This is a genomic window from Rhizobium sp. 11_C7_N12_5 (genome assembly GCF_051811145.1).
In the GTDB taxonomy this organism is placed as follows: Bacteria; Pseudomonadota; Alphaproteobacteria; order Rhizobiales; family Rhizobiaceae; genus Rhizobium; species Rhizobium lusitanum.
Genome location: NZ_JBPWPY010000001.1, coordinates 1516541 through 1572682 on the forward strand (window position 1 = coordinate 1516541; position 56142 = coordinate 1572682).

Here is a 56142-nt window from a genome sequence, read left to right on the forward strand (position 1 = left end):
TTGACCGCTTTGACGGTATGTGCAGGCGCAATCACTGTAGCGCTGATGGTAGTTCAATTCCTTCATTGATCTCAGGGGGCAGGCTAACTCGGCGTGTCGAGATACCTTCCCTATGGCCTGCTGGAACTCCCGACTGCGCATCGCGTTACAACGTCAGGAGGATACAGCCATGAACACGCCCACGTCGACCACACCCCCAATCCTGGCTCCGGAACTCGGACTGCCTAACCCGATACAGCCTCTGCCGAATCAACCACTTGATTTGAAAGCTTCGGACGATAGCGAAAAGGAAGCCTATGAGCGTGGGGCGGAGGCAGGCAAACGGGAGGAAGAGAGCGAGAAGAATCCTTATCCGGAGGGAAGCAAACTCGCCAAGGCCTTTGAACACGGCTATCTGGATGGGCAAAAGCTGCGATCAAACGACAAGCCGCCTGAGCACTAGAATCGCTGCCACGCCTCGAAGACGACTTCTGTGGCCGCGCCAGAAGGATTGAGTTTTTCATTGGTCCTTGACTCCGACTCGGAATGAGAACATTTTGAGAACAAATCAAGGAAAACATCATGGCGATCGCCGAGAAATTCATTGTCCTGCCGTACAAAAAGAACCGCGGAAATCTTGTTCCGGCTGAGATGCGTCAGGCCTCGAATGCGATGAGTGCCGAAAAGATCGCGACGGCGATGTCGTCACGCTTTGTCGGCGTGGCTGCCTACGCGGTCATGGTTGACGATGAGACCGGCGACATGACGTCCCCTCGCCTGCTGATCCAGCATGGTGAAATCGCGGATCTCAACGCCGCCTGAAATTGACTGACAATGTGGTAATGCGAACCGCCGTTCTGCGACGGAACGGAGATGTGCGTCGATGAGTGCCGAATCCCCTCTGGCTCCTGAGGAATCAGATTTCGATCCGATCGAAGCGATCCTTGCCGCCCATGATGGCGACGCGCGGGCCGCGATCGGCGACCTCGTGGAACGCATCCAGCACCTTCGCCACCAGCTTTCACTCGCGTCCGCCGCAATGAGCAGGGGCATGACGCGCGGCTGGTCGCCAAGCTTGGATCAAAGCTGACGGACCAGAACGATGGCGGAGCGGCCTCGAACGGATCGGCACACGCTTAACTGATTGAGTTCACATGAAATAAGGCCGCTCTGTTTTAACTGTTTTTTGGCCTTGGCCGCAAAATGCCGCCAGCAATAAATATGCCAGTTCGGCATAAATCAGAAAATAATAAATAATTCCAATAGATCTATGATACACTGCGGAGGCTTAGAAAATAATCATAAAAAGGAGCATTTCCGTGAAACAATTTTATTTCACACTCAATCGCCGGCAATGCACTGTTTTCCTGATTGAAACGTCAGTTCTCACAGCTGGGCTTGTTGCTCTGTTCTCCGGCCTCTCGATACTGAAGTAGTAAGTCGGCGACACCGGATACTTTGCGCCGGTCAGGTTCTCCAAAAATCAATCAGGGATGACGACAATGATCAGACATCGACCAGTTCGCAGACGATTCAAATGCCCAATCAGCGAAAAGACCGGAACTGTGTTCGCCGACATCAGCTCCGGCAACATCCGAGTGCGGATGGAGAGGGCTGCACTTCTCAAAGCTCTCCGAATTGAGCGTGATCGACCAACGCGACCGCAGCGCGCGAGCTAGTTCAAGCGCGCAGACGACAAAAACCACGACAACGACAGTCTTCGCTGCGAACACACTGCTCACGGTTCAAATGTTGTGCCGGGATGCCGGCATAGGCCAGCCATCCGCCCGGAGCGTGCGCAAAGAACTCGCCGAGTTCAGGTGCAGCCAAAACTAACAAAATCTATACTGGGAAAGTTGAGGCCGAACTCTTGCGCAAGAAGCGCTGGAAGAGGTCGAGGTGTCCCAAGCGTTTTTCGGATGGGACACTTCGAATGAAGAACAACGACAGCGTCGTTGTCTTTGGTGCGGTCGAGAAGACTCGAACTTCCACGGGTTGCCCCACAGCGACCTCAACGCTGCGCGTCTACCAATTCCGCCACGACCGCATCGTGGTAGGGCCGGATTGCTCCGGCGCGGCTGCATGTAGCAAAAGCATCCGGGGGGCACAAGAGCGATGTGTCAGTTTTTTTAAATTCCTTCACAGCTCCTCGGATTGCGGCTTCGGAATTACCTGGCAATCGCCGTAGATGTTTGAATTTCCGCCTGAATACCTCCATATGTGGACAACCCGTCGGCGCGCCGGATTTCCACATGAGCGGTCTGCCGGATGGGCGCAAAGGACTGGCTCATGCTTCGCACTGAACTCTCACATCAAATGTTTCCCGTAGAAGGCACCTCGCCCGTACGCTGGCGTATCGCCGATGGCCTGGTGCCCTATGACGAAGCGGTGGCGACCATGGAAGCGGAAGTCGCCGCGATAGCCGATGGGCGTGCACCGGAACTCGTCTGGTTGGTGGAGCATCCGCCACTCTATACGGCGGGCACCAGCGCCAATGCCGCCGATCTCATCGAGCCGGATCGTTTTCCGGTTTTTGCCACGGGACGTGGCGGTGAATACACCTATCACGGGCCCGGCCAGCGCGTGGCCTATGTCATGCTGGACCTGAAGTGTCGGCGGCAGGATATCCGCGCCTTTGTCGCCTCTCTCGAGGAAGTCATCATCCGCACCCTCGAATCGATGAATGTTCGTGGCGAGCGGCGCGAGGATCGCGTCGGCGTCTGGGTGAGGCGCCCGGAGAGGCCGGTGCTGCCGGATGGCACCATGGCCGAGGACAAGATTGCCGCCCTTGGCATTCGCGTGCGCAAATGGGTGACGTTTCATGGCCTTTCGCTCAACGTCGATCCCGATCTTGGCCATTTCTCCGGCATCGTGCCCTGCGGGATCTCCGCCTACGGCGTTACGAGCCTGGTCGATCTCGGCCTGCCGGTCATGATGGCGGACGTGGATATCCGTCTGCGCGAGGCTTTCGAGCAGGTATTCGGCGAGACCGTCAACGACTCTTAATGCGCAATGTCCTTGCTGACGTTGCGCAGCCTGATCTGATGGTCGAGCCGTTCGATCTGGCGAGTGGTTGTCTCGATCAGCCGGCCGATTTCCTCATGGGCCGTCCGCAAACGGGAAAGCTCGTTCCTGACGGCTTCCAGCGCGCGTTCGTCACTATCCTCGCCGGGGCCGTCGCCTGCCCCCGTCATCAGCCATGCGGGAGAAACGCCGAAGAGAACCGACATCTTGACCAAAGCGGACGCCTTGGGTTCGGAGCGGTCCGATTCCCAGGCAAGCATCGTTTCTTCGCTGACGCCAAGCTGGCTTGCCAGCGTTTCCAAGCTGATGCCGGCGGCGTCGCGGGCCATGGAGAGCCGCCCGCCCAGGGTATCGTCGCCCTCATCCGAAAAAATGGTCGTCTCTTGTTCTGTCTTGAACATCGGTGCGATCCCTTTCCTGGCCGCGCCGGCGAAATTCTGCGGCGCGCTTATGTTTTAGCCGGTTCCGAAGGCTGAGATAGGTCTAAGGGCGTCATCTCGCCACCATGATCTGTCCCAATTGGCAAAGTTTGACCTTTACGGCGCATCGGATCGCTTCTTGATTGCATGCCGTTCCTGTGTTTGATGGCAGCCCATGTCCGTCGCTTCAGCCGCCCCCACCCAGCAGAACCCGCTTCAAGGCATGACGATCATGGCGAGTGCCATGATCATATTGCCGACGATGGACGCGATCGCCAAATACATGGCGAGTTTCGAAGGCATGTCGCCCGGCCAGGTGACGTTCTACCGCTTCTTCTTCCAGATCGTCTGCATGCTGCCGCTGCTTGTGACCGTTTCCGGCCGGGCGGCTTTCTCAGCCAAGCGGCCCTGGCTGAACCTCTTGCGGGGCGCTCTGCATGGAGCTGCAAGCCTGCTCTTCTTCGCAGCCATAAAATACATGCCGCTTGCCGATGTCTTTGCGATCTATTTCGTCGAGCCGTTCATGCTCGCGGCGCTTTCGGCCCTGTTCCTCGGCGATAGGGTCGGCTGGCGGCGCTGGCTGGCGATCGTCGTCGGTTTCGGCGGCGCGATGATCGTCATCCAGCCGAGTTTCGAGATTTTCGGATTGAAGGCGCTGCTGCCTGTGGCCTGCGCCTTCCTCTTTGCGCTCTATCTGTTCATGAATCGCGCGGTCGGCGAAGCGGATTCGCCATTGACGATGCAGATCATGGCCGGTGTCGGCGGCACGCTGTTCATGACATTCGCTCTGCTGGCGGGCTCGTCGGCCGGTATTGCGGATTTCGAGCCTTCCCTGCCCGTCTCCGGGCTCGGTCTCGTGCTCCTGCTGATTCTCGGCTCGATTTCAGGCTACGCGCACATGCTCGTCGTCAGAGCCTTCCGGCTGGCGCCGTTGTCGCTGCTGGCGCCCTTCCAATATTTTGAGATTATCTCGGCCACCATCCTCGGCTATGCGATCTTCGGCGATTTTCCCAATCTTTCCAAATGGATCGGCATCGCGATCATCGTCGGTTCCGGCCTGTTCATCATCTGGCGGGAGCGCGTGCAGTCGCGATCGGCTAAATCCGCTTGAGCACGCGCATCTTGCACATGGACCGACGGCGCAATTTATGGCTAAAACACTGACACAGCAGACGTATTGGGCGGAGTTCGCATGTTCAAGAAAATCCTGATCGCCAACCGCGGCGAGATCGCTTGCCGCGTGATCAAGACGGCGCGCCGGATGGGCATCCTGACGGTTGCCGTCTATTCCGATGCCGATCGGGATGCCCTGCATGTCGAGATGGCCGACGAGGCCGTCCATATCGGCCCTGCTCCGGCCGCGGAAAGCTATCTCGTTGCTGAAAAGATCATAGCAGCCTGCAAGGAGACTGGAGCGGAAGCGGTTCATCCAGGCTACGGCTTTCTCTCCGAGCGTGCGTCCTTCTGCTCGGCGCTGGAAAAAGAGGGCATCGTCTTCATCGGCCCGAAGCCGAAGGCGATCGAAGCCATGGGCGACAAGATCGAATCGAAGAAATTCGCCAATGCCGCCAAGGTCTCCACCGTCCCTGGACATCTCGGCATCATCGATGATGCCGATCATGCCGAAAAGATTGCCGGCGAAATCGGCTATCCCGTGATGATCAAGGCATCCGCCGGCGGTGGCGGCAAGGGCATGCGCATCGCCTGGAGCAAGGATGAGGTGCGCGACGGCTTCGATCGTGCCCGTTCGGAAGCGAAAAGCTCCTTTGGCGACGATCGCGTCTTCATCGAGAAATTCGTTGTCGACCCACGCCACATCGAAATCCAGGTGCTGGCCGATGGCCACGGCAATGTCGTCTATCTCGGCGAGCGCGAATGTTCGATCCAGCGCCGGAATCAGAAGGTGGTCGAGGAAGCACCCTCGCCTTTTCTCGATGAAGCAACACGAAAGGCCATGGGCGAGCAGTCGGTTGCGCTCGCCAGGGCCGTGGATTATCAGAGCGCCGGCACGGTCGAGTTCATCGTCGACCGCGACAGAAATTTCTATTTTCTCGAAATGAACACCCGCCTGCAGGTCGAACATCCCGTAACGGAGCTCGTGACCGGCGTCGATCTTGTCGAACAGATGATCCGTGTCGCCGCCGGCGGAAAGCTGCCTTTCAAGCAGGAAGACATCAAGCTGAACGGCTGGGCAGTCGAAAGTCGCCTCTATGCCGAGGATCCCTACCGCAATTTCCTGCCTTCGATCGGCCGTCTGACGCACTACCATCCGCCGCGCGAAGGCAAGCGCGGCAAATCCGTCGTCCGCAACGACACCGGCGTCTTCGAAGGCGCCGAAATTTCCATGTATTACGATCCGATGATCGCCAAGCTCTGCACCTGGGCTCCAACTAGGCTGGAGGCGATCGAGGCCATGGGCGAGGCGCTGGACGGTTTCGTCGTTGACGGCATCGAACACAACATGCCGTTTTTGTCGGCGCTGATGAAGCATCCGCGCTGGCGCGAGGGGCGTCTTTCCACCGGCTTCATCGCCGAGGAATATCCGCACGGTTTTGCTCCGATGGCGCCGGACGAGAGCCAGGCTGCCCTGCTTGCCGCAATCGCCCTCTCCTGCAGCCTGGTCGAATCCAACCGTCGCGAACGCTATGCCGACAGGCTGCGCCCCACGGCGGGACCGCTGCGGGAGAATTGGGTGGTCAAGCTCGGCGCCGATTACCTCTCCGTGGGGCTGCTGGATGGCGTGGTGACCATTCCATTCGAGATGGACATGCAGATAGGGGGAGAGACCGTGACGGTCGCGACCGATTGGCGTCCGGGCGACGCCGTATGGGTTGGCACAGTCGCCAAACATAGGATCACTGCCCAGATCCGCCCCATGCTGAACGGCTTGCGCATCGATTGGCAAGGCATGTCCGTCAGGGTCAAGATCTTCACGCCTCGCCAGGCGGAGCTCGATAAGCTGATGCCGGTAAAATTGCCGCCCGACACGTCGAAGCTGCTCCTTTGCCCAATGCCCGGTCTTGTCGTCGCCATTGCCGTCGCCGAGGGCCAGGAAGTCAAGGCCGGCGAGACTCTCGCCATTGTCGAGGCGATGAAGATGGAGAACGTTCTGCGCGCCGAACGTGACCTGATCGTCGGCAAGATCAACGCCAAGCCCGGTGAAAGCCTCGCCGTCGATGCCGTCATCATGGAATTTGCCTGATCAAAATACGGCATTAATTTCGCTTGAGCCGTCCCGCGCGCCCATGCCAATGTCCGCGCGAACCAAAACATTGCAGGAAGGGATGAAACGATGGATGTACGTGCTGCAGTAGCAGTTCAAGCCGGCAAGCCGCTCGAGGTGATGACGGTTCAGCTCGAAGGGCCGAAGGCGGGCGAAGTGCTGATCGAGGTGAAGGCGACAGGCATCTGCCACACCGACGATTTCACGCTGTCGGGCGCCGATCCCGAGGGCCTGTTTCCCGCCATCCTCGGCCACGAGGGCGCCGGCATCGTCGTCGACGTCGGCCCGGGCGTCACCTCGGTGAAGAAGGGCGATCACGTCATTCCGCTTTACACGCCGGAGTGCCGCGAATGCTATTCCTGCCTGTCGCGAAAGACCAACCTCTGCACCTCGATCCGCGCCACCCAGGGACAGGGCCTGATGCCCGATGGCACATCGCGCTTCTCGATCGGCAAGGACAAGATCCATCACTACATGGGCTGCTCGACCTTCGCCAACTTCACCGTCCTGCCGGAGATCGCGCTTGCCAAGGTCAATCCCGACGCACCCTTTGATAAGATCTGCTACATCGGCTGCGGCGTCACCACAGGCATCGGCGCGGTCATCAACACCGCCAAGGTCGAAATCGGCTCGACCGCTATCGTCTTCGGTCTCGGCGGTATCGGTCTCAACGTGCTTCAAGGCCTGCGCCTTGCCGGCGCCGACATCATCATCGGCGTCGATATCAACAATGATCGCAAGGCCTGGGGCGAAAAGTTCGGTATGACGCATTTCGTCAACCCGAAGGAGGTAGGTGACGACATCGTGCCCTACCTCGTCAACCTGACGAAGCGCAACGGCGACCTGATCGGCGGTGCCGACTATACGTTCGACTGCACGGGCAACACCAAGGTCATGCGTCAGGCGTTGGAAGCCTCGCACCGCGGCTGGGGCAAGTCCGTTATCATCGGCGTCGCCGGCGCCGGCCAGGAAATCTCCACCCGTCCATTCCAGCTGGTCACCGGTCGCAATTGGATGGGTACCGCCTTCGGGGGCGCGCGTGGCCGCACCGATGTGCCGAAGATCGTCGACTGGTACATGGAAGGCAAGATCCAGATCGATCCGATGATCACCCACACAATGCCGCTCGAAGATATCAACAAGGGCTTTGAGCTGATGCATTCCGGCGAAAGCATCCGCGGCGTGGTGGTTTACTAGTAGCCGCCAACGGAGTTGCATGCGGTGGATGAGTTAATCACCGCATGCTATTTGAATTATTGAAGTATCCTATGATTTATGTCGATGCCGATGCCTGTCCGGTCAAACCGGAAATTTTGAAAGTTGCCGAACGTCACGGCATCGAAGTGACGCTTGTCGCTAATTCCGGATTGCGCCCGTCGCGGGATCCGATGGTGCGGAACGTCATCGTCTCCAATGCTTTCGATGCCGCCGACAACTGGATCGCCGAGCATGCCGGTCCCGGCGATATCGTCGTCACGGCCGATGTGCCGCTCGCCGGGCGTTGCGTCGCCACCGGCGCGCTGGTGACCGGGCCGACCGGCCGGGTGTTCGACGTCGCCAATATCGGCATGGCAACCGCCATGCGTGATCTCGGCGCGCATCTTCGTGAGACCGGCGAGAGCAAAGGATACAACGCCGCCTTTTCGCCGCGCGACCGCTCGACCTTCCTCGAAACCTTCGACCGGCTGTGCCGGCGTGCAAAAGCACATCAATCATCGCCTGGAGACCAGTCTTGAACATCATTTCCCAGAACACCGCCTTCGGCGGCATGCAGGGCGTCTTCTCGCACGAATCGGAGGCCTGCAAATGCGAGATGACGTTCGCAGTCTTCGTGCCGCCGCAGGCAATCAAGGAACCCCGCCCTGTCGTCTGGTATCTCTCCGGCCTTACCTGCACCCACGCCAATGTCATGGAGAAAGGTGAGTATCGCCGCATGGCTGCCGAGCTCGGCCTGATTGTCGTCTGCCCGGACACCAGCCCGCGCGGCAATGACGTGCCGGATGAACTGACCAACTGGCAGATGGGCAAAGGCGCCGGCTTCTATCTCGACGCCACCGAGATGCCCTGGGCCGAGAACTACCGGATGTATAGCTACGTCATGGAGGAATTGCCTCACCTCATCGCCAAGCAGTTCCGCGTCGACATGAGCAAACAGGGCATTTTCGGCCATTCCATGGGTGGTCATGGCGCAATGACCATCGCGCTCAAGAATCCAGACCGCTTCAGGAGCTGCTCCGCCTTCGCGCCCATCGTCCAGCCTTCGACGGCCGATTGGTCGGCTCCGGCCTTCGACAAATATCTCGGCGCCGACAAATCGGCCTGGAGACAATACGACGCGTGCTCCCTCGTCGAGGACGGCGCCCGCTTCCCGGAGTTCCTGATCGATCAGGGCAAGGCCGACAGCTTCCTTGAAAACGGCCTGCGTCCCTGGCTGTTCGAAGAGGCTGTCAAAGGCACCGGCATCGGCCTGACGCTACGCATGCACGAGCGCTATGACCACTCCTACTACTTCATCTCCAGCTTCATGGATGATCACCTGAGATGGCACGCCGAACGGCTGGCATGAAACGGGTGGCATGGCAGCTATGCGCTCAATAGCTTGAAAAGCTCTTTTGGCAGAGGCATATGGTAACCCGCGCAGACGGCTGCGGCGGCCGATATTCTTTCATCGGCTGTAACATCCGCGGGGACGGCCTCGCTCTGAATAAAGGAGCGTAACATGGCTTGGTTCCTGCTTTTTCTTGCAGGCTTGTTTGAAATCGGCTGGGCAGTCGGCCTGAAGTATACCGACGGCTTTACACGGCCGATGCCGACTGCTTTCACCATCATATCCATGATCATCAGCATTGTGCTGCTCGGCCTTGCGGTAAAGACCCTGCCGATGGGCACGGCCTATGCTGTTTGGACCGGCATCGGCACGGTCGGCACCGTATTGTTAGGCATATGGCTGCTCGGCGATCCCGCAACCCTCGTCCGCGTGGCCTGCATCGCCCTGATCGTCACAGGCATTGCCGGCCTCAAGCTCGCCACCTGACAAGGTACGGTCACCGGCGCTGGCGATTGTCCAGCGCCCAATCCCCGGGACCGGCAAACACCAGAAACAGGAAGATGAAGCAGAACAGCACTGCGCCATCTCCCTGATTGTTGGCCGGGAAGAAGTCGATCTGCATATGCACCATAAAATAGGCAATCGCCATTTCGCCGCTAAGGAGAAAGGCAATGGGGCGGGTGAACAGCCCAAACAGGATGAGGACGCCGCCTACGAGCTCGATTGCACCTGCCACGAAGAACAATGTCGTGATTGTAAAGGGTGCAGGTGGAAAGCCGAAAAGCTTTTGGGTGCCGTGCTCGACGAACAACAGGGCTGTGATAACCCGCAGGACTGCCAGTGCAGTTGGCTGATACGGCGACAAGCGCTCGAAAACCGACATGAAGATCTCCGTTCGAAATAGAATGCAGAAGAGATCTTGCCGACAAGGCTCCCTTTCCGCTGACAACGGAATCAACACGCGAAAGAGAAAATTATTCGCCGGGCCTGGCGATCGGCCAAGCCCGGCGATGACATTGACTACTTCTTGCGATTGTCGACGGCCACAAGGCCGGGACCGGCAAAGATCAGGAACAGGAAGACGAAGCAGTAAAGAATAGCTGCGTCGCCGCCATTGTTGGCCGGGAAGAAATTCTTCGGATAATGCGCCATGAAATAGGCGACCGCCATGTTGCCGCAAAGGATGAATGCGACGGGGCGGGTAAAGAAACCGACGATTGTTGCCAAGCCGCCGACGATCTCGATGATACCCTGAACCAGAAGCAGGGTCGGCAGTGGGCTTGGGAATTGGCCACCTGGCGGAAAGCCGAAAAACTTCTGTAGGCCATGTTCGATGAACAGCACGCCGGTGACGACACGCAATACAGTAAGAGCATAGGGCTGATATTGATTCAGCCGATCGGAAAGCGCCATTTTAAACTCCAGTTTTAACTCCCCCAGAAGCAAGCATTAGAGCGGCCGCCCCTGAACGTGAAAACACGGATTCTGACGTCCAATCAATTTTCCGTGTGGAATCCGTGGCTTGCTGTCACATGCTCACAGTGGAATGTTGTCGTGCTTCTTCCAGGGATTGGTCAGGTCCTTGTTGCGCAGCATCCGCAAGCCCTGCGCCAACCGGCGGCGGGTGGAACGCGGCATGATCACTTCGTCGATATAACCACGCTCGGCTGCGACGAAGGGCGACAGGAAACGGTCCTCATACATCTTCGTATGGGCCGCTATTTTCTGGGGATCAGCGATATCCTTGCGGAAGATGATCTCGACGGCGCCCTTGGCGCCCATGACGGCAATCTGCGCCGTCGGCCATGCATAGTTGAGATCGCCGCGTAGATGCTTCGAGGCCATGACGTCATAGGCGCCGCCGAAGGCCTTGCGGGTGATGACGGTGAGCTTCGGCACCGTCGCCTCGGCATAGGCGAAGAGCAGTTTGGCGCCGTGCTTGATCAACCCGCCATATTCCTGCGCCGTCCCTGGCAGGAAGCCGGGCACATCGACGAAGGTGACGATCGGGATATTGAAGCAATCGCAGAAGCGCACGAAGCGCGCCGCCTTGCGCGACGCATCGCTGTCGAGCACGCCGGCGAGCACCATCGGCTGATTGGCGACGAAGCCGACCGTGGCTCCCTCGATCCGCCCGAAGCCGCAGACGATGTTCTTGGCGAAGCTCTCCTGTATCTCGAAGAAATCGCCCTCATCCGCCACCTTGAGGATCAGTTCCTTGATGTCGTAGGGCTTGTTGGCATTGGCCGGGATCAGCGTGTCGAGCGAGGTATCGGGCTCGGTGACGGATTGATAGCACTCGATCTCCGGCAGAGCCGCAGTATTCGATTGCGGCAGGAAATCGACGAGGCGGCGCACCTGCAGCAGCGTATCGACATCATTGTCATAGGCGGCGTCGGCAATCGAGGATTTCGTCGTGTGCACGGAGGCGCCGCCGAGCTGTTCGGAGGTGACGGTCTCGTTTGTGACGGTCTTCACCACATCCGGCCCGGTGACGAACATGTAGGATGTATCGCGCACCATGAAGATGAAATCGGTCATGGCGGGCGAGTAGACATCGCCGCCGGCGCAGGGACCCATGATGACGGAAATCTGCGGGATGACGCCGGATGCAAGCACGTTGCGCTGAAACACTTCGGCATAGCCACCAAGTGCGGCCACGCCTTCCTGAATGCGGGCGCCGCCGGCGTCATAGATGCCGATGATGGGCGCGCGGTTCTTCAGCGCCATATCCTGTACTTTGGTGATCTTTTCCGCATGTGCTTCTGAAAGAGACCCACCGAAGACGGTGAAATCCTTGGCAAAAATGAAAACGGTGCGCCCGTTGACCGTACCCCAGCCGGTCACGACGCCATCGCCGGCAACCTTGCTCTTGTCCATGCCGAAATCGGTCGAGCGATGCTCGACGAACATGTCGAACTCCTCGAAGGAACCCTCGTCGAGGAAGATGTCGATGCGTTCGCGGGCCGTGAGCTTGCCTCGCGCATGCTGCGCATCGATTCGCACCTGACCGCCGCCGAGCCTTGCGACCTCACGACGACGCTCCAGTTCCTGCAGAATTTCCTTCATGAGGCCCTCTCTCCTTCGCTGCTCGGGCTTAGCACGACGCGAGCGCGGTTTGAAGCTGCCGGCTCAGTTCGCCAGCCGTGGCATGGTCAGTGAAAAGATGGAGCGGACGCGAGCAGCGATATCTTCCGCCATCAGTTCATCGGCCGTGGCAGGATCGGGAGCCACCGTTCTTATTTCAAAAGATGCCATGGCCACCACGGAGCCACCGTCCAACGCCGCTGCGTCGATGTTGACCTTGGCGCTGCTGCGATCTCGGTTGAAGCCGCGCGCCTTGCGAACATCGGTCAATCGGATGGTGATAGCGACCTGCGGCAACGTCGTGCTGTGGGCCGTTGCGGCGATCGAGGCGTTCACGCGATCATTGGTGGCGGCAATCAGCGCCGGCGATACCGGCGGCAAGGCCTGATCGGCCACCACAGTCGCGCTGCGAACGTCATAGGTTGGAGGAGGAGGATCAACGGACCAGCTCGAGCACGCAGCCAGAGCCAAACATCCCACGAGCGCCAATACGGCCCCCGGCCTCAACAACAACATGATCCCTGCCCCGACTTCCAAATCCGCAAGATACGAAGGCTGTTATAAAGGACTGGAAATCAACAATATTCAACTGCGCAGTGCAGAAAAAACGTCGGTTGCCGCCTGAAATTCCTCGAAGCGTTGCGCGCGGCGGTGCTCGGCTTCCTCATCGCTGCCCCAATGTTCGATCGTCCAGTCTTCATCGAGATGCGCCAACGACCAGACGTCGGCAAGCGGCAGCCAGCCCTCCGCAAAGGCGAGCGCCAGGATCGCGGAGCCGGTCATGCTCGTGATCGTATGCAGGCTCGCAAGCTCCATGGGCGTGTCGTATTTGCGCAATGCCGCGGCGAAGGCGGAAATGGCCTCGCGGGGCTGCTGCTGGTGAATGACGCCCTCGGCCAGAATGAAGCGAGCACCGATCTCGCGTGCCGCCCACTCGATCACCGGGTTCCAGCGCTCCGACTGCCGCGCGACCAGCCGCTCCGGCTCATTGGCGCGATAGCAAAGGAGATCGCTGCCGGAAAAGCGCACGATTTCGTCGAACACAGCCTGGCTTTCGGTCGCCACACCATCGATGGCGCTGTTGACCAGACGGGTGACCGGCATTGTTGCTGGATCGATGACGTCGACTTGTCTCGCCCATTCGGCCGCCACCAGCTTGGCAAGCGCTTCCGTCGGCAGGGCGAGAGAATGCCGCGCCGGCGTCTTGACCACCTTGCCGTCGAGCGCAATGGCGTGACCGTCGTTGCCCGGGTTGATTGTCACGTCCTTGTAGAAGCGCTTCGGCAAGGGTCTCTTCATCTGGATCTGCGCGCGGCGGATCGGATCGGGATGGCTCAGCCCCTCGGAAAGATCGTTCAACAGGTCGCGCATGTCGTCACCTCAGAGAATATGGCTCAACAGGTCGTTTGGATGGTGGGCAATCGCATCGGCGCCGGCAGTCAGCAATTCCTCCACCGAAGCGTAACCCCAGGATACGCCGATGGCGGTCGCGCCGGCAGCCTTTGCCATCTGCATGTCGTAAACGGCATCGCCAATGACGATGGTGTCGTGCGGATCCATGCCGGTTTCGTCGCAGCATTCCGCCACCATGGCCGGATGCGGCTTCGAGGGGCAATCGTCGGCAGTACGCGACACCACGAAATAGGGCGCAAAACCGTTGGCTTCAAGAATATGGATAAGACCACGGCGGGACTTGCCCGTCACGGCACCGAGCAGCAATTCGTCGCGGGATGCGAGAGTCTCGATCAGCGGCTTGATGCCGTCGAAGAGCGGCGTCTGCATATCCGCCTCGTCGCGCACGCCGGGAAAGATCGACTTGTAGTGCGCGGTCATGGCAATCGCCTCGTCATCGACATGCGGCTTGCCCTGCATGCGGGAAACCGCGATATCCAGGCTGAGGCCGATGATCGCCTTGGTGGCGGAAACATCGGGGCGCTTGTAGCCAAAGGCAACGAATGTCCGCGCCATGACCTCGTGGATCAGCCGCACGCTATCGACCAGCGTGCCGTCGCAATCGAAAAGAACGAGTTTCATTCGTCGTCCGGCTCCCCTGCCGATGCCATGTCGAGACCGAGAAGGTTCCATGTCTGCACCATGTGCGGCGGCAGAGGTGCCGTGACGCGCAGGCGGCCGCCATTGGGATGCGGAATATCGATATGGCGGGCATGCAGATGCAGACGCTTCTGGACACCGCCAGGGAAATCCCAGTTCGGATCGTCATCGAAATATTTGGGGTCGCCGATGATCGGATGACCTATATGCAGCGCATGGACGCGGAGCTGGTGCGTGCGGCCGGTATAGGGCTCCATCTCCAGCCAGGCGAGGCTCTGCGCTGCCATTTCGAGCACGCGATAATAGGAGATGGCGTGATCCGCGCCCTCCTCCCCATGCTTGGCGATGCGCATGCGATCGCCGTCGGGTGTTGCTTCCTTCACCAGCCAGGTCGAAATCTTGTCCTCGTGCTTGCGCGGCACACCCTTGACCAACGACCAATAGGTCTTTTTGGTGTCGCGCTCACGAAAGGCCGCAGTCAGCTTCTGCGCCGCGCCGCGGGTGCGGGCAACGACGAGGACGCCGGATGTGTCGCGGTCGAGACGGTGCACCAGGCGTGGCTTTTCGCCCTTCTTGCTCGTCCATGCCTCCAGCATCTTGTCGATATGACGGGTGAGGCCGGAACCGCCCTGCACGGCGAGGCCGGCCGGCTTGTTCAGCACAAAGACCTTCTCGTCTTCGTGCAGCAGCATGCGCGCAAGAAGCTCGCCGTCACCGGCGTGTTTAAGGTCATTGCCACCGATGGGGCCGCTCTTCAGGGCCTTGGCGTCGACGTCGAGAGGCGGCACGCGCACCACCTGCCCCGGCTGCACGCGCGCATCCGTCTTGACACGACCGCCATCGACGCGCACCTGGCCGGAACGCAACAACTTTTGCAGCTGACCGAAGCCGAGCCCCGGAAAATGTACCTTGAACCAGCGGTCGAGGCGCATGCCGGCTTCGTCAGGCTCGACCTGTATATGTTCAATCCCGGCCATTGTTCTTCTTTCAAATGCCGCAGCATGCTCCGGAAAATACCAAACGCTCGTTGGACTGGATCATGCCAATTCAAATAACGGGGCCAGCTGCCCCGCAGCCGGATATCCCGGCCTTTCGACGTGGCTTTAGAGCATTTCGAGCAAAAGTGGAAACTGGAATTATCCGGGCCGAATATTTTTCTGGCTCAGTTTCCCTTGGCCGACACGACGGGCAGATCGAGATCGACCATCCCGGCTTTCTCGAACATCAGCATCACAGGCACCGAGCCGCCCTTTTTGAAGGGCGTCTTCACCTGCTTGAACATCATGTGCATCGTGTTCGGCGAAAGCGTCACGGTAGTACCGGCGGGAATTGCGATACCACCCTTGATCTCGCGCATCTTCATGATCTCGCCGTCCATCTTCATCTCGTGCAATTCCACCTTGCCCGCAGCCGAGGATGTGACTGATGTCAGCTTGTCGTCGGCCTTGCCGCCATTGTGGATGATAATATAGCCGCCGCCGACCGGTTGACCAGGCAGCATGGCGCGGACATAACCGCCGCTGATATCGAGATCGCCGATCTTACCGGTGGCTGAACCGGATGGCGCCGCCTGCGCATCCATATGCATCCCGGCCATGCCCTTCATGTCGCCGCTCTGCTGGGCCATTGCGCCGCCTGTCGAAAGCGAAAGTGCTGCTGCTGACATCAGCAATGCTGCGACCTGACAACGGTTCATCATTCTCTCCTGCCCGGCTCCTCTATCGACCCGAAGGGATAGCCTTTCGCAACCTCGTTGCAAAGCCCCCGCTTTCACTCGCGGGATGGCCGATGGAAGCGCGCGACAAAAATTTGTTCAGCGGCGACATTTGCCCCTTGCCATCTCTCTCGACTACCAGATAATGACACTCGACCTTGTTGGGAGAATCCGGCGCAAGCCGGTGCCGAAGGAGCAACCGCCCCGGAAACTCTCAGGCCCAAAGGACCAGCAAGGGGCAGACGGAACTCTGGAGAGAAACGCGCAAGCGTTCGCCGAAGGGATAACAATCTCAGGCAAACAGACAGAGGGGGCTCATCGTCAGGCGCAACTGTGCCGAAATTGTGAGCTCTGCGCTCGGATATGAGCGCAAAACCCGGAGGCGTCATTGGACGAGACCGCTGCCCTCAAGAAGACACCCCTTTACGACCTGCATGTATCGCTCGGCGCCCGCATGGTGCCGTTTGCCGGTTACGACATGCCCGTGCAATATGCCGCGGGTGTCATGAAGGAACACCTTTGGACCCGCTCTTCCGCCGGCCTGTTCGACGTGTCGCATATGGGTCAGGTGACGATCCGCGCCCGTTCCGGCAAATATGAGGACGCGGCGCTCGCACTGGAAAGCCTCGTGCCGGTCGATATCCTCGGCCTCGCGGAAGATCGCCAGCGCTACGGCTTCTTTACCGACGACAACGGCGGCATCCTCGACGATCTCATGATCACCCATATGGATGACTACCTCTTCGTCGTTGTGAACGCCGCCTGCAAGGAGCAGGATCTCAAGCATCTTCAAGATCATATCGGCGATAGCTGTGAGGTTACCTTACTTGATCGCGCACTGATTGCCCTGCAAGGACCGCGCGCCGTTTCCGTGCTTGCGGAACTCTGGGCCGACATTGCCTACATGAAATTCATGGATGTGCGCCATTGTCGCCTGCACGACGTTTCCTGCCTCGTGTCGCGCTCCGGCTACAGCGGCGAAGACGGTTTCGAGATTTCCGTACCGGCCGACAAGGCCGAGGATATCGCCAAGCGGCTGCTCGAACACCCGGATGTGCAGCCGATCGGCCTCGGCGCCCGCGACTCGCTGCGCCTCGAAGCCGGGCTTTGCCTCTATGGCAATGATATCGATCAGACCACGACACCGGTCGAAGCCGCGCTCGAATGGGCCATGCAGAAGGCTCGAAAGACCGGCGGCACCCGCGCCGGCGGCTTTCCCGGCGCGTCCCGCATTCTCGCCGAACTCGATGGTGGCGCCCCGCGCCGCCGCGTCGGCCTGAAGCCGGAAGGCAAGGCGCCCGTGCGCGGTCATGCCAAGCTCCATGCCGATGCCGAGGGCAAGACCGAGATCGGTGAGGTTACCTCGGGCAGCTTCGGCCCGAGCGTGGAATCCCCCGTCGCCATGGGCTATGTGCCCACGAGATTCTCATCGCCCGGCACGACCGTCTACGCCGAGGTGCGCGGCAAATACCTACCCGTCGCCGTCAGCGCCCTGCCTTTCGTCAAGCCTACCTACAAACGCTGAACGTCTTTTCCAGAGAGGATTATCCATGCTGAAATTCACCGAAGAACATGAGTGGCTGAACATCGATGGCGATGTTGCGACGGTCGGCATCACGGCGCATGCCGCCGAGCAGCTCGGCGATCTGGTTTTCGTGGAACTGCCTGAAGTCGGCGCCAGCTTCTCAAAGGGCGACGATGCGGCAACAGTCGAATCCGTCAAGGCGGCTTCCGAAGTCTATTGTCCGCTCGACGGAGAAATCACCGCCGTCAACGAAGCCATCACCGCCGATCCGGCACTCGTCAACTCCGATCCGATGGGGGCTGGCTGGTTCTTCAAGCTGAAGTTGAAGAACGTGAGTGATGTTGGTGGTCTTCTTGATGAATCCGGTTACAAGGAGCTGATCGGATAATGACAACGCCTACGGAATTCAAATTTACCGACTACCAGCCCTACGATTTTGCCAATCGTCGCCATATCGGCCCATCTCCGTCAGAGATGACCGATATGCTTGGCGTGATCGGCTACAACAGCCTTGACGGCCTGATCGACGCGACGTTGCCGCCTGCCATTCGCCAGAAGACGCCGCTCGCTTGGGGTGCGCCGATGACCGAGCGCGAGGCGCTCGACAGATTGCGCGAGACCGCCAACAAGAACAAGGTCCTCGTCTCGCTGATCGGCCAGGGCTATTACGGCACGATCACGCCGCCGGTCATCCAGCGCAATATCCTGGAAAATCCCGCCTGGTACACCGCCTATACCCCTTACCAGCCGGAAATCAGCCAGGGCCGCCTCGAGGCGCTGCTGAATTACCAGACGATGATCAGTGACCTCACAGGCCTCGATGTCGCCAATGCCTCGCTGCTCGATGAAGCGACTGCTGCGGCCGAAGGCATGGCAATGGCGGAGCGCGTGGCGAAATCGAAGGCCAAGGCCTTCTTCGTCGATGCCGAGTGCCATCCGCAGACCATCGCGCTGATCAAGACCCGCGCCGAGCCGCTCGGATGGACCGTTATCCTCGGCAACCCCTTCACCGACCTCGATCCGGTCGATGTCTTCGGCGCGATCTTCCAGTATCCGGGCACGCACGGTCGCCTCAACGACTTCAGCGGGCTGATCTCCAGATTGCACCAGACAGGCGCCATCGCTGTCGTCGCGACCGATTTGTTGGCGCTGACGCTGTTGAAATCGCCCGGCGAAATGGGTGCCGATATCGCCATTGGCTCCTCCCAGCGCTTCGGCGTGCCTGTGGGATATGGCGGTCCGCACGCGGCCTTCATGGCTGTCAAGGACGCTTACAAGCGCTCTATGCCGGGCCGCTTGGTCGGCGTCTCCGTCGATGCGCGGGGCAATCGCGCCTACCGCCTGTCGCTGCAGACCCGCGAACAGCATATCCGCCGCGAAAAGGCGACGTCGAATATCTGCACCGCGCAGGTGCTGCTCGCCGTCATGGCCTCGATGTACGCCGTGTTCCACGGTCCGCAGGGCCTCAAGGCCATCGCCCAGCAGGTCCACCAGAAGGCCGTCTTGATGGCCAAGGGGCTGGAAAAGCTCGGCTATGCCATCGAGCCGGAAAGCTTCTTCGATACGATCACAGTCGAAGTCGGCCATATGCAGGGTCTCATCCTGCGTGCCGCCGTCGCCGAGGGTGTGAACCTGCGCAAGGTCGGCGAGACGAAGATCGGCATGAGCCTCGACGAGCGCACGCGCCCGGCGACGCTGGAAGCCGTCTGGCGTGCCTTCGGCGGCGATTTCCGCATCGCCGATTTCGAGCCGTCCTACCGCCTGCCGAAGACCCTGTTGCGCACCAGCGAATACCTGACGCATCCGATCTTCCACATGAACCGCGCGGAAAGCGAGATGACCCGGTATATCCGCCGGCTCTCCGACCGTGACCTGGCTCTCGACCGCTCGATGATCCCGCTCGGCTCCTGCACGATGAAGCTGAACGCTACGGCGGAAATGCTGCCGATCACCTGGCCGGAATTCTCCGACATCCATCCTTTTGTGCCGGCCGATCAGGCGCTGGGCTACCGCGAAATGATCGACGATCTGACGGAGAAGCTCTGCGCCGTGACCGGTTACGATGCCTTCTCCATGCAGCCGAATTCCGGCGCGCAGGGCGAATATGCCGGCCTGCTCACCATCCGCAACTACCATATCGCCAATGGCGAGGGGCATCGCGATATCTGCCTGATCCCGACTTCGGCGCATGGCACCAACCCGGCCTCGGCGCAGATGGCGGGCATGAAGGTGGTGGTCGTCAAGGTCAGCGACGACGGCGATATCGACATGGCCGATTTCCGCGCCAAGACCGAGCAATATGCCGACAACCTCTCCTGCTGCATGATTACCTATCCTTCGACGCACGGCGTTTTCGAAGAGACGGTGAAGGAGATCTGCGATCTCGTGCACAAGCATGGCGGCCAGGTCTATCTCGACGGCGCCAACATGAACGCCATGGTCGGCCTCTCCCGCCCCGGCGACATCGGCTCCGACGTCAGCCACCTCAACCTGCACAAGACCTTCTGCATCCCGCATGGCGGTGGCGGTCCCGGCATGGGCCCGATCGGCGTCAAGGCGCATCTGGCGTCTCACCTGCCCGGCCATCCGGAGACGGACGGTCGCAGCGGCGCGGTCTCGGCCGCGGCCTTCGGTTCGGCCTCCATCCTGCCGATCTCGTGGAGCTACTGCCTGATGATGGGCGGCGAAGGGCTGACGCAGGCGACCAAGGTGGCGATCCTCAACGCCAACTATATCGCCGCCAGGCTGAAGGGCGCCTACGACGTGCTCTACAAGTCCAAGACCGGACGCGTGGCGCATGAATGCATCATCGATACGCGCCCGCTGGTGGACAGCGCCGGCGTTACCGTCGATGACGTTGCCAAGCGTCTGATCGATTGCGGCTTCCATGCGCCGACCATGAGCTGGCCGGTTGCCGGGACGCTGATGATCGAGCCGACCGAATCGGAAACCAAGGCTGAACTCGACCGGTTCTGCGAAGCGATGCTGGCGATCCGCGAGGAAGCCCGCGCCATCGAGGAAGGCCGGATGGACAAGACCGACAATCCGCTGAAGAACGCGCCGCATACGGTGGAAGACCTCGTCGGCGAATGGAACCGCCCCTATTCCCGCGAGCAGGCCTGCTTCCCGCCTGGCGCGTTCCGCGTCGACAAATACTGGTCGCCGGTCAATCGCGTCGACAACGTCTATGGCGATCGCAATCTGGTATGCACCTGCCCGCCGGTGGAATCCTACGCCGAGGCGGCCGAGTAGATTTTTTTGCGAAAAAGCGAAGCGGTTCAGTCGCTTCGCCAAAAGCCGACATAAATCTATTGTGAAACTTGTCTATGAAAACGCCGCGCGTCCCACCGGATGCGCGGCGTTTTTTTATGACGCGCCATGAGGCCTTGGAAGTCAGACATTATGCCGGAATGGCCGGATTTTCATTTCATCGCCGGGCGGGCGGAGCATTCCTCCTCCCCGCTGCTTCTGCTGCACGGCAGCGGCAGCGATGAGGCCGCTCTCATCCCGCTTGCGGATGCGATTGCGCCGCAGCGGCCGTACATGGCGCTGCGCGGCGCTGTCGAATGGGAAGAAGGGTTCGCCTTCTTCCGCCGCAATCCCGACCGCAGCCTGGATCATGTCGACCTCGACAGCCAGACGGATAGGCTCTGTCGGTTCATTACAACGGCGATAGAGCGAAAGCTGCTCGCGCAGCCGCCAGTTCTGCTCGGTTTCTCCAATGGCGCCATCATGGCAGCATCGATCCTTCAGCGACGGCCCGGGCTCGCATCATCAGCAATCTTGATGCGGCCTCTTTCACCGGCACCTGACGCAGAGTTCCCGTCGATGCCCGCGCTGCCGATCCTGATCACCTCAGGCGAGAACGATCAACGGCGGGAGCCTGGCGACGCGGAACTCGTGAGACAACAATTTGCAAACGCCGGCGCGGATGTCAGCGCTCTTGTGCTGCCAACCGATCATGGCCTCCATCAAGACGAGGCCGACATCATCCGCGACTGGCTCATACGGAAAGGCATATGAAATGAACGAGGAAAATCCCTTCGATACGGATAATCCCGACAGCTACATCGCGGCCGCCTTTGAGACCGACGATCCGTCCTCCATTGCCAGGGCATTGGGCGAAGTGGCGCGCACGCGCAATATGAGCAAGCTTGCCAAGGATGTCGGCATGAACCGCTCGGCACTCTATCGAGCGCTGAGCGGCGAGGGAAATCCGGAATTCGCGACGATCCTGAAAGTCGTCAAGGCGCTCGGACTCAAGCTGACGCCGGTGCCGGCCGCACATTGAGAATCCAACACGCCCCGAGGTGAAATAACGACAAAATCCGCTTTAAGCGGGCTGAACGGCCTGCCGTTGCGCCGCCAAGGCGGCAAGATCTGCAGGCTTCAATTCGACGGACTCGCCACAGCCGCAAGCAGATGTCTGGTTCGGATTGGTGAACGTAAAGCCCGAACGCAAGGTCGTGGTCTCGAAGCCCATTTCGGTGCCGAGCAGATAAAGCACGGCTGACGGCTCGACCCAGACCCTGGCGCCGTCGTGCTCGATCAGATCATCCTTGGGGTTCGGCTCACTCACCAGGTCGATGGTATATTCCATCCCCGCGCAGCCGCCCTTCTTGATGCCGACGCGAACGCCCTTGGCATCGGACCCGGAATTCTCGACGATCGCCTTTACGCGCGCAGCTGCGGTATCGGTCATAGTCATCACTGCAAAGCCCATGGGCTCATTCTCCTTCCGCAACCGGGGTCAAGATCCGGCGCTTCGAGTCTTAATGTAAAGCCGGCGGCCTAAAGCTTCAATACCAGCCGATGGCCACTTGCGCTTCTTCCGACATGCGGTCCGCGCTCCACGGCGGATCGAAGGTCATGCTGACGTCAACGCCGGAAACGCCTTCGACCGCGCCGACCGCGTTTTCGACCCAGCCCGGCATCTCGCCGGCAACCGGGCAACCGGGCGCGGTCAGCGTCATGACGATCTTCACCATGCGGTCGTCTTCGATATCGATCTTGTAGATCAGACCGAGTTCGAAGATATCCGCCGGAATTTCCGGATCGTAGACAGTCTTCAGCGCGGCGATGATGTCGTCGCTGAGGCGAGCCAGCTCACCCTCGGGAATGCTGGAATGCACGATCCCTTCGCGTACGTCGATCTTCTGTTCGCTTTCGTCGAGTGACATCGCTTGCCTCCTTAGGCGAAGAACTTGCGCGCATATTCCAGCGCATCCGCCAAAGCATCCACTTCGGCACGCGTATTGTACAAGCCGAACGATGCACGGCATGTGGAGGTGACGCCGAAGCGTTTCAAGAGCGGCTGGGCGCAATGCGTCCCCGCGCGCACCGCAACCCCCTGACGGTCGATCACCATCGACACGTCATGGGAGTGGATACCCGCGAGTTCGAAGGAGAAGATACCACCTTTTCCAGGTGCCGTGCCGAAAACTCGCAGCGAATTGATATCCCGCAGCCGCTCCGCCGCGTAGGCCGCAAGATCGGCCTCATGTCGGGCGATCGCCTCGCGGCCGATGCTCTCCATGTAGTCGAGCGCGAAACCAAGCCCGATCGCCTGCACGATCGGCGGCGTGCCGGCTTCGAAGCGATGCGGCGGGTCGTTATAGGTGACGTTTTCCTCGGTCACGTCGAAAATCATCTCGCCGCCGCCCTGGAAAGGCCGCATCTCGGCGAGCCTCTCCTTCTTGCCGTAGAGAACGCCGATGCCGGAGGGACCATAGAGCTTGTGACCGGTCATGACGTACCAGTCGCAATCGATATCCTGCACATCGACAGGCAGATGCACGGCGCCCTGCGATCCGTCGACCAGCACCGGAATGCCCCGCTCATGCGCGATGCGGCAGACTTCCTTCACCGGAACGATGGTCCCGAGCGCATTCGACATGTGGGTAATGGCGACGAGCTTGGTCCGTTCCGTCAGGCTTTTCTCGAAATCCTCGATATGAAACGCGCCTTCGTCGTCAACAGGCACCCAGACGAGCTTTGCTCCCTGTCTTTCACGAATGAAGTGCCAGGGAACGATGTTGGAGTGATGCTCCATGATGGAGACGACGATCTCGTCGCCTTCGCTCAGCTTCGGCATGCCCCAGCCATAGGCGACCGTGTTGATTGCCTCGGTCGAGTTCTTCGTGAAGACGATATCGTCCACCGACGGCGCATTCAGGAAACGGCGCACCTTTTCGCGCGCTGCCTCATAAGCTTCGGTGGCGGCATTGGAGAGGAAATGCAGGCCACGATGCACATTGGCGTATTCGCTGGAATAGGCATGCGAGATAGCATCGATGACGATCTGCGGCTTCTGCGCCGATGCGCCATTGTCGAGATAAACAAGCGGCTTGCCATGCACCGTCTTCGCCAGGATCGGGAAATCCCGGCGAATAGCTTCGACGTCATAGGCCGTTGCAGGCATGATCTTGTCCACGAGCTTTGCCTCCAATCAGGCGTGCTTTTCCAGCCAAGCAGAGATAACGCCTTCCAGCGCCTCGACCAGGGCTTCGTCTTCCAGTTCCTCGACGATCTCGGCCACGAAGGCGTTGACCAGCATGGCGCGGGCCTTGTTCTCCGGAACGCCGCGGGCCATCAGATAGAAGAGATGGTTGCGGTCGATATCGGCAACAGTGGCGCCATGGCCGCACTGCACGTCGTCAGCGAAGATTTCGAGTTCCGGCTTGACCGAAAATTCGGCATCGTCGGACATCAGCAGCGTGTTGCAGGCCATTTTGGCATCGGTCTTCTGCGCATCCGGTGCGACCCGGATCATGCCCTGAAAGACACCGCGCGCCCGGTCGAACACGACATTGCGAATGACTTCCGTCGATCCGGTGTTCGGAACGTCATGACCAAGCACCATCGTCACGTCGGTATGCGTATCGCCACCGAGCAGGTTGATGCCGCGCAGCGTCAGATCGGCGCCCTCGCCCGCTACCTTGATGTACAGCTCCTGGCGCACCAGCTTGCCGCCGGCATTGATGACGAACAGCCTCAGCTTGGCGTCCGTGCCCAGATCGATGCGGATCTGGCCGAGATGCGTATCCTCGCTGCCCTGCTCCTGCAGGATGATCCAGGTCACTTCGGCGCGCGCGCCGATCTTGACTTCGCTCACCGAGGAGACGAGCGCGGCAGCGCCTTCGACAGCCTGGTGGCGCTCGATGACCGTCGCCTTGACGTCGGCACCGAAGGAGACCGGGAGGCGGCTGTGAATCTGCCCGCCGGCATGAATGAACTGAACCTCCAGCGGCGCGTCGAGCTCGGTACCGTCAGGGAAATCGACGACATAGCCATCGCGCACGAAGCTGGCGTTGATGCGCCCGATGGCATCGTCCTTGTCGAGCGCCTCCAGACCGGCGGCGGCTGTGCCGCTGATCAGGCTATCGGCGTAGCGGCCGATCGTCAGCCCCTTGACGGCAGCCTTCTCGCTCGCCTTGCCCTGGAGAACGGAAAGCACCGAAGCCCCCTCCACCGTCGGGGCCAAAGCTTCCGCAAGACCCTTGCCGATATCGGTCGGAACCAGACGCAGCAGGTTCTTGAAATCGGTGTAATGCCAGGCCTCGATGCGACGCGTCGGCAGGCCCGCGGTCTTCAGATCATCAAGCAGGCGGTCACGAACGGCGAAAACTTCACCGTCACCCGGCAGATCGCCAAGCTGGTCGTTGTACGCCTCGATCAACGCCGTTTCGGCTGATGTCAAGCGGTTCGTCGTCTGAATGTTCATCGACGTATCCTTTCCGCCCCGATCAGGCCGCAGCCCCGATGATGTCGGCATATCCATTGGCTTCGAGTTCGTGCGCCAGTGTCTTGTCGCCGGACTTGATCACCTGGCCCTTGTAGAGGACGTGAACGGTGTCCGGAACGATGTAATCCAGCAGCCGCTGGTAATGGGTGATGACGATCACGGCGCGATCCGGAGAGCGCAGCGCGTTGACGCCATCAGCGACGATCTTCAGAGCGTCGATATCGAGGCCGGAGTCGGTCTCGTCAAGCACGCAAAGCTGCGGCTGCAGCAGCGCCATCTGCAGGATTTCGGCGCGCTTCTTCTCGCCGCCGGAGAAGCCGACGTTCAGCGGACGCTTCAGCATATCCATGTTGATCTGCAGCTTGGCCGCTGCTTCCTTGACCCGGCGGATGAAATCCGGCGTCGTCAGCTCGTCTTCGCCGCGCGCCTTGCGCTGCTCGTTGAGCGCTACCTTCAGGAACTGCATCGTGGCAACGCCAGGGATTTCGACCGGATACTGGAAGGCAAGGAAAATGCCCTTGGCGGCGCGCTCGGCAGCGTCGAGCTCAAGGATGCTCTCGCCGTTGTAGAGGATATCGCCCTCGGTGACCTCATAGTCGTCGCGGCCGGCGAGGATATAGGACAGCGTCGATTTGCCGGAGCCGTTCGGCCCCATGATGGCGGCGACTTCACCCGCCTTCACCGTCAGGTTCAGGCCATGGATGATCTCGGTGCCGTCTTCGGCGATGCGGGCATGCAGGTTCTTGATTTCAAGCATTGTAGAATCCTAACGAAGGAATGAACGTAGGGCGCGGCTGGCGCGCCAAAGCTAATTTTCTATGCGGGCGTCAGCCGACGCTGCCTTCGAGCGAGATGCCGATCAGCTTCTGCGCTTCGACGGCGAATTCCATCGGCAGTTCCTGCAGGACTTCCTTGACGAAGCCGTTGACGATCAGAGCGATCGCTGCTTCCGTCGGGATGCCGCGCTGCAGGCAATAGAACAGCTGGTCCTCGGAAATCTTCGACGTCGTGGCTTCATGCTCGAACTGCGCCGTCGAGTTCTTGGCTTCGATGTAGGGCACTGTGTGCGCGCCGCACTTGTCGCCGATGAGCAGCGAATCGCACTGCGTGAAGTTACGCGCGTTCGTCGCCTTGCGGTGAGCCGAGACCTGGCCGCGATAGGTGTTCTGCGAGACGCCGGCAGCGATGCCCTTCGACACGATGCGGCTCGACGTGTTCTTGCCGAGGTGGATCATCTTGGTGCCGCTGTCGACCTGCTGATGGCCGTTGGAAACGGCGATCGAGTAGAACTCGCCGCGGCTGTCGTCACCGCGCAGAATGCAGGACGGGTATTTCCAGGTGATGGCCGAACCGGTCTCGACCTGCGTCCACGAAATCTTGGAGCGATGACCGCGGCAATCGCCACGCTTGGTGACGAAGTTGTAGATGCCGCCCTTGCCGTTCTTGTCGCCCGGATACCAGTTCTGAACCGTCGAATACTTGATCTCAGCATCATCGAGCGCGACGAGTTCGACGACGGCCGCATGCAGCTGGTTTTCGTCGCGCTGCGGCGCCGTGCAGCCTTCGAGATAGGAGACATAAGCTCCCTCTTCGGCAATGATCAGCGTCCGCTCGAACTGGCCGGTATTCTTCTCGTTGATGCGGAAGTAGGTGGACAATTCCATCGGGCAACGAACGCCCTTCGGCACGAAGACGAAAGAGCCGTCGGTGAAGACAGCGGAATTCAGCGTCGCGTAGAAATTGTCTGATGTCGGAACGACGGTGCCGAGATATTTGCGCACGAGATCGGGATGCTCGCGGACCGCTTCCGAGATCGACATGAAGATCACGCCGGCCTTCTTCAGCTCTTCCTTGAAGGTGGTAACCACCGAAACCGAATCGAACACGGCATCGACTGCGATCCTCGACTGCTTGACGCCGGCAAGGATCTCCTGCTCGCGCAAGGGAATGCCGAGCTTCTCATAGACCTTCAAGAGCTCCGGATCGACGTCCTCGAGCGAGGTCGGGCCGGACGTGCTCTTCGGCGCAGCGTAATAGTAGATGTCGTTGAAATCGATCTTCGGATAGTCGACGCGGGCCCAGGTGGGCTCTTCCAGGGTCAACCAGCGGCGATACGCCTCAAGACGCCATTCCAGCATCCATTCCGGCTCCCGCTTCTTGGCGGAAATAAAGCGGACAATATCCTCGGACAGGCCCTTCGGAGCCTTGTCCATTTCGATGGTAGTTTCAAAACCATACTTATACTGGTCCACGTCGATCTGGCGAACCTGATCGACCGTTTCTTGGACTGCAGGCATTTCGTTCTCCAATCTCGCCGGATCCAAGGTCCGGCAGCTTGTCAACGTTGCGGCAGACTTATGTCTACCCTCTATGTAGTCGGCCAAAGGGGACTTTTCAGCCCACTTGGCAAGCGGAAATTTCCGTTTCCGCAAAATTGTGGCCGTCAGGCCGCGGCACCCGCCAGTTTGCGGCGGCCCGCAATGCGGGCAAGGGCCGCTATGGCGCGATCTACGTCCGCTTCGGTCGTGGCGGGGCCGAGTGAAATCCGAAGCGCTCCGAGCTTCGGATCGCATCCCATGGCGACAAGCACATGGCTCTCGCCGACCTTGCCCGACGAGCAGGCAGACCCGGCCGAAATAGCGACACCTTCGAGATCGAAGGCGATCTGCCCTGTCTCGGATTTCAATCCCGGCAGCGTGAAGAAGCTGGTATTCGGCACACGCGTTCCGCCCTCACCGTGAATGATGATATCGGGCGCGGCAAGCCGCATGCCTTCTTCCAGCCGATCGCGCAACGCGCCGATCCTGGCATTGCGGCCATCGAAGTCCACAAGCGCCGCCTCGGCGGCGGCACCAAAGCCGATGATGGCAAGCACGTTTTCCGTGCCGGAGCGATGCCCCTTTTCCTGGCCGCCGCCATGGATCAATGGCTTCGGCATCAGCACTTCGCCGCGCGAGATCAGCGCCCCGGCTCCTTTGGGCCCACCGATCTTGTGGGACGAGACGATCAGAAAATCCGCGCCGATCGCTTCGATATCGATCGCCACCCTGCCGGCTGCCTGCACGGCGTCGACAACGAATATGCCGCCTGCCGCCTGAACGAGCTTGGCCGCTTCATCGACAGGCTGAAGAATCCCTGTCTCGTTGTTGGCGAGCATGATCGCGACCATCGGCAGCCCGCTCGCCTTGTCATGCGCAGAAAGCAGCGCTTCAAGGGCTGCAAGATCGATCATACCGCCCGATGTCACCGGCACTTCGCTGATTCTGTCCTTCGAAAACCGGCCACCCTCGCGCACGGCCGGATGTTCGACGGCCGATACATAGAGATGGCTGACGGCAAGTGGCGTCCGTCCCATGCGAAACTCCGGTGTCAACACCGTATTGGCCGCCTCTGTGGCGCCGCTGGTGAAAACGACATGGGCCGGAGCAGCGCCCGTCAGGCTTGCAACCTGCCGGCGCGCGGCCTCGACGGCAGCACGTGCCGCCCTACCTTCCCCATGCACGGAATTGGGGTTGCCCTGAATATCCATCGCACGTAGCATCGCATCCCGCGCGGCCTGGTGAAGCGGCGCGGTGGCATTCCAGTCGAGATAAAGGCGCGTTGCCGCCATGATCTTCTTCCTGCCTGACGTTGCTTTGCTGCGTCCGGCTCATTTTCCTTGAAATTTCAGCCGGGCATGCCTTATGACACGTTCCATAAATCGTTGCACACACAACGCGCGGAACACCGCATCAAGTTTCGAATTGTTCTAAACTGCGTTCTAGAAAAGATGAGCGCATTCGTCAAGTCAACTTGCTGCGTGCCGTTGGGTTTGAACGCAGAAAAAGAAGAGCCGGAGTATCGATGCCCGAAGTTATTTTCAACGGCCCCGCAGGCCGCCTTGAAGGCCGCTATCAGCCCTCTAAGGAAAAAAGCGCCCCGATCGCAATTATTCTCCATCCGCACCCGCAGTTTGGCGGCACCATGAACAATCAGGTGGTCTACCAGCTCTTCTATATGTTCCAGAAGCGCGGTTTTACGACCCTCCGATTCAACTTCCGCGGCATCGGCCGCAGTCAGGGCGAATTCGATCACGGCGCCGGCGAGCTTTCCGATGCCGCATCGGCGCTCGACTGGGTCCAGAGCCTCCATCCCGATTCCAAAAGCTGCTGGGTTGCCGGCTATTCCTTCGGCGCCTGGATCGGCATGCAGCTGCTGATGCGCCGTCCTGAAATCGAAGGTTTCATGTCGATCGCGCCGCAGCCGAATATCTACGATTTCTCCTTCCTTGCTCCCTGCCCCTCGTCCGGCCTGATCATCAACGGCGATGCGGACAAGGTTGCTCCGGAAAAGGACGTCAACGGCCTCGTGGAGAAGCTGAAGACGCAGAAGGGCATCCTGATCACGCACAAGATCGTGCCGGGCGCCAATCACTTCTTCAACGGCCAGGTCGACACACTTCTGGGCGAATGCGAAGATTATCTCGATCGTCGCCTGAACGGCGAACTGGTGCCGGAACCGGCCGCCAAGCGCATCCGGTAAGAGAAACGCCTTTACCGGGCCATTCTGAACGTTGGGCATGAGATCCCGTCGATGACCATCGGCGGGTGATCCTGCATGCCGATCTTTCGCAGAACCCGCTGCGACGCCGCATTTTCCGGATGTGTGAAGGCGATGAACTGATTGGCCAAGCCACGCTGCAAGAACCATTGCGCCAGCGCGCCGGCGATCTCCGTCGCGTAACCATTGCCCCAGGCGTCGTTCCGAATCGAATAACCGAGCTCGAATTCACCGCGGCCGTTTTCCTCGTGAAATCGCGAAAAACCAGCGCGACCGATGAAGCGGCCGTCGTCCCGCTTCAGCATCTTGTATTTGGTCACCCCGTCGCGCGCTTGTTCGCCGAACCAGCTTTTCAGCCGCTCTTCGGCCTTCTCCAACGTCCATGGCGCCGCTCCGGAGAGATAACGCGTCGTTTCGACCGTCGAATGCAACTGCCTAATCAGCTCGGCATCGCCCTTGTTCCACATCGTCAAAACAAGGCGGGGAGTTTCGAGTATGATGGCGTCGCTCATCCGTCTGCCTGCTTTTTCGGGTAATACATGAAACTTGCGACTCATGTTCAATCACGACGGTCACCGGCCGGCAAGCCACTAAGCGCAGCGGGTCCGCTCCAGTCATCGCGATAGGCTGGCGCTCAAAGAGCAAGGGCCGCATACGCGGCCCCCGGATCGTCAGTCAAAATCACCGTTCAGTGACATGCAGGAAGCCCCGGCGCTCCGCACTTCTTCTTTTCCGGAGGCTTCGGCGGCGCAGGCGGGGGTCTCTTGACCTGCTGCGCAGCCTTCGGCTGGGGCTGCGGTCTCGGTTGAGCCTGAGGCTTCGGAGCGGGCGCCCTCGCCTGCGCGGTTGCGTGCGGCGCCGGCTTCGGCTGTGAGGCCACGGGGTTCACACGCTGCGGGGGCGCGGCTGCGACGTGCGGCTGATTGGTGTTGACAGGCTTTGGCTTGGCAGGTGCCTTCGCGGCAATAGCCGGCGCCGCTGGCTTTATCGTCTGACCATGGGCATTCGGCTTCGGCCCTGTGGCGACCGAATTCTGTTTCGCGTTCGGAGCGACTTGCGCCGCCGGGGTCTTTGCGACCTGATTCGGCCCCCTCGCTCCCGGAAGCGCATGCACACTGCCATTCGCACCCTGTGGGGCCGGCTTCGTCTGCGCCTGTCCTTGATTGGCGGGGGTCTTGCCGGCAGCCGGCAAGGGCTGGCCATTGGCACCAGGGAGCGCATGCCCTTTGCCATTCGCACCCAGTGGAGCGGGTTTCGCGCCAGCAGCGGCCGGATTTTGCACAGTGTTGGGCGCGGATTGTGGCGATTGCGCCTGCTTCGGCTGCACCTGCCCCTTATTGACCGGGGTCTTGCCAACGGTCGGCAAGGGCTGACCATTAGCACCGGGCAAAGCATGAGCGCCGGCATTTCCGGCTTGCGGCTGCCCCGAGGGTGCGGCAGGGGAACCTGCGGGCACCTTTACCACCGCCGCCGGGTTCTGCTTCTGCAGGACGGCCGCCTTCTGCACCGAAGGCGGCAGGGCGACATGCAGCGCCGCCGCACCGGCGCCGGCGACGACCGCTGCGCCGACGAGCTTCTGCCCTGTCGTCAGACCGGGTGCCGCAGGTTCAGCCCCGTTCTCGTTGACGGTCGTGTTGTTGATGATCGTATTGTTCTCGACCGTATTATGAATGTTGTTGAAGATGATGTTGTTTTCGGGCGGCGCGATATCGCGCGGCGGGAGCACCCAGCCCGGAACCGGAACGAAGACCGGCGCCGGCAGGACGTAAAGGTCGACCGAGGGCTGCGGTGGCGCCAACACGACGAAATCCGGCGGCGGCGGCGCCAGGAAAACAACTGGCGGCGGTGGTGCATAGCCGAAATCGGCATCATCGAAATAAAGAACGGGCCGATCGATATAGACGATTTCCGGCAGCGGTGGCGGCGGCACGTCATACTCGATCACGGTGAAGGACGGAGGCGGCTCGAGCGCTGCGTCGAAATGCTCGAGACGGCGGCGGGCATCCCAGACATGCGGGCCGCGTGGATAACGTCGCAGATAGGACCAATAGGCCTCCGGCGTATCCGCGATCCACGTCTCGCGCCAGGTGATCGCCTCGCGACGGGCAGCGATAATGGCGCGTACACGTCTCGCCATGGAGTCGTTCGGATAGGCGGCGAGGAAATCCTCGTAGCCTTGCAGCGAGTCACGGTCGAGCGCCGCGAAATAGGCATCCTTCTCATCGAAATCGCGGATCGCCTTCGTACGGATTGCCGCGTTGTCGTAACTGGACACCTGGGCTGCCGGCGCATCGGGTCCACGATCGAAGAAGGTGAAGGCGTTGTTGAATTTAGACGCGTCCCAGGAGATTTCTGCGCCCTTGGTCAGATCGCTCACTCGCAGGCGCGTGCGATCGAATACGTCGCCGAGCGAAAGGCCGCCGACGCGAATCATTTCCGCCAGCGCATGGGCATAGGAGCCATAGGGACCTGCTTCCGGCGGCGCGACGGTGCCGGGCGCCGCATTGAATGCGATCAACTGATTGGCGTCGGGTTCGACAAGCGTCAGGCCGCCGGCAAGCGGCTGATTGGACTGCGCGAACGGATTGGCCCGTGCCGCGTCGAGCACCACAATGCTGCCGCGATTGTTGATCGCCGCCAGCGATTTGGTGAAATCGGTTACCCGGATCGCCTCGACGGGAACATCCGTGGCATTGGCGATCTGCGCATCCACCGGCACGAAATAATTGTCGCCCTGGTATTGAAGCCCATAGCCCGCCAGATAGACGAAAGCCACGGTATCAGGCCCCGAGGCGTTCGCTTTCGCCAGGAAGTCCCGGAGTGTATCTCGCAACCCGTTCTGGTCGAGGTCGCGCGCGCCGATGACATCGAAACCCGCAGCCTGCAACGTCTGCGCAATCAAACCGGCATCATTGGCCGGCGTCGGCAACGCGCCCGTCTTGTAGGCGGCGTTGCCCACGACGAGCGCTATTCTCTTTTCAGGGGAACCTTGCGCATCGGCCGGGCTCGTGGCGACGATACCGGCCAAAACCAACGCGATGGCAAAAAATGCCCAGATCATCTTTTTGAATGACAATCCCATCATCGGAAGCAGAGGTGACATACCGGTTTCTTTCGGGAAACATGTGGCGCGCACGGGATCAACGATAAATGAATAGGATTTGATTTGGGCGAATACGCGGCGGCTTCGGGGCGTTGTTACGATGTATTCACGTTGAGAAGCGTCTGTTTACAAATCCGGGCCGCCGCTCCACCGGGCTGAAACTCGGCATTCGCACCCAACCAAAATGGTGACGCGCTCACAAATCAATGCTAAACGCGCCGCGACGTTCAACAACAGCGATTGTGCCGCATGATCCATTTATGCGGCCTCGAGAGACCAAGATCATGGCTGAGTTCAAATCCGACTTCCTGCGCACCCTGAAAGAGCGCGGCTTCATTCATCAGATTTCCGATGAAGCAGGCCTCGACGACCTTTTTGCCAAGGAAACGGTGACCGCCTATATCGGCTTCGATCCCACAGCATCGAGCCTGCATGCGGGTTCGCTGATCCAGATCATGATGCTGCACTGGATGCAGGCGACAGGCCATCGCGCCATCTCGCTGATGGGCGGCGGCACCGGCATGGTCGGCGACCCCTCCTTCAAGGAGGAGTCTCGCCAGCTCATGACCATCGACACGATCGAAAGCAACATCGCTTCGATCAAGCGCTGCTTCTCCAACTACCTCACCTACGGCGACGGCCCGAAGGATGCGTTGATGATAAACAACGCCGAGTGGCTGCGCTCGCTGAACTACCTCGAATTCCTGCGCGATGTCGGCCGGCATTTCTCGGTCAACCGCATGCTGTCCTTCGACAGCGTCAAGACGCGCCTGGATCGCGAGCAGTCACTGTCCTTCCTCGAGTTCAACTACATGATCCTGCAGGCCTACGACTTCGTCGAGCTGGCCAAGCGCTATGACTGCCGCCTGCAGATGGGCGGCTCGGATCAGTGGGGCAATATCGTCAATGGCATCGACCTCGGTCACCGCATGGGGACACCGCAGCTCTTCGCGCTGACCTCTCCACTGCTGACGACCTCGTCGGGCGCCAAGATGGGCAAATCCGCCTCGGGCGCGGTCTGGCTGAACGCCGACCTGCTCTCGGCCTACGACTTCTGGCAGTACTGGCGCAATACCGAGGATGCTGATGTCTCGCGCTTCCTCAAGCTCTACACCACCCTGCCGATGGGTGAGATCGCACGGCTCTCGGCCCTTGCCGGGTCGGAGATCAACGAGGTCAAGAAGATCCTTGCGACCGAGGTCACCGCCATCCTGCATGGCCGCGCGGCGGCGGAACAGGCCGCCGAGACGGCGCGCAAAACCTTCGAGGAAGGCGGCCTGTCCGAAAACCTGCCGTCCGTCGATATCCCCGCTGCGGAGATCGATGCGGGCGTCGGCCTTCTGTCGCTGATCGTTCGCGCCGGCTTGGCCGGTTCGAACGGCGAAGCCCGCCGCCACGTTCAGGGCGGTGCGGTGCGCATCAACGACGAGGCCGTCAGCGACGAGCGCAAGGTCATCGGCAGCGGCGAAATCACCGCCGATGGCATCATCAAGCTGTCGCTGGGCAAGAAGAAGCACATCCTGATCCGCCCGGCGGCTTGAGCAGCCGGTCACACGACTACGAACAAAGCCGGCGCATCTCGCCGGCTTTTTGTACTCGCCGCGCAGACTGAAAACCGCCGACCGATAAAGTGATGTGGACGATCAGTCGACGAAGGCAGCGCCAGTCCGCAAAGCGGATATGGGCCGCAGGAAAGACGACATAGCAGCTCCTAATCGCTCGGGCTGATCATATGGAACGCCGTGACCGGCATCGGGGATCAATTCATATCGAAGCAAGGGATTGAGCTCCCGCAGCTCACGAGCCGTATCCAGCGAAACGCCCCCTTTGTCTCCAATCACGAGAAGGATCGGGGCGTGCATGCTCTGAATGAGCTCGCGATAGTCAGGATTTGGCGGCGTGAGCACTTCGAACGCGGACATACTGGTCTGAAGTCTTGCATCGACCAGGCATTCCAAAATCTCCGCCGACGGGGATGGGTGTCGAAGCGCGCCTGGGCAACCAGATCAGCCCTGCCCAACGCCATGGATCGCCGATGTTCCTCAGCGATATCGCTTTCAAAAACCTCGCGCTGCCACTCTGGACTTATGAAGGTCGGATCGACCAAGATAAGGCCGGAGATTGCCGATCCAAGCTGGCGAGCCGCGACGGCTGCTGTCGGATCGCGGACTACCGGTTCGTCCTCTGTCAGGACATGAAACTCCGGAGGTGGATTATGGATGAGATTCCGGTGATCAAAACAAGGCCCAAAGGCCGGAGCCTTACGCAGAGTATGTTGATTCCAAGCGAGGAGATGGTTGCTCGCGCGTTATGGGCAGCGCCCCCAGGACAATTATCTGCCGTAGGCGAAGTAAGAAAGGCGCTCGCCAGTCAATATGGAGCAGATGCCTGCTGTCCTATCACCGTCCAGCGGCACTTGGCTCAGATCAGCGAAAACGGCACCGCTCCGTTTTGGCGCGTCGTGGATCCCGATCGACCATTTGCCCGACGTATGAAAGGTGGACCAGAACGCATACGGCAGCGATTGGTGGAAGAAGAACGAGCTGTTAAATGAGCCGCCCGGCCGGAGAGAGCCGCAAACCGTCACGCCGTATGTCTCATCAAAACTCAAAGATCTGCCTAAATACCCCCGGTGCGATGATCGACAGCGGATTGATCTGAATACTCGATTTCTCCAGTGTACCCGTCACCCTGAAGGTAATGCCGATCAGGCCGCGGTCGCTGCCGTTGCCCAGGATGAAGCCGACGATCGGAACCTCGGCGAACAGCCGGTTCAGGCCGTAGGCGGGCATGAACGTGCCGGTCAGATCCATCTTGCCGTTGGCATCCTTGACCGTTCCCTGGAATGTCGCCCCGACCTGCACGCCCCGCACGACGCCGTTCTCGACCGACAGCGACCCATTTCGCATCACCAGCCGCGCAAAGCCTCTTTCGAAGCTTTGCGAGCGCGTATCGATATTCTCCTTCACGGCTGCATTCAGGCTTTTGCCGTTCTTGCCGCTCGGGGTCGAAACGATGGTCGAAAGCTTCTTCTCGTCGACGATGGCGAAGTTGCGCAGATCCAGCGATCCGTCCCAGTCGTCCTGCCCGACGGAGCGCAGCGACAGATTGAGCAGGCCGCCCTTCAGGTGCTTGTAGAGATCGGCAAAACGAGCAACAGAGCCGGCGTCGCCGCTGGTGATGCGGATGGTGCCGCTGCCGCTGCCCTTGCTCATCTGGCTGACGACAGCTTCTCCGCTGAGGGTGACGCCGGAAAAGTCCACCGCCGTCGTTTTGCCGCCTGCAATGGAATAGGTACCTTTGAGATTGCCGATCGATTCGTCGTTGAATCCAATAACCTTGTCGAGATTGACATGTATCGTCGCGCTTGCCGAGTCGTCGCCGCCGCTCTTCCCGCCGCCAGATGACGATGTCTTCAGCCGCGCCAGGATCGGGCGTATATCGGCCGAATTGCCCGATATCGATACGTCATAGCCTCCACCCTTGCCGCGCTTGAGCGACAGCGCGAAATCATCGAGGGCCGAGAGCTTCACGCTGTCGAAATTCGCTGACGACAAGCTCCCCTTGCTGATCACAAGATCGCCGCTGACGCCGAAACCATCGCCCTTGAGCGTAAAATTCTTGAGTGTCGTCTGGCTGTCCGGTCCGGACGCTTCGAGTTGCGCGGTTGCCGGAATGCCGCTGCCCTTCGACCATCCTACCCACGGAACCGTCAGCGCCGCCTTGCTGAGATCCACCTTCACGCCCTGTCGATCGTCATCGATGCGCGTCAGCTCCACTTTGACGGGCCCATCGATGATATCGCGAAGACCCGGCAGGACGGCATTGCGTTGAGCATCGCTAAGCGTCGCCGTAATGACGCGGCTGCGCTTGGCCGTCGATTTGCTGTCGGTCGGCTCGATCATATCGATCTGGGCAGGAATGCCGTCGATCTGCGCCTGAGCCTGCAGGTGCACCGATTGTGGATCTGCCACGATCTCGCCGGTCAGGTTGTCGATCTTGCGATTGTTCATCGGCTTCAACAAATCTACATTGTTGAGCTCCAGTTTCGCCTGCCAATCCGGCGGCGGCGGCTTCTGGTCGTTGATCAGGCCGATCCGGGCATTGACCTTGGCGACGATCTTGCCGTTGAAGTCCTCCGGTTTGAATTCCGTCCGTTGCAATACCTCCAGCGGTTTGTAGGTCAGCAATTCACCCACGGCGTCGCCCGTGCCGGATATTGTCAGAGCAAGCTCCGCCATCAGCGGCTTGTCGTAGGTTGCCGGTATCGAGAAGCTGCTATCGTTCAAGGTGATCTTGCGGCCTGTCGGGAAATAGGAGGTAGCAGTCTCGATACTGACGTCCATCGTCGGGCCGGTCAGATCGAAATGTGCTTTCGTATCCCGGAGCGGCGGTATTTGGCCAGGCACGTTGAGGCGCGCGCCGTCGATGTCGAAAGCAATGTGCAACTCGTTCTGGCCGAGTTGCAGCTTGCCGGTCTGCGCAGCCTCCCGCAGCCTCCCGGCTGGAATGAACACAGATATCACCGCATTCGTCACCGAGCCGCCAAAGAGATTGTTCTCGACCCATACTCTCGGCTTCGAAGCCATCCAGAAGGGCCACAGTTGTTTCACCACGCTGGTGTCGAGTTTGTCCGCGCGGCCGCCGAAGCTGATTTCCGGCGAGCTGTCGCCGAGCTTCATGTGCAACGAACCGAACAGAGCGCCTTGCGGTGTCGATATGCCGATATTCTCGAACTGGAATTCCTTGGTCGCGGACAGAAAGTGCCCTGTCGCCTGGCCGTCGAAGCTGACCGGCTTTTCTCCGGATATCGATGAGGCTGCCGTACCGTTCTTGATCAGGAAATCGATGCCGAAGCCTTTGCCTGCGTTGGCGTCAACCCGGTCGAGATCGATCAGGGCGCCGGAGAATGGCGCGACAGTGCTGACGAATTGCACGGTCGACGGTGCGATCTCGAGTGTCTGGTGATCGAAATTATAGGAGAGGTTGATATTGGCCTGCGTCAGATCCTGCGCGTCGCGATCCATATAGAGCACGCCGGGCTGGATATTGACGGAGGCATCGAGCTTCGGATCGGTGCCTGAGCCCCCTTTGACGGCAGATAGCGTCACATCGGCGAAACTCATGAGACCCTGACGCGGCGTGCCGGTCGCATCATAGGCCATCGTCAGTGGCTTGAGATCGAGATTGGAGATTTTCGCGATCAGTGAAGAGCTGTGGCCGGACTCCTGCTGCTCTGCCATCACATCCAATATCGCCACCGACCCGTTGACGGCGACCTGCCCATAAAGATGCAGCGAATTCTGTTCGGTCCGCTCGAAGGTGAGATTATCGACCACAAGAGAGATGGGATCGCCTTCCTGGCGTGGCAGCTTGACCGAAAATCCGGAAATACGCACCGAATTCGTGCCGCCGCGCTGCACGAAGCGCTGCAGAAAATCGATATCGTCGAAAGCCGAGGTCAATGCCTGGGGCAGCGCATCCACGCGCCAGGCGGTCAGGTCGACGGGATCTCCTTGAGGCAGGAGCGAAGTATCGAGCGCTATGCCTTCCGCCGCAACGCTCGCCACTTCCACCCGGCCTTCAATAAGGGCGAACGGATCGAGTTCCATATTGACCGCCGACATGGTCGACAGATGCTTGCCGCTGTCCTGATCGATCACGTTGACGTCACGCGCTTCGAGAGCCAGCCGCAGATCCGATGTGAAGCGGATCACGGTCTTGCCGACCTCCGCCTTGTAGCGCGGACCGATCGCCTTATCGAGGGCCGTCTGCGCCTTCTGAGACAGCGGCACATCGAAAACGCCGCTTTCGATCGTTGCGATGACGGCGCCGAGGATGATTGCAAGAAAGGTGAAGAAAACCAGCGTCATGCGGCAGACATGCCAGACATGAGAACGATTGCGGCTGGTGCGTTCCGGGGGGACATGCACGATCATGGGATCATCGACCTGGGCGGAAGGCAGATGATCGAGTGAAACGAGATCCTTTTTACGGAATGTTACCTTTTCGCCTCGGATCACTCCTGCGCGTCCCTTTCATTCTCAGCAATTTTTTTGGTGACGCTGCGTCCCATGTGGACGGCATACCTGAGCAGCATGTATGGCTCAACCGTAGTATCGTCTAAAAACCAGGCAAAAGAAAGTTTTTCCCATGACGGAAGTTTTTCCGATTGTTTTGAATGTGGGCGACGAGGCACCCGATTTCGATTTGCCACGCGATGGCGGCGGCCATGTGCGTCTAGCCGATTTCGGCGGAAAACCGCTGGTATTGTTCTTCTATCCTAAGGACGACACGACAGCCTGCACGACCGAATCGATTTCCTTCACCGCGCTTAAAGCCGATTTCGACAAGGCCGGCGTCGCGATCCTCGGCATATCGCCCGATACGGTGAAGAGCCATGACAAATTCGTCAGGAAACACGCGCTTTCCGTGCCGCTCGCCTCCGACGGGGAAAAGACGATGGCGATGGCCTATGGCGTTTGGAGGGAAAAGAGCATGTATGGCCGAACCTATATGGGTGTCGTCCGCTCGACCTTTCTGATTGGCGCCGACGGCCGCATCGCAAGGATATGGGATAAGGTAAAAGTAGCCGGCCACGCCGAAGAGGTTTTGGCCGCGGCGAAGGAGCTTTGACGGCATGTCAGGCGACCTCGACACGATCACATCGCTGCGCGGTGGCGCCATTGCGGCCATTCGTTCGGCCGATCTCGATCGCAAGACCGGGCTCGCCCAGGAATCCGCAACGCGCTGGTTTGCGCGCACCCTGTCATTGCGTTCGCCACTCGATCCGCCGCTGGCAGATCGACCCGGCCGGCCCGAACGGCCGGAGCTGGTTCCGCCGAAGCATATGGAGAAGCGCTCGCTGCATACGCTGAAGGGCCGCATCGCGCTGCTGCACGCTATCGCCCATATCGAGCTGAACGCGGTCGATCTTGCGCTCGACATCGTCGCACGCTTCGCGACCGAGCCGGTTCCCAATTCCTTCTTCGACGGCTGGATGCAGGTCGCCTTCGAGGAAGCGAAACATTTCCGGATGGTGCGGACCCGGCTGCGCGAGCTGGGCGCGGATTATGGCGATCTGTCCGCCCATGACGGCTTGTGGCAGGCGGCCCATGCAACGCGCACTGACCTCACCGCTCGCCTCGCCGTCGTGCCGTTGATCCTGGAAGCCAGAGGACTCGACGTGACGCCCGCCCTGCAGGCAAAGATGCGCGAGACCGGAGACATGGAAAGCGCGGCCGTGCTCGACGTCATCTACAATGACGAAAAAGGCCATGTCGCCGTCGGCGCCAAATGGTTCCGTTTTCTCTGCGCGCGGGAAAAGCGCGATCCGGCGCGTGCGTTCCAGGAGCTGGTGCGCGCAAACTTCCGTGGCTCGCTCAAGGCGCCATTCAACGATATCGCCCGCGCCGAGGCTGGATTGACGCCCTCTTTCTACCGCTCGCTCACATCCACAAGTAACGCCTAAAATACTAAAATAAAAGAACTTTTCCGTTTTCTGACAATCGCGCGGAAAGTATTCATTAACCATAATCCCGTGTACTCCCATTGGGTGCCTGAGAGCATCGATTGGGAGATTCTCGGTGACAGCAAAGCCTTACAACCGGGTTTTCGGCAAACAACAGCGGTGTCACACCATCATCCTCGCAAGTGGAGAGACGGTGCGCCACATGACCGTGCGTCCATGGATGGCGGCACTGTTCGTCTGCCTCGCAGGCCTGTTTTCGATCGGCTACCTGCTGGCGACCTCCTACCTCGTCCTGCGCGACGATCTGATCGGCGCGACGATGGCCCGCCAGGCGCGTATGCAATATGATTATGAGGATCGCATCGCCGCACTGCGTGCCCAGGTCGATCGCGTCACCTCCCGCCAGCTTCTCGATCAGCAGGTCGTCGAAGAGAAAGTCGACAAGCTCATCGAGCAGCAGCAACAGCTGTCGTCGCGCGGCGGCAAGCTCAACGCATTGCTCGACAGGGCCGAAAGCTCGGGCCTCACCGATAAAACCCCGCATGCCGATGCGAACACGGCGGCTGCAAAGAACGAGCATGCGCAGCTGACCGCGCCAAAGGCCATCGAAAAGCTTCTTACCAACGGCAAGCCCGCAGATGTCACCCCGGACAACTCCACCCTCGCCTACGTCCCCGCCCCGGAAACGGTCGCCGATCGCGCCGACCGCGTCTTTTCGAAAGTGACGCTGTCGCTGAAACATATCGAACAGGATCAGCTAACGCGCATCCGAAATCTCACCGCAGACGCATCCGAGACGGCGAACGAGATTCAGGCGATCATGTCCAATGTCGGCGTTAAGATCCCGAACGAGGTCGTGGTCAGTGATAGCGAAGATGACGACGGTGGCGTTGGCGGCCCCTATGTGGCGCCGGAAAATGTCGACCAGTTCGAGCAGTCGATGGCCGATCTCGATACGGCGCTAACGCGCCTGGAGACGGCGCGAGGTGCCGCCGAGAGCCTGCCCTTCCGAAATCCTGCACCGGGCAAGCTCGTCACCAGCCCCTTCGGCAATCGCAAGGATCCCTTCTTCGGCACGCTGGCTCTCCATCCCGGCACCGATTTCCATTTCAGCCCCGGCGAAAAGATCAAGGCGACGGCCCCTGGCAGGATCGTTTCGGCGGGCTGGACAGGCGGCTATGGCAATATGGTGGAGATCGATCACGGCGACGGCATCTCGACGCGCTACGGCCATATGGAGGAAGTGCTTGTCAAAGTCGGCGATAAGGTCAGCACCGGTGACCCGATCGGCCTCGCCGGCAGCACCGGGCGTTCCACAGGCACGCATCTGCACTACGAAGTCCGGGAAAATGGGCGTCCTATAGACCCGATGTATTTCATCAATGCCGGTACAAAACTCGCAAGTTACATCAGCGGTCTCGGCGCGATTTAACTGCCAGGATTGTGACAAACGAGCAACAAACATGGCACTAATCCAAAAATTGCGTTACGAATGAACTTCGGGTCGGCAGAAGCGACTGCTTTCCTTGACTCTGTGGGTATTTGGTTCTATGTCGCGCTGCATTACGGCATGCTCCTGTGTGTCGATTCATGGTGTTCGACCGAACCGAGACGGAACTAGTTTTCCCTTTGACAACATTTGCTGACCTTGGCTTGAGCCAAAAAGTCCTTTCCGCGGTAACTGACGCGGGCTACACGACACCGACTCCGATTCAGGCCGGTGCCATCCCATTTGCGCTGCAGCGCCGCGATATTTGTGGTATCGCCCAGACGGGTACCGGTAAGACGGCTTCCTTCGTGCTGCCGATGCTGACGCTGCTCGAGAAAGGGCGCGCTCGTGCCCGCATGCCGCGCACGCTGATTCTGGAGCCAACGCGAGAGCTGGCCGCCCAGGTTGCCGAGAATTTCGAGAAATACGGCAAGAACCATCGCCTCAACATCGCCCTGCTGATCGGCGGCGTGTCCTTCGAAGAGCAGGACCGCAAGCTGGAGCGTGGCGCCGACGTGCTGATTTGCACGCCGGGCCGCCTGCTTGATCATTTCGAGCGCGGCAAGCTGCTGATGAGCGCCGTCGAAATCTTCGTCATCGACGAAGCCGACCGTATGCTCGACATGGGTTTCATCCCCGATATCGAGCGCATCGCCAAGCTCATTCCCTTCACGCGCCAGACGCTGTTCTTCTCGGCCACGATGCCGGCGGAAATCCAGAAGCTGGCAGACCGCTTCTTGCAGAATCCGGAACGTGTCGAGGTCTCGGCGCCCGCGTCAACGGCAAAGACTGTCACGCAGCGCTTCGTCGCCTCGCATGGCAAGGACTACGAGAAGCGCGCCACGCTGCGCGATCTCATCCGAGCCCAGACGGACCTGAAGAACGCGATCATCTTCTGCAATCGCAAGGTAGATGTGGCCGACCTCTTCCGTTCGCTTGAACGCCACGGCTTCTCGGTCGGCGCATTGCATGGTGACATGGATCAGCGCTCGCGCACGACGATGTTGCAGAATTTCCGTGACGGCCAGATCCAGCTTCTCGTCGCCTCCGACGTCGCGGCACGCGGTCTGGACCTTCCCGATGTCGGCCACGTCTTCAATTTCGATGTTCCGATCCATTCGGAAGACTATGTCCATCGCATCGGCCGTACCGGTCGCGCCGGTCGTTCCGGCGCCGCTTTCACTCTCGTGACGAAACGCGACACCAAGCATATCGACGCGATCGAAAAGCTGATCGGCGAAGATGTCCAGTGGCTGAACGGTGATCTGTCGGCACTGCCGCCGGCCGAGGAAGGTGGGGACGACAATCGTTCTCCTCGCCGCCGCGAGCCGAAAGGCAGAGGCCGCGAGCGTGATCGCAGCCCCAGAGGCCGGAGTGCCTCGAGTCATAAATCTGATATCGACGTCGAGGATAATGGCGTCGAAGTGATCGAAGCAGCACCAGCAAAGGCCGAGAGCGTGAGAAACGAGCGCAAGTCTGAGAACAACAACAAATCCAACAACGGTTCTCGCAACAATCACCGGCCCTTCCCCGCTGCGAACGACGACAACCGCGAACGCCGCAGCCGTTATCGCGACCAGGATGACGGCCCGACACCGGTTGGCTTCGGCGACGACATTCCCGCTTTCATGCTGATCGTCGCGAACGCCAAGGGCTGATAAGTCCACATCCGAACCGTTACGCCGGAGTTAACGGCACATTTCGGGATGTAGGCATGGGCAAACCCGGCATCGATTTCCCAGGATTAGGAACCGGTCTCGCAATATTGCGGGACGGGAAGATTTTGCTCTACAGGCGCCTCAAGGCGCCTGAGGCCGGCTTCTGGAGCATCGTCGGCGGCAAGGTCGACCATATGGAGCCCGCAGCCAGGGCCGCCATCCGCGAGGCGGAAGAGGAAAGCGGCCTTTCCATCGGCCGGACCGAATACCTCTGCACAGAAGAGGTTATCGTCGAAGCGGATCGACAGCATTGGATTTCGCTGATCTATGTTTGCAGGGATTTTTCCGGCGAGCCGCGCCTGATGGAGCCCGACAAGCTCTCCGATTTCGGCTGGTTCGGCCGCAGCGAGTTGCCACAACAACTATCCGCTTTCGCCAAAGCAACGATTGCGCATCTGAGCGAAGACGATTTTCGCTGACGCCTACTTATCGGCGCGCAACGCAGCCTCATAGGCCAGCCTTACCCAGTGCGCCATGATGTCGGGATCGTCGAAGGCATCATCGGGAACCGACCAGTAAGGCATATTGACGGCCTTGCCCTTCTTGCCCTCATAAGCCCAACGCCGAGCTCCGGCCGCCTCGAACTCCGAAGCACTGACGTCATCTGCCTTCAAAAGTATCTCGTCATCCACTTCGAGCGCCAGGATCCGGCCCATATGGTAGATCCCCTTGCCGCCGAACATTCGCTTGATCGCTACCGGCCCGAGCGACTGAAACATCTCTTCGATATCGTTATTGTCCATTCCCTATCCCTTTAAAACGCCGCCGGCGGCGATGACGGCCTCGGGCGTATCGACGTCGAGATGCGCCGCCTCGCCGATATCGACGTCGACAACCGGAAGCCCGGACGTCTCGATGATATGCCGCGCGCCGACATCGCCCTCGAGCCGCATGACCGCGTTCAGCACCGCACGCGGCAATATGACTGGGTTGCCGCGCTTGCCGCCCGATACCGCGCGCACGATCGCCTGGCCCTTCGCCTCGCGAAACGCGGCGATCAAGGTTTTCAAGTCGTCGCTGGTGACGCCAGGCATATCGGCCAGCATGACGAGGACACCGTCCGCACGCTGCGCACCCTGCGTGCCGACGCCTGCAACCAGCGAGCTTGCCATGCCGGATGCATAATCCGGATTGAACACCTGCTCAACGGCAAGATCTCGCAGCGCCGGCTCGATGTCGTCGCGACGGTGGCCCGTGACGACGATGACCGCAGATGCTCCGCCTGCCATGGCCGTCAAGGCCGATCGACGGACCAATGGGACGCCGTCGAACTCGGCCAGCAGCTTGTGCGAACCGCCCTCGCCCATGCGGCTCGCCCGGCCGGCGGCCAGCAGCACGACGGCAACCGATATCTGCGCCGCCGGCTTGGCGGCGATATCGCGCGGACGCGGACGCGACTGTATTTCCATGAGCAATCCCCCAACGCCCATGCCGCTGATATCCTGCGGCGTCGGTTGTTCGCCGGCTAAGATACGATCCAGTACCCAGTCGAAACCGTTTTCCTTCGGGCTGCGGGCACATCCCGGTGCGCCGACGACATGGACATCGCCCACCTTGCCGAGTACCAAAAGGTTGCCGGGATCGACAGGCATGCCGACCTGAATGACCTCACCGCCCGCAAGCCGGATCGCCTCCGGAATGACATCGCCGGCATCGATAACGGCGGAGGCACCGAAAACGATCACCAGCTTCGGCAATTGGTCCGGTACCTCCAACGCCTGACCGATCGCATCGGCGACCGCTTTCGCCCGGTGGGCGACGCGCTCCTCCCGTTGCAAAACGCTGCCTGCAAGCTGAAGCCGCTGAGAGAGGATGCGCGCCGTCTTGTCCATGACACCAGTCTTCAGCGACGGCAGCTCCGTGGCGACAAGCGACACCGCATGCGGCAGGAACGGCTTGACTTCGAAAACCGGCATTCGCCGCAGAATGTCGGCCCCGGCCGCCACCTTCAGCCCCGAAACCGCCAGCGGAATGATCTTGAAGGTCGCCACCATGTCGCCTGATCGCACCGGCACATGATCGGCAAGACAGGCAAGCGTGATGGCCGGGTCGACGCTGTTGAGCCGATCGACTGCGGCGCGATTTGCCACGAACAGGCCGTCGACCGCGCTGTGAATATTGACACGCCCGGTCGTCGCCTTGGAAAAGGTCAGGTGATCGGGTGCAACGGCTTGCGCGAGCTGCTCGGCCGCCTCGTCCTCCATAAGATCGCCGGGTTCGATCCGCGCCGCGATGACGTGATCGATCCCGGCGGCGATCAGTCGTTCGACATCGCCATGGTCAAGCTTGTGCCCTTTGGCAAAACTACCATCGGATAACCGAAGGGAATGTGCCAGAACCGCGCCCTCGGCGTTCACAGTCGAAAATTCCCCGAAGATCATGGCTTCGGGCCCTTGGGCAACGACACGTCGCGCTCGCGAAGGGCGCCGATGATCTCGGCCAGAATGGCGACCGCGATCTCCGCCGGGCTCGCCGCGCCGATGGGAAGACCGATGGGGGCGTGGATGCGGGCGAGATCCTCTTCGGTCAATCCTTCCCGCTTCAAGCGCTCCAAGCGGCCGGCATGCGTCTTGCGGCTGCCGAGCGCGCCGACATAGAAACAGCCCGTCCCCAGCGCTTGCGCAATCGGCTCGTCGTCGATCTTCGGATCGTGGGTAACGGCGACCAGCGCCATATAGCTGTCGAGCGGCCGTTCCTTCAGTGCATCCGCAGGCCAATCGGCAATCAGGTCGATACCCTCGAAACGCTCCGGCGTCGCAAAGGCCGTGCGTGGATCGATGATGGTCACATCGAAGTCGGCAAGTGCCGCCATTCGCGCCAGGACCTGACTGATATGCACCGCCCCGATGACGACGATACGCGGCGGCGGCAGGTGAACGTTCAGGAACAGACTCTGTCCTTCAACCGCGACCAGTGCCGATTTGCCCGAACGGAATGTGGACGCGACTGCATCGGCCAGAGCGCCTTCGAGCTTGTCGCCCTCGACGATCAGCCTGTCACGCCCGCCCGACAGGTCGGTGGCAAGAATCGCCGCCCGCCGCTCGCGCCGCAATTCATTCAGCTTCGCCAGTATCTGACGATCCATCAGGCAAGCCTCTCGACATAGACGCGGATTCGGCCACCGCAGGAGAGGCCGACGCGCCAGGCAGTCTCGTCGGCAACGCCGAATTCCAGCATGCGGGACTTGCCGTTTTCGATAACGTCGAGCGCCTCGGTGATCACGGCACCTTCCACACAGCCGCCCGAAACGGAGCCGTGGAAATTGCCCTCGCTGTCGATCACGAGGTGACTGCCCGCCGGGCGCGGCGCCGAACCCCAGGTATCGACGACGGTCGCCATGGCAACGCTGCGGCCTGCCGACACCCATTCCTCCGCGATCACGAGCGGATCCAGACTTTCGGATATATTTGTCATCGGAGCCTCATTACTTACAGAGAAACCGCCGCGGATCGTAGGCATCCGCGCGGCCGGCGGTGAGAGCCGATACGAGATCGGCCAGAGATAATAGATTGTGGACCGGACGGAATTCGTCAACATGCGGCAGCATGGCTTTTACACCGCGGGCGCGCGCTTGGAAGCCATCGAACCGCAACAGGGGATTGAGCCAGATCAGCCGCCGACAGGAGCGATGCAGACGGTCCATCTCCTGAGCGAGCAGTTCCACGCCCTCCCGCTCCAGCCCGTCGGTGATCAAGAGCACGATCGCGCCCTGCCCGAGCACCCGGCGCGCCCAGAGCCGGTTGAAGTCCTTCAGCGTCTCACCGATGCGCGTCCCTCCGGACCAGTCCCGCACCGCCGCTGCGCATTCGTCGAGCGCCTGATCCGGGTCTTTGTGACGCATCGCTCTGGTGACATTGGTCAGCCGCGTGCCGAAGAGAAAAGTGTGCACGCGCCGACGCCGCTCGGTCAGCACATGCAGGAAATGCAGGAAGATGCGCGTATATTGGCTCATCGAACCGGAAATATCGGCCAGCACGACGAGCGGCGGCTGTATTTGCTTGGCTTGCCGAAAACGCGGCAGAATCAGCTCGCCCCCGGTGCGCAAGGCAGACCGCATTGTCGCGCGCGGATCGATCTTGACTGGTCTGTGCGACGGCGCAAAGCGGCGTGTGCGTACCCGATCCAGCGGCAATCGCAGCTTTGCGAGCTCCTTCTTTGCAACGGCAATTTCAGCCGCCGACATCTGCGCAAAATCCAACCCGCGCAGAATCTCGCTGCCCGACGTCGTAAACCGGGCATCGATCTCGATGTCGGGCGTCTCGCGTTGCGGACGGCGGTCGTCGCGGTTATCAAGTAGGGCATCGCCCGCGCGGGTTTCGCCGGGCTTCGGCTTCTCCTTCTCACGATTGGCGGGCGCGATCGGCGACATCATCGCGATCATCTTTGCAACGAGATCGCGCGAGCGCCAGAACAGCCGGAATGCCTCGTCGAAAACTGCCAGGTCCTCATGTCGCGTGACGAAGACCGAACACAGAGCGGCGTAGAATTCCTCGCGCGAACCTATGCCGATCGCCTCCACCGCCTCGATGGCATCCGCAATTGCCCCGGGCCCGATCTTCAGCCCGGCCTTGCGGAGCGCACGCCCGAAAAAGACGATATTATCGGCAAGACGCCCGTCACCGGGCGGTGACGGCGCAACGGTGATGCCATCCTGCGCGCCCGGTTCCATGGTTCATCCCGCCGCGAGCAGTTCGGACTTTACTTCGTCCAGCACGCGCTTGCCCTCGCTACCTTGAATACGCGCTATGTCGTCCTGGTATTTCAGCAGCGTGCCCAGCGTGTCGGAGATCGTCTCCGGGTCGAGCGCCAGTCGATCGAGTTCCGTCAGCGCGCTCGCCCAATCGATGGTCTCGGCAACGCCGGGGTTCTTGTAGAGATCGAGAGTCCGCAGCTTCTGTACATAGGCAACGATCTGACGCGACAGGGCTTCGTTGCAGCCCGGCACCTTGCGGCGGATGATTTCCAGCTCCTGCTCCGCCTGCGGATAGTCGACCCAATGATAGAGACAGCGCCGTTTCAATGCATCGTGCACTTCGCGCGTGCGGTTGGTGGTGATGATGACGATGGGTGGCTCGGTCGCGCGGATAGTGCCGAGCTCCGGCACCGTCACCTGGAAGTCGGACAGCACTTCCAGAAGGAATGCTTCGAATGCCTCGTCGGTACGATCGAGTTCGTCGATCAGAAACACCGGCGCACGCCCGCCGACACCCGACAGCGCCTGCAGGACAGGACGGCGGATGAGATAGCGCTCGGAGAAGATATCGGCCTCGATGCGACCGCGATCGGTCAATCCCGATGCTTCCGCAAGGCGGATCTCCAGCATCTGGGCCGGATAGTTCCATTCATAGACGGCCGACGAGACATCCAGGCCTTCGTAGCACTGCAGGCGGATCAGCGGCCGGTCGAGCGCCTTCGACAATACCTTGGCAATCTCGGTCTTGCCCACGCCGGCCTCGCCCTCCAGAAAGAGCGGACGCTTCATCTTCAGCGCCAGAAACAGGACAGTGCCGAGCGCGCGCCCTGCCAGATAGTCATGGGCGCCGAGCAAGGCCATCGTCTCATCGATAGAGCTCGGCAGCGAAGTTGATGATTTTTGATCCGCCATGATAACTCCCTTGAAGGGGTTATAGCGTGTGATAGCCCCGGTTCATATACAGCAGTGCCGGCTTTGCCTCGCTGTAGCGTACGGCCATCACCTCGCCGAAGATGATGTTGTGCGTTGAAGCCTGCTTGATCTCGATCACACGGCAATCGAACGCCGCGAGCGCGTCGGCGAGCACAGGCGCCCCGGTCGCAAGCGTCTCGAATGTACCGGAGGCAAAACGCTCGTCGGTGGTCAGCGGTGTCTTGCCGGAGAAGGCGTCGGCGAGCGACTGGTGATGCGCGCCCAGCGTATTCAGCGCGAAGATCCCGCTCTTGAAGAAGATCTCGTTCTTGACGTTGCTGTTGTTGAGGCAGATCAGAACCGTCGCGGGATCGTCCGACACCGAGCAGGCAGCCGTGATCGTCACGCCGCGCCGCTCCCCTTCGAGGGCCGTGGTCACCAGCTGCACATGGCCCGCATAGCGGCTCATGGCATCGCGATAAAGCGCCGGGTCCATACGCTGCCTGTCTAGCACCACCGTCTCCTTATTCTTTCTCATATCCCGTCTTTCGCTCAATATGGCGGGCAGGCGTTAGCTTTTCTACAATAGCATTATTGAAAACAGAGTGATTTTGCTGCTTTTTCTTTTGACGATCCCCCTCAGACGGATAAAAGAGCAGGAAAATTGTCCGGGATAATCAATCGATGAACGTTCTGCGTCGCCTTCCGCTTCTGCTTGTGCTGCTTTCGGCGGCCGGCAGCAGCGACGCCGCCGGAATCCATATCGGTGTCGTGGCGCCGCAGGGCGGCAACTTCGCAACGCTCGGAGCCGAGATCACGACCGGCGCCAATTTCGAGATGCAGGCCCAGAAGGATGCGGCAACCGTCATCGACGACCCTTGCACCGAGGATGGCGGCCAGGCCGCTGCCCAGGCGCTGATTGCCGCCAAGGTGCAGGTCGCGATCGGCTTCCTCTGCACCGAGACGCTGGAAGGCGCGCTGCCGCGCCTCAAGGATGCCGGCATTCCGGTCATCACCGTTTCCGTACGGTCCCGCATCCTGATGGAAGATGTGCTGAAGAACGGCTGGCCGTTGTTTCGCCTTGCTCCGGTTGATAGCGCCGAAGCCTCCATGGCTATCGATACCATCCTGAAATACTGGGCATCCGAGCCGATCGCGTTGATCGACGATGGTACAATCCACGGCCGCGAACTGGTCGGCGCGATACGCAACGCGCTCGAGGAAAAGGGATTGAAGCCGGTCTTCACCGATACCTACCGGCCCGGCCAGGATCAGCAGATAGCTCTTGTACGCCGGCTGAAGAAGGCCGGCGCCACGCGCGTTTTCGTCGGCGGCGACCGCAGCGACGTGGCCGTGATCGCCCGGGATGCCAAGAGCGAGAACATCCCGTTGACCTTGATGGGTGGCGACGCCATGCGCGCCGCCGATCAGCCGGTGCCTCTATTGAACGGCGTCCAGGCTATCGCATTGCCGGAATACGCAACTCTGCCGGCCGCACAGCCGACTGCGCAGGCCATGCGCGCGAGCGGCATCGAGCCGGATGGCTATATCCTGCCGGCCGCGGCCGCGGCACAGATCGCCAGCCAGGCGGCTGAGAGCGCCAAGTCGGAAAACAAGCCCATCGCTGACAAGCTCGTTGCCACGACTTTCCAGACAGCGATCGGACCGATTACCTTCGGGAAGAACCATGAATTGACCGAGAACCCCTATCGGCTGCTGGAATGGCGCGACAATGCTTTCGTGCCGGCAGCAGCGGCGTCGAACTGACACGATCCGCGCTTTCTGTTGTTTGCCCGCCGAAGCGGTGCTAATCCAAGCGCGAAAAAATCAGATGGAGCTCAGCTACCCATGACTTTGCCGATCCGCATTGCCCCTTCCATTCTCGCGGCCGATTTCGCCAAGCTCGGACAGGAAGTGAAGGATGTGACCGAAGCCGGAGCCGACTGGATCCATCTGGATGTCATGGATGGGCATTTCGTGCCGAACATCTCCTTCGGCCCTGATGTCATCAAGGCCCTGCGCCCCTATACGACCGCCACCTTCGACTGCCACCTGATGATATCGCCGGCCGATCCCTATCTCGAAGCCTTCGCCAAGGCGGGCTGCGACCGCATCACCGTGCATGCCGAAGCCGGCGTCCATCTGCATCGTTCGCTGCAGACGATCCGGCATCTCGGCAAGAAGGTCGGCGTCACCCTCAATCCGGCAACGCCGCTCTCGATCCTGGAAAACGTGCTCGACGATATCGACCTGATCCTGATCATGTCGGTCAATCCGGGTTTCGGCGGCCAGAAATTCATCCCGGCCATGGCCGACAAGATTCGCAACGCCAAGTCTCTGATCGGTGACCGGCCGATCGAGCTGGAGGTTGACGGCGGCGTCTCCACCGAGACAGCCGACCTCATCATCGCTTCAGGCGCCAATGTCCTTGTGGCCGGTTCGGCAATCTTCAAGGGCGAATCGGTAGATGCCTACAAGCAGACGATTGGTGATCTGAGGGCGGCGGCTGAACGAGGCCGCGTTGGATCAAACTAATCCGACCAGCACCATCATCGCGGCGGACCGAACGCGGACCGCCGCTTCGCATTGCCTCGAACTGTTTGGTGGCTCGATCAGCTGGGGCGTGGTTATGGCCGCCTCGGCACTTGCCGCTCTCTACCTGCGCAACGGCCTTCTGACGAGCCACCTGACCGCCCTTGCCCTTGTCTACGTCCTCGGCGGCGCGCTCTCCTGGCCTATCATGGTGCCGCTGGCACGGCGCGTTGCCAACGGTCGACCGCCGAGCGCGCGTTTCGCGGCCTTTTTCCTCGCATTGTCGCTCGGCACCACGGCGATGACGGCATTTCTGTTCGCCATGGACTATCGCTGGTTCTATGCGCGCTGGCATGCGCCGTTCGGTTCGCTGATCTGGACATTTCAATTCCTGTTCACCGGCGCCAGCGCCGTCTACCAATTCGCCGTTCTCGGCGTTACCTTGTTCATGCCGTTCGGTTTGCTCTGCCTGATCGCCACCTCCGCTTATCTCGCGCGATATGAGCGTTGAGCCGGATGAAAGATCGGTCGGACAAACATTGTGATTGCCGCCCGTCTTTGTTATGGGGGCGCCGAGGTTTCCTTTCCCGTTAGCCAAGAAAGCTTTGAGCCCATGATCCCGCGCTACTCCCGACCGGAAATGGTCGCCATCTGGTCGCCCGAAACCAAGTTCCGTATCTGGTTCGAGATCGAGGCGCATGCCTGTGACGCGCTGGCCGCTCTCGGCGTCATTCCGAAGTCGGCCGCAGAGACCATCTGGGAAAAGGGTGGCCAGGCGACCTTCGACGTCGACCGCATCGACGAGATCGAAGCCGTCACCAAGCATGATGTCATCGCCTTCCTGACGCATCTCGCCGAAATCGTCGGTCCGGATGCGCGTTTCGTGCACCAGGGCATGACCTCCTCCGACGTGCTCGATACCTGCTTCAACGTCCAGCTCGTACGCGCCAGCGACCTGCTGCTGGCCGATATCGACAAGCTTCTGGAGGCCCTGAAGCGTCGCGCTTTCGAACACAAGGACACGGTCACCATCGGCCGCTCGCACGGCATCCATGCCGAGCCCACAACCTTCGGCGTCAAGCTGGCGCTTGCCTATGCCGAATTCGAGCGCTGCAAGCAGCGTCTCATCGCCGCCCGCGAGGAAGTCGCGACCTGCGCGATTTCGGGCGCCGTCGGCACCTTCGCCAATATCGACCCCCGCGTCGAGGAACATGTCGCCGCCGCGCTCGGCCTGAAGCCGGAGCCGGTCTCCACGCAGGTCATCCCGCGCGACCGTCATGCGATGTTCTTCGCCACCCTCGGCGTCGTCGCCTCTTCGATCGAGCGCCTTTCAACCGAAATCCGCCACCTGCAGCGCACCGAAGTCCTCGAAGCCGAGGAATATTTCTCGCCGGGCCAGAAGGGCTCTTCGGCCATGCCGCATAAGCGCAACCCGGTGCTGACCGAAAATCTGACCGGCCTTGCCCGCATGGTCCGCTCTTACGCCATGCCGGCCATGGAGAACGTGGCACTTTGGCACGAGCGCGATATCTCGCATTCCTCGGTGGAACGCATGATCGGCCCGGATGCGACCGTCACGCTCGATTTCGCGCTCGCCCGCATGACGAGCGTCATCGACAAGCTCCTCGTCTATCCGGAAAATATGATGAGGAATTTGAACAAGTTCCGCGGACTTGTTCATTCACAGCGCGTGCTGCTGGCACTGACCCAGGCCGGCGTTTCCCGCGAGGATTCCTATCGTCTCGTTCAACGCAATGCGATGAAGGTTTGGGAGGAAGGCAAGGATTTCCTTGAGGAGCTGCTGGCCGACCAGGAAGTCCGTGCAGCGCTTTCCGAAGCGGATATCCGCGAGAAATTCGATCTTGGCTATCACACCAAGCACGTGGACACCATCTTCAAGCGGGTTTTCGGCTAAGACTTGGCCGGGCCGGCCTGATTGTGAGTAGAGGCGGTGCGGCTGACGCGCCGCTTTTTTCTTTTGTTCGCGGATTTGGCGACGATTGCGCGATCGCGTTCGACGCTTTCGCCCACATTGCCGTTGTGCTGATTTTCGCTACGCTTGGCGGCCTTCCCCACCAGCCTGTCCAGATGCTTCAGATCCTCTTCGTCGAGGTTTTCGATGCCGATGAAGCGGTTTTCAGCCGCGCTGGTGAGGATCAACTCATTGAGCTTGGCCTGAATGGCCCGCGTATCACGCGTCTGCGCGTTCTGCAGCAGGAACACCATCAGGAAGGTTACGATGGTCGTGCTGGTGTTGATGACCAGCTGCCAGGTATCGGAGTAGCCGAAGATCGGACCGGTCGCGCCCCATAAGATAATGGAGAACAGCGCCAGGACGAAGATGGCCGGCTTTCCCGTCCATTCCGAAACCTTAACCGCAAAGCGGGTGAAGATGTGCGCAAGCCAAGCCATGATCCGCATCTCCTTGATGATGCGGATCAACGTGGAAACCCTATTGCGGTTCCAACGATTGCGAAGAACCGCTGAAAGGCCGGACTTTTAGTCCTGAACCACCACCAGCTTACGATAGAGATGCCAGGATGCGTGGCCGAGTATGGGCATAACCACGGCAAGGCCTGCAAAGATCGGGATCGTGCCGACGACGAGAAGTGCTGCCACGATCAAGCCCCAGACTGCCACGGGCACCGGGTTGATCAGCGTCGCCCGAATACTGGCATCGACCGCTGCCACCACGCCCACGTCACGGTCGAGCAACAGCGGAAAGGTGACGACCGTGGTCGCCAGCACGACGAGCGCGAAGACGAAGCCGATGAGATCGCCCCAGAACATCATCGCCCTGCCCTCGGGGGTCCTCAAAATGTTCGAGACGAAGGACCAGAGCGTGGGCGGTGCACCATCGCCGAAATAGATGAAGTAGATATTCTGCGCCGCGAACAGCCAGACGATGAATATGCCGAACAGCATGAGGCCGGCGACGATGATCGACGGCAGCGCCGGTGAAAAGCGCACGTCGAAAGCATGGCTCCACGACGTATCCTGACCCTTTTCGCGCCGTCGACTGATTTCGTAGAGACCGATCGCCGCCAGGGGCCCGAGCAAGGCGAAGCCGGACATCAGCGGAAACAGCAGCGGCAGCAAATTCTGTCCGGAACTCCAGATCGCCAGAGCAATGCCGGCAATCGGATACATCAGGCACAAGAAGACGTAATGCGATGGCTTCTCGCTGAAATCGTCAAGCCCCAACTTAAGGGCGTCGACGAGGTCGGCGATACCAATCTTACGGATGGCGGGACGCGTAAATGTGTGGTCCGCTCCTGCCATGACGTGAAAGGCCGACATAATGCTCTCCTCCTCAACCGTGGTGCGCGGCAGGCGGTGCAAAAGTGGCGGCAAAACAGACGCCGACATCTTCATTCGCTACCGGCAGCGGCCATACTAGCAAATTTTGCCGCATTTGTCGCCTTTTTCCCTTGACAGTTGGGTTCACCTTTTCCACATCGGCGCATCATGAAAGTCTCCGACGCAGATATTCTCATCATCCCGGGTTACACGAATTCCGGCCCGGATCACTGGCAGACGCGCTGGGAGCAGAAGCTCTCGACGGCGCGGCGCGTGGAGCAGGCCGAATGGTCCAAGCCCGTTCGCGATGACTGGATCGCCCGCATTGCCGAAGAGGTGAATGCTTCCGAGCGGCCTGTCGTGCTCGTGGCGCATTCGCTCGGCGTTCCCTCGGTGATCCATGCGATCCCGCATTTTCGCAACAAGGTCGCCGGCGCCTTCTTCGTCGCACCGCCCGATGTCGCCAATCCCGGCATTCGCCCGAAACATCTGATGACGTTCGGCCCCTATCCGCGCGATCCGCTGCGGTTTCCGTCGGTCACGATCGCAAGCCGCAACGACCCCTTCGGCAGCTATGAGCACGCCGACGATGTCGCCAGCAGCTGGGGTTCCCTTCTGATCGACGCCGGCGAGGCCGGTCACATCAACAGCGATTCCGGTCACGGCCCCTGGCCCGAAGGCACGATGGTCTTTGCCAAATTCCTCAGCCAACTGAAGTCGTGATACAATAAAGGCGGACTTGGGATGGATACGCCGCGGCTCACTAGCCTGTGAAGTACCGGCCACCTTCATTCCATCGTCAGATAAAAGCCTGTAATACAGGGCATGACAGGATCCCGATTCTCGCATTGGCGCCCCGCCAAGGCCGGAATTCCGAGGTAAGGAGGCGCTGGCGGATTGTGAATTCGCTTCTTATCCGTTATGGGGACGCCCACATACGATCCACTTGCGCTGTCCCGTGAGCGCCAAAGACAGAGAACAATACCAATGAACCGTCGCCGCCGTATCTACGAGGGCAAGGCCAAGATCCTTTATGAAGGACCTGAGCCGGGCACGCTGATCCAGTTCTT

General features: G+C 60.3%; 57 protein-coding genes, 1 tRNA gene and 1 riboswitch (1 of these 59 running past the window's edge). Of the genes, 29 read left to right on the forward strand and 29 right to left on the reverse strand.

Going from position 1 to position 56142, the window contains the following annotated elements; translation table 11 throughout:
* Window positions 1–169 precede the first annotated feature (169 nt).
* The 3 genes from AB8B29_RS07590 (at window position 170) to AB8B29_RS07600 (ending at window position 1069) form a co-directional block, all read left to right on the forward strand.
* Window positions 170–442: a hypothetical protein gene (locus AB8B29_RS07590; RefSeq protein WP_047638323.1), complete on the forward strand. Its 273-nt coding sequence runs from the start codon at window positions 170–172 to the stop codon at window positions 440–442.
* A 119-nt stretch (window positions 443–561) separates the two neighbouring features.
* Window positions 562–801, forward strand: a complete 240-nt coding sequence (locus AB8B29_RS07595) for a hypothetical protein (protein WP_037202280.1) — start codon at window positions 562–564, stop codon at window positions 799–801.
* A gap of 61 nt (window positions 802–862) precedes the next feature.
* Window positions 863–1069, forward strand: coding sequence for a hypothetical protein (locus tag AB8B29_RS07600; protein ID WP_037202282.1), 207 nt, complete (start codon window positions 863–865; stop codon window positions 1067–1069).
* Between the two features lie 872 nt (window positions 1070–1941).
* On the opposite strand, the gene AB8B29_RS07605 is transcribed toward AB8B29_RS07600, so the two are convergent.
* Window positions 1942–2026: transfer RNA gene (locus AB8B29_RS07605), tRNA-Leu, on the reverse strand.
* A gap of 242 nt (window positions 2027–2268) precedes the next feature.
* Between AB8B29_RS07605 and lipB the strand changes: the two genes are divergently transcribed.
* Complete coding sequence (lipB, locus tag AB8B29_RS07610) at window positions 2269–2985, forward strand: lipoyl(octanoyl) transferase LipB (protein ID WP_037202825.1); 717 nt, start codon at window positions 2269–2271, stop codon at window positions 2983–2985.
* Here lipB and AB8B29_RS07615 read toward each other — a convergent pair.
* Window positions 2982–3404 carry a helix-turn-helix domain-containing protein gene (locus AB8B29_RS07615; protein ID WP_037202283.1) on the reverse strand — a complete coding sequence of 141 codons (423 nt, stop codon included), beginning with the start codon at window positions 3402–3404 and terminating at the stop codon, window positions 2982–2984. The genes lipB and AB8B29_RS07615 overlap by 4 nt on opposite strands.
* Before the next feature lie 193 nt (window positions 3405–3597).
* Between AB8B29_RS07615 and AB8B29_RS07620 the strand changes: the two genes are divergently transcribed.
* From AB8B29_RS07620 to sugE, 6 genes are all read left to right on the forward strand, one after another.
* Window positions 3598–4533 carry a DMT family transporter gene (locus tag AB8B29_RS07620; RefSeq protein ID WP_113118627.1) on the forward strand — a complete coding sequence of 312 codons (936 nt, stop codon included), beginning with the start codon at window positions 3598–3600 and terminating at the stop codon, window positions 4531–4533.
* A gap of 81 nt (window positions 4534–4614) precedes the next feature.
* Entirely contained in the window at window positions 4615–6624 is a 2010-nt protein-coding gene (locus AB8B29_RS07625; RefSeq protein ID WP_037202285.1) for an acetyl-CoA carboxylase biotin carboxylase subunit, read from the forward strand.
* 90 nt (window positions 6625–6714) lie between these two features.
* Complete coding sequence (locus AB8B29_RS07630; protein WP_037202286.1) at window positions 6715–7842, forward strand: S-(hydroxymethyl)glutathione dehydrogenase/class III alcohol dehydrogenase; 1128 nt, start codon at window positions 6715–6717, stop codon at window positions 7840–7842.
* A 71-nt stretch (window positions 7843–7913) separates the two neighbouring features.
* Window positions 7914–8381, forward strand: a complete 468-nt coding sequence (locus AB8B29_RS07635; RefSeq protein WP_037202287.1) for a YaiI/YqxD family protein — start codon at window positions 7914–7916, stop codon at window positions 8379–8381.
* The gene (gene fghA, locus AB8B29_RS07640; protein WP_037202288.1) at window positions 8378–9211 is read left to right on the forward strand and encodes an S-formylglutathione hydrolase; all 834 of its coding nucleotides are present in this window, start codon (window positions 8378–8380) and stop codon (window positions 9209–9211) included. Before AB8B29_RS07635 ends, fghA begins: the two co-directional genes overlap by 4 nt.
* Window positions 9212–9364: 153 nt before the next feature.
* Window positions 9365–9679, forward strand: a complete 315-nt coding sequence (sugE, locus tag AB8B29_RS07645) for a quaternary ammonium compound efflux SMR transporter SugE (protein ID WP_037202294.1) — start codon at window positions 9365–9367, stop codon at window positions 9677–9679.
* Between the two features lie 10 nt (window positions 9680–9689).
* On the opposite strand, the gene AB8B29_RS07650 is transcribed toward sugE, so the two are convergent.
* From AB8B29_RS07650 to AB8B29_RS07685, 8 genes are all read right to left on the reverse strand, one after another.
* Window positions 9690–10076 carry a DoxX family protein gene (locus AB8B29_RS07650; RefSeq protein ID WP_047638205.1) on the reverse strand — a complete coding sequence of 129 codons (387 nt, stop codon included), beginning with the start codon at window positions 10074–10076 and terminating at the stop codon, window positions 9690–9692.
* Between the two features lie 137 nt (window positions 10077–10213).
* Window positions 10214–10606, reverse strand: coding sequence for a DoxX family protein (locus AB8B29_RS07655; RefSeq protein ID WP_037202299.1), 393 nt, complete (start codon window positions 10604–10606; stop codon window positions 10214–10216).
* Between the two features lie 123 nt (window positions 10607–10729).
* Window positions 10730–12262, reverse strand: a complete 1533-nt coding sequence (locus AB8B29_RS07660; RefSeq protein WP_037202302.1) for an acyl-CoA carboxylase subunit beta — start codon at window positions 12260–12262, stop codon at window positions 10730–10732.
* A gap of 63 nt (window positions 12263–12325) precedes the next feature.
* A complete protein-coding gene (locus tag AB8B29_RS07665) occupies window positions 12326–12679 on the reverse strand; it encodes a hypothetical protein (RefSeq protein ID WP_312865271.1) in 354 nt (117 codons plus the stop codon).
* 186 nt (window positions 12680–12865) lie between these two features.
* On the reverse strand, window positions 12866–13651 hold the full coding sequence (locus AB8B29_RS07670) for an ATP12 family chaperone protein (protein ID WP_037202304.1): 786 nt from the start codon (window positions 13649–13651) through the stop codon (window positions 12866–12868).
* A gap of 9 nt (window positions 13652–13660) precedes the next feature.
* On the reverse strand, window positions 13661–14314 hold the full coding sequence (locus AB8B29_RS07675; protein ID WP_047556655.1) for an HAD-IA family hydrolase: 654 nt from the start codon (window positions 14312–14314) through the stop codon (window positions 13661–13663).
* Window positions 14311–15309: an RluA family pseudouridine synthase gene (locus tag AB8B29_RS07680; RefSeq protein WP_037202306.1), complete on the reverse strand. Its 999-nt coding sequence runs from the start codon at window positions 15307–15309 to the stop codon at window positions 14311–14313. The genes AB8B29_RS07675 and AB8B29_RS07680 overlap by 4 nt, the downstream gene beginning before the upstream one ends.
* Window positions 15310–15494: 185 nt before the next feature.
* Window positions 15495–16031: a copper chaperone PCu(A)C gene (locus AB8B29_RS07685; RefSeq protein ID WP_439006348.1), complete on the reverse strand. Its 537-nt coding sequence runs from the start codon at window positions 16029–16031 to the stop codon at window positions 15495–15497.
* Between the two features lie 167 nt (window positions 16032–16198).
* Window positions 16199–16287, forward strand: a riboswitch (glycine riboswitch).
* Between the two features lie 147 nt (window positions 16288–16434).
* On the opposite strand from AB8B29_RS07685, the gene gcvT reads away from it, so the two are divergent.
* The 5 genes from gcvT (at window position 16435) to AB8B29_RS07710 (ending at window position 21862) form a co-directional block, all read left to right on the forward strand.
* Window positions 16435–17571: a glycine cleavage system aminomethyltransferase GcvT gene (gcvT, locus tag AB8B29_RS07690; protein ID WP_047638207.1), complete on the forward strand. Its 1137-nt coding sequence runs from the start codon at window positions 16435–16437 to the stop codon at window positions 17569–17571.
* 25 nt (window positions 17572–17596) lie between these two features.
* Entirely contained in the window at window positions 17597–17959 is a 363-nt protein-coding gene (gene gcvH / locus AB8B29_RS07695; protein ID WP_037202310.1) for a glycine cleavage system protein GcvH, read from the forward strand.
* Window positions 17959–20823: an aminomethyl-transferring glycine dehydrogenase gene (gene gcvP, locus AB8B29_RS07700; RefSeq protein WP_037202312.1), complete on the forward strand. Its 2865-nt coding sequence runs from the start codon at window positions 17959–17961 to the stop codon at window positions 20821–20823. The genes gcvH and gcvP overlap by 1 nt, the downstream gene beginning before the upstream one ends.
* 150 nt (window positions 20824–20973) lie before the next feature.
* A complete protein-coding gene (locus AB8B29_RS07705) occupies window positions 20974–21594 on the forward strand; it encodes an alpha/beta hydrolase (protein ID WP_051964396.1) in 621 nt (206 codons plus the stop codon).
* A 1-nt stretch (window position 21595) separates the two neighbouring features.
* Window positions 21596–21862, forward strand: coding sequence for an addiction module antidote protein (locus AB8B29_RS07710; RefSeq protein WP_037202314.1), 267 nt, complete (start codon window positions 21596–21598; stop codon window positions 21860–21862).
* A gap of 42 nt (window positions 21863–21904) precedes the next feature.
* Here the strand turns inward: AB8B29_RS07710 and sufA are convergent, their stop codons facing one another.
* The 7 genes from sufA to AB8B29_RS07745 form a co-directional block, all read right to left on the reverse strand.
* Entirely contained in the window at window positions 21905–22294 is a 390-nt protein-coding gene (gene sufA / locus AB8B29_RS07715; RefSeq protein ID WP_037202315.1) for a Fe-S cluster assembly scaffold SufA, read from the reverse strand.
* Window positions 22295–22370: 76 nt separating this feature from the next.
* Window positions 22371–22751, reverse strand: coding sequence for an SUF system Fe-S cluster assembly protein (locus AB8B29_RS07720; protein ID WP_034504882.1), 381 nt, complete (start codon window positions 22749–22751; stop codon window positions 22371–22373).
* Between the two features lie 11 nt (window positions 22752–22762).
* Window positions 22763–24004, reverse strand: a complete 1242-nt coding sequence (locus AB8B29_RS07725; protein WP_037202829.1) for a cysteine desulfurase — start codon at window positions 24002–24004, stop codon at window positions 22763–22765.
* Window positions 24005–24019: 15 nt separating this feature from the next.
* A complete protein-coding gene (sufD, locus tag AB8B29_RS07730) occupies window positions 24020–25294 on the reverse strand; it encodes a Fe-S cluster assembly protein SufD (RefSeq protein WP_047556797.1) in 1275 nt (424 codons plus the stop codon).
* Between the two features lie 22 nt (window positions 25295–25316).
* Window positions 25317–26072 (reverse strand): Fe-S cluster assembly ATPase SufC, encoded by a 756-nt coding sequence (gene sufC / locus AB8B29_RS07735; RefSeq protein WP_037202319.1) that lies wholly within the window; start codon window positions 26070–26072, stop codon window positions 25317–25319.
* 70 nt (window positions 26073–26142) lie between these two features.
* Window positions 26143–27612 carry a Fe-S cluster assembly protein SufB gene (sufB, locus tag AB8B29_RS07740; protein WP_037202320.1) on the reverse strand — a complete coding sequence of 490 codons (1470 nt, stop codon included), beginning with the start codon at window positions 27610–27612 and terminating at the stop codon, window positions 26143–26145.
* A 146-nt stretch (window positions 27613–27758) separates the two neighbouring features.
* Entirely contained in the window at window positions 27759–28925 is a 1167-nt protein-coding gene (locus AB8B29_RS07745) for a cysteine desulfurase family protein (protein WP_113118628.1), read from the reverse strand.
* A gap of 233 nt (window positions 28926–29158) precedes the next feature.
* Here AB8B29_RS07745 and AB8B29_RS07750 point away from each other — a divergent pair, with 233 nt between their 5' ends.
* On the forward strand, window positions 29159–29836 hold the full coding sequence (locus AB8B29_RS07750) for an alpha/beta hydrolase (RefSeq protein ID WP_034504875.1): 678 nt from the start codon (window positions 29159–29161) through the stop codon (window positions 29834–29836).
* Window positions 29837–29847: 11 nt separating this feature from the next.
* Here the strand turns inward: AB8B29_RS07750 and AB8B29_RS07755 are convergent, their stop codons facing one another.
* A complete protein-coding gene (locus AB8B29_RS07755) occupies window positions 29848–30366 on the reverse strand; it encodes a GNAT family N-acetyltransferase (RefSeq protein ID WP_113118629.1) in 519 nt (172 codons plus the stop codon).
* A 176-nt stretch (window positions 30367–30542) separates the two neighbouring features.
* On the reverse strand, window positions 30543–32957 hold the full coding sequence (locus tag AB8B29_RS07760) for a caspase family protein (RefSeq protein WP_113118630.1): 2415 nt from the start codon (window positions 32955–32957) through the stop codon (window positions 30543–30545).
* 284 nt (window positions 32958–33241) lie between these two features.
* Between AB8B29_RS07760 and tyrS the strand changes: the two genes are divergently transcribed.
* Both tyrS and AB8B29_RS07770 read left to right on the forward strand, forming a co-directional pair.
* Complete coding sequence (tyrS, locus tag AB8B29_RS07765) at window positions 33242–34498, forward strand: tyrosine--tRNA ligase (protein WP_113118631.1); 1257 nt, start codon at window positions 33242–33244, stop codon at window positions 34496–34498.
* Between the two features lie 674 nt (window positions 34499–35172).
* Entirely contained in the window at window positions 35173–35511 is a 339-nt protein-coding gene (locus AB8B29_RS07770; protein ID WP_037202830.1) for a hypothetical protein, read from the forward strand.
* Between the two features lie 46 nt (window positions 35512–35557).
* Here AB8B29_RS07770 and AB8B29_RS07775 read toward each other — a convergent pair whose 3' ends face one another.
* Entirely contained in the window at window positions 35558–38980 is a 3423-nt protein-coding gene (locus AB8B29_RS07775) for a YhdP family protein (protein WP_047638218.1), read from the reverse strand.
* A 130-nt stretch (window positions 38981–39110) separates the two neighbouring features.
* Here AB8B29_RS07775 and AB8B29_RS07780 point away from each other — a divergent pair, with 130 nt between their 5' ends.
* The 5 genes from AB8B29_RS07780 (at window position 39111) to AB8B29_RS07800 (ending at window position 44054) form a co-directional block, all read left to right on the forward strand.
* Complete coding sequence (locus AB8B29_RS07780; protein WP_037202328.1) at window positions 39111–39593, forward strand: peroxiredoxin; 483 nt, start codon at window positions 39111–39113, stop codon at window positions 39591–39593.
* A gap of 4 nt (window positions 39594–39597) precedes the next feature.
* On the forward strand, window positions 39598–40428 hold the full coding sequence (locus AB8B29_RS07785; RefSeq protein WP_037202330.1) for a ferritin-like domain-containing protein: 831 nt from the start codon (window positions 39598–39600) through the stop codon (window positions 40426–40428).
* A 115-nt stretch (window positions 40429–40543) separates the two neighbouring features.
* Entirely contained in the window at window positions 40544–41860 is a 1317-nt protein-coding gene (locus AB8B29_RS07790; RefSeq protein ID WP_113118634.1) for a peptidoglycan DD-metalloendopeptidase family protein, read from the forward strand.
* A gap of 197 nt (window positions 41861–42057) precedes the next feature.
* Window positions 42058–43575 carry a DEAD/DEAH box helicase gene (locus AB8B29_RS07795; protein WP_037202333.1) on the forward strand — a complete coding sequence of 506 codons (1518 nt, stop codon included), beginning with the start codon at window positions 42058–42060 and terminating at the stop codon, window positions 43573–43575.
* A gap of 56 nt (window positions 43576–43631) precedes the next feature.
* On the forward strand, window positions 43632–44054 hold the full coding sequence (locus tag AB8B29_RS07800; protein WP_037202334.1) for an NUDIX domain-containing protein: 423 nt from the start codon (window positions 43632–43634) through the stop codon (window positions 44052–44054).
* Between the two features lie 3 nt (window positions 44055–44057).
* Here the strand turns inward: AB8B29_RS07800 and AB8B29_RS07805 are convergent, their stop codons facing one another.
* Genes AB8B29_RS07805 through AB8B29_RS07835 form a run of 7 tightly spaced genes read right to left on the reverse strand, consistent with a single transcriptional unit; the run spans window position 44058 to window position 49778 of the window.
* Window positions 44058–44378: a TfoX/Sxy family protein gene (locus tag AB8B29_RS07805; protein WP_037202336.1), complete on the reverse strand. Its 321-nt coding sequence runs from the start codon at window positions 44376–44378 to the stop codon at window positions 44058–44060.
* 3 nt (window positions 44379–44381) lie between these two features.
* Window positions 44382–46016, reverse strand: a complete 1635-nt coding sequence (locus AB8B29_RS07810; RefSeq protein ID WP_113118635.1) for a molybdopterin-binding/glycosyltransferase family 2 protein — start codon at window positions 46014–46016, stop codon at window positions 44382–44384.
* Window positions 46013–46720 carry an XdhC family protein gene (locus AB8B29_RS07815; RefSeq protein ID WP_037202340.1) on the reverse strand — a complete coding sequence of 236 codons (708 nt, stop codon included), beginning with the start codon at window positions 46718–46720 and terminating at the stop codon, window positions 46013–46015. The genes AB8B29_RS07810 and AB8B29_RS07815 overlap by 4 nt, the downstream gene beginning before the upstream one ends.
* Window positions 46720–47049, reverse strand: a complete 330-nt coding sequence (locus AB8B29_RS07820; RefSeq protein WP_037202341.1) for an XdhC family protein — start codon at window positions 47047–47049, stop codon at window positions 46720–46722. The genes AB8B29_RS07815 and AB8B29_RS07820 overlap by 1 nt, the downstream gene beginning before the upstream one ends.
* Before the next feature lie 10 nt (window positions 47050–47059).
* Window positions 47060–48304 (reverse strand): vWA domain-containing protein, encoded by a 1245-nt coding sequence (locus AB8B29_RS07825; RefSeq protein ID WP_113118636.1) that lies wholly within the window; start codon window positions 48302–48304, stop codon window positions 47060–47062.
* Between the two features lie 3 nt (window positions 48305–48307).
* On the reverse strand, window positions 48308–49240 hold the full coding sequence (locus AB8B29_RS07830; protein ID WP_047556620.1) for an AAA family ATPase: 933 nt from the start codon (window positions 49238–49240) through the stop codon (window positions 48308–48310).
* Window positions 49241–49259: 19 nt separating this feature from the next.
* Window positions 49260–49778 (reverse strand): flavin reductase, encoded by a 519-nt coding sequence (locus AB8B29_RS07835; protein WP_173410859.1) that lies wholly within the window; start codon window positions 49776–49778, stop codon window positions 49260–49262.
* A gap of 146 nt (window positions 49779–49924) precedes the next feature.
* On the opposite strand from AB8B29_RS07835, the gene AB8B29_RS07840 reads away from it, so the two are divergent.
* From AB8B29_RS07840 to purB, 4 genes are all read left to right on the forward strand, one after another.
* Entirely contained in the window at window positions 49925–51007 is a 1083-nt protein-coding gene (locus tag AB8B29_RS07840) for an ABC transporter substrate-binding protein (protein WP_047638231.1), read from the forward strand.
* Between the two features lie 81 nt (window positions 51008–51088).
* Entirely contained in the window at window positions 51089–51775 is a 687-nt protein-coding gene (rpe, locus tag AB8B29_RS07845; RefSeq protein ID WP_047556618.1) for a ribulose-phosphate 3-epimerase, read from the forward strand.
* A 16-nt stretch (window positions 51776–51791) separates the two neighbouring features.
* Window positions 51792–52283, forward strand: a complete 492-nt coding sequence (locus AB8B29_RS07850; RefSeq protein WP_047638325.1) for a hypothetical protein — start codon at window positions 51792–51794, stop codon at window positions 52281–52283.
* 102 nt (window positions 52284–52385) lie between these two features.
* Window positions 52386–53687 (forward strand): adenylosuccinate lyase, encoded by a 1302-nt coding sequence (purB, locus tag AB8B29_RS07855; protein WP_037202348.1) that lies wholly within the window; start codon window positions 52386–52388, stop codon window positions 53685–53687.
* Here the strand turns inward: purB and AB8B29_RS07860 are convergent.
* Window positions 53684–54184 carry a low affinity iron permease family protein gene (locus AB8B29_RS07860; protein ID WP_113118673.1) on the reverse strand — a complete coding sequence of 167 codons (501 nt, stop codon included), beginning with the start codon at window positions 54182–54184 and terminating at the stop codon, window positions 53684–53686. The genes purB and AB8B29_RS07860 overlap by 4 nt on opposite strands.
* Window positions 54185–54271: 87 nt before the next feature.
* Complete coding sequence (locus tag AB8B29_RS07865) at window positions 54272–55072, reverse strand: DUF2189 domain-containing protein (protein ID WP_037202837.1); 801 nt, start codon at window positions 55070–55072, stop codon at window positions 54272–54274.
* 168 nt (window positions 55073–55240) lie between these two features.
* Between AB8B29_RS07865 and AB8B29_RS07870 the strand changes: the two genes are divergently transcribed.
* Both AB8B29_RS07870 and purC read left to right on the forward strand, forming a co-directional pair.
* Window positions 55241–55795: an RBBP9/YdeN family alpha/beta hydrolase gene (locus AB8B29_RS07870; protein WP_113118637.1), complete on the forward strand. Its 555-nt coding sequence runs from the start codon at window positions 55241–55243 to the stop codon at window positions 55793–55795.
* Between the two features lie 264 nt (window positions 55796–56059).
* Window positions 56060–56142, forward strand: the 5' portion of a protein-coding gene (purC, locus tag AB8B29_RS07875) for a phosphoribosylaminoimidazolesuccinocarboxamide synthase (protein ID WP_034504846.1). 682 nt of this gene lie beyond the right edge of the window; the window shows 83 of its 765 coding nt (coding positions 1–83); it begins with the start codon at window positions 56060–56062; its stop codon lies beyond the right edge, outside the window.

Bases quoted from the DNA above. Each gene is read 5' to 3' on its own strand.
- AB8B29_RS07755 (WP_113118629.1), bottom strand. From the start codon at position 30,366: ATGAGCGACGCCATCATACTCGAAACTCCCCGCCTTGTTTTGACGATG.
- lipB (WP_037202825.1), top strand. From the start codon at position 2,269: ATGCTTCGCACTGAACTCTCACATCAAATGTTTCCCGTAGAAGGCACC.
- AB8B29_RS07750 (WP_034504875.1), top strand. From the start codon at position 29,159: ATGCCCGAAGTTATTTTCAACGGCCCCGCAGGCCGCCTTGAAGGCCGC.
- AB8B29_RS07670 (WP_037202304.1), bottom strand. From the start codon at position 13,651: ATGCGCGACCTGTTGAACGATCTTTCCGAGGGGCTGAGCCATCCCGAT.
- AB8B29_RS07615 (WP_037202283.1), bottom strand. From the start codon at position 3,404: ATGTTCAAGACAGAACAAGAGACGACCATTTTTTCGGATGAGGGCGAC.
- AB8B29_RS07860 (WP_113118673.1), bottom strand. From the start codon at position 54,184: ATGGCTTGGCTTGCGCACATCTTCACCCGCTTTGCGGTTAAGGTTTCG.
- AB8B29_RS07675 (WP_047556655.1), bottom strand. From the start codon at position 14,314: ATGAAACTCGTTCTTTTCGATTGCGACGGCACGCTGGTCGATAGCGTG.
- AB8B29_RS07770 (WP_037202830.1), top strand. From the start codon at position 35,173: ATGGATGAGATTCCGGTGATCAAAACAAGGCCCAAAGGCCGGAGCCTT.
- AB8B29_RS07710 (WP_037202314.1), top strand. From the start codon at position 21,596: ATGAACGAGGAAAATCCCTTCGATACGGATAATCCCGACAGCTACATC.
- gcvH (WP_037202310.1), top strand. From the start codon at position 17,597: ATGCTGAAATTCACCGAAGAACATGAGTGGCTGAACATCGATGGCGAT.
- sugE (WP_037202294.1), top strand. From the start codon at position 9,365: ATGGCTTGGTTCCTGCTTTTTCTTGCAGGCTTGTTTGAAATCGGCTGG.
- AB8B29_RS07785 (WP_037202330.1), top strand. From the start codon at position 39,598: ATGTCAGGCGACCTCGACACGATCACATCGCTGCGCGGTGGCGCCATT.
- AB8B29_RS07780 (WP_037202328.1), top strand. From the start codon at position 39,111: ATGACGGAAGTTTTTCCGATTGTTTTGAATGTGGGCGACGAGGCACCC.
- sufB (WP_037202320.1), bottom strand. From the start codon at position 27,612: ATGCCTGCAGTCCAAGAAACGGTCGATCAGGTTCGCCAGATCGACGTG.
- AB8B29_RS07650 (WP_047638205.1), bottom strand. From the start codon at position 10,076: ATGTCGGTTTTCGAGCGCTTGTCGCCGTATCAGCCAACTGCACTGGCA.
- AB8B29_RS07820 (WP_037202341.1), bottom strand. From the start codon at position 47,049: ATGACAAATATATCCGAAAGTCTGGATCCGCTCGTGATCGCGGAGGAA.
- AB8B29_RS07590 (WP_047638323.1), top strand. From the start codon at position 170: ATGAACACGCCCACGTCGACCACACCCCCAATCCTGGCTCCGGAACTC.
- AB8B29_RS07600 (WP_037202282.1), top strand. From the start codon at position 863: ATGAGTGCCGAATCCCCTCTGGCTCCTGAGGAATCAGATTTCGATCCG.
- AB8B29_RS07635 (WP_037202287.1), top strand. From the start codon at position 7,914: ATGATTTATGTCGATGCCGATGCCTGTCCGGTCAAACCGGAAATTTTG.
- AB8B29_RS07865 (WP_037202837.1), bottom strand. From the start codon at position 55,072: ATGTCGGCCTTTCACGTCATGGCAGGAGCGGACCACACATTTACGCGT.
- AB8B29_RS07760 (WP_113118630.1), bottom strand. From the start codon at position 32,957: ATGTCACCTCTGCTTCCGATGATGGGATTGTCATTCAAAAAGATGATC.
- sufC (WP_037202319.1), bottom strand. From the start codon at position 26,072: ATGCTTGAAATCAAGAACCTGCATGCCCGCATCGCCGAAGACGGCACC.
- AB8B29_RS07800 (WP_037202334.1), top strand. From the start codon at position 43,632: ATGGGCAAACCCGGCATCGATTTCCCAGGATTAGGAACCGGTCTCGCA.
- AB8B29_RS07810 (WP_113118635.1), bottom strand. From the start codon at position 46,016: ATGATCTTCGGGGAATTTTCGACTGTGAACGCCGAGGGCGCGGTTCTG.
- AB8B29_RS07660 (WP_037202302.1), bottom strand. From the start codon at position 12,262: ATGAAGGAAATTCTGCAGGAACTGGAGCGTCGTCGTGAGGTCGCAAGG.
- AB8B29_RS07705 (WP_051964396.1), top strand. From the start codon at position 20,974: ATGCCGGAATGGCCGGATTTTCATTTCATCGCCGGGCGGGCGGAGCAT.
- sufA (WP_037202315.1), bottom strand. From the start codon at position 22,294: ATGGGCTTTGCAGTGATGACTATGACCGATACCGCAGCTGCGCGCGTA.
- AB8B29_RS07870 (WP_113118637.1), top strand. From the start codon at position 55,241: ATGAAAGTCTCCGACGCAGATATTCTCATCATCCCGGGTTACACGAAT.
- AB8B29_RS07745 (WP_113118628.1), bottom strand. From the start codon at position 28,925: ATGGCGGCAACGCGCCTTTATCTCGACTGGAATGCCACCGCGCCGCTT.
- AB8B29_RS07655 (WP_037202299.1), bottom strand. From the start codon at position 10,606: ATGGCGCTTTCCGATCGGCTGAATCAATATCAGCCCTATGCTCTTACT.
- rpe (WP_047556618.1), top strand. From the start codon at position 51,089: ATGACTTTGCCGATCCGCATTGCCCCTTCCATTCTCGCGGCCGATTTC.
- AB8B29_RS07685 (WP_439006348.1), bottom strand. From the start codon at position 16,031: ATGATGAACCGTTGTCAGGTCGCAGCATTGCTGATGTCAGCAGCAGCA.
- AB8B29_RS07825 (WP_113118636.1), bottom strand. From the start codon at position 48,304: ATGGAACCGGGCGCGCAGGATGGCATCACCGTTGCGCCGTCACCGCCC.
- AB8B29_RS07595 (WP_037202280.1), top strand. From the start codon at position 562: ATGGCGATCGCCGAGAAATTCATTGTCCTGCCGTACAAAAAGAACCGC.
- AB8B29_RS07720 (WP_034504882.1), bottom strand. From the start codon at position 22,751: ATGTCACTCGACGAAAGCGAACAGAAGATCGACGTACGCGAAGGGATC.
- tyrS (WP_113118631.1), top strand. From the start codon at position 33,242: ATGGCTGAGTTCAAATCCGACTTCCTGCGCACCCTGAAAGAGCGCGGC.
- AB8B29_RS07625 (WP_037202285.1), top strand. From the start codon at position 4,615: ATGTTCAAGAAAATCCTGATCGCCAACCGCGGCGAGATCGCTTGCCGC.
- AB8B29_RS07630 (WP_037202286.1), top strand. From the start codon at position 6,715: ATGGATGTACGTGCTGCAGTAGCAGTTCAAGCCGGCAAGCCGCTCGAG.
- AB8B29_RS07830 (WP_047556620.1), bottom strand. From the start codon at position 49,240: ATGGCGGATCAAAAATCATCAACTTCGCTGCCGAGCTCTATCGATGAG.
- AB8B29_RS07840 (WP_047638231.1), top strand. From the start codon at position 49,925: ATGAACGTTCTGCGTCGCCTTCCGCTTCTGCTTGTGCTGCTTTCGGCG.
- AB8B29_RS07620 (WP_113118627.1), top strand. From the start codon at position 3,598: ATGTCCGTCGCTTCAGCCGCCCCCACCCAGCAGAACCCGCTTCAAGGC.
- gcvP (WP_037202312.1), top strand. From the start codon at position 17,959: ATGACAACGCCTACGGAATTCAAATTTACCGACTACCAGCCCTACGAT.
- purB (WP_037202348.1), top strand. From the start codon at position 52,386: ATGATCCCGCGCTACTCCCGACCGGAAATGGTCGCCATCTGGTCGCCC.
- AB8B29_RS07805 (WP_037202336.1), bottom strand. From the start codon at position 44,378: ATGGACAATAACGATATCGAAGAGATGTTTCAGTCGCTCGGGCCGGTA.
- AB8B29_RS07680 (WP_037202306.1), bottom strand. From the start codon at position 15,309: ATGGCCGGGATTGAACATATACAGGTCGAGCCTGACGAAGCCGGCATG.
- sufD (WP_047556797.1), bottom strand. From the start codon at position 25,294: ATGAACATTCAGACGACGAACCGCTTGACATCAGCCGAAACGGCGTTG.
- AB8B29_RS07835 (WP_173410859.1), bottom strand. From the start codon at position 49,778: ATGAGAAAGAATAAGGAGACGGTGGTGCTAGACAGGCAGCGTATGGAC.
- AB8B29_RS07815 (WP_037202340.1), bottom strand. From the start codon at position 46,720: ATGGATCGTCAGATACTGGCGAAGCTGAATGAATTGCGGCGCGAGCGG.